Annotated in this window: 58 protein-coding genes (2 of these 58 cut by a window edge); 29 read left to right on the top strand and 29 right to left on the bottom strand. The window is 65.3% G+C overall.

Translation table 11 applies throughout. The features are described 5' to 3' along the window. The 5 genes from BJI69_RS19160 to BJI69_RS19140 form a co-directional block, all read left to right on the top strand. Positions 1-237, top strand: the 3' portion of a protein-coding gene (locus BJI69_RS19160; RefSeq protein ID WP_046967580.1) for a hypothetical protein. The gene continues 111 nt to the left of window position 1, outside the view; only the last 237 of its 348 coding nucleotides appear in the window; the start codon falls outside the window, past its left edge; its stop codon occupies positions 235-237. A 148-nt stretch (positions 238-385) separates the two neighbouring features. Further along, positions 386-1,564, top strand: a complete 1,179-nt coding sequence (locus BJI69_RS19155; RefSeq protein ID WP_046967581.1) for an MFS transporter — start codon at positions 386-388, stop codon at positions 1,562-1,564. A 75-nt stretch (positions 1,565-1,639) separates the two neighbouring features. Then, positions 1,640-2,347 (top strand): helix-turn-helix domain-containing protein, encoded by a 708-nt coding sequence (locus tag BJI69_RS19150; protein WP_052767163.1) that lies wholly within the window; start codon positions 1,640-1,642, stop codon positions 2,345-2,347. Continuing rightward, positions 2,344-2,967 (top strand): response regulator transcription factor, encoded by a 624-nt coding sequence (locus tag BJI69_RS19145; protein WP_046967582.1) that lies wholly within the window; start codon positions 2,344-2,346, stop codon positions 2,965-2,967. Before BJI69_RS19150 ends, BJI69_RS19145 begins: the two co-directional genes overlap by 4 nt. 42 nt (positions 2,968-3,009) lie before the next feature. Then, positions 3,010-3,891, top strand: a complete 882-nt coding sequence (locus tag BJI69_RS19140; RefSeq protein ID WP_046967583.1) for a VOC family protein — start codon at positions 3,010-3,012, stop codon at positions 3,889-3,891. A gap of 110 nt (positions 3,892-4,001) precedes the next feature. On the opposite strand, the gene BJI69_RS19135 is transcribed toward BJI69_RS19140, so the two are convergent. From BJI69_RS19135 to BJI69_RS19125, 3 genes are all read right to left on the bottom strand, one after another. Next, the gene (locus BJI69_RS19135) at positions 4,002-6,212 is read right to left on the bottom strand and encodes a TonB-dependent receptor (RefSeq protein ID WP_125903120.1); all 2,211 of its coding nucleotides are present in this window, start codon (positions 6,210-6,212) and stop codon (positions 4,002-4,004) included. Positions 6,213-6,380: 168 nt separating this feature from the next. Then, positions 6,381-7,370: a zinc-dependent alcohol dehydrogenase family protein gene (locus tag BJI69_RS19130; protein ID WP_046968032.1), complete on the bottom strand. Its 990-nt coding sequence runs from the start codon at positions 7,368-7,370 to the stop codon at positions 6,381-6,383. A gap of 201 nt (positions 7,371-7,571) precedes the next feature. Beyond that, positions 7,572-8,873, bottom strand: a complete 1,302-nt coding sequence (locus BJI69_RS19125; protein WP_046968031.1) for a carbohydrate-binding protein — start codon at positions 8,871-8,873, stop codon at positions 7,572-7,574. A 90-nt stretch (positions 8,874-8,963) separates the two neighbouring features. On the opposite strand from BJI69_RS19125, the gene BJI69_RS19120 reads away from it, so the two are divergent. Further along, positions 8,964-9,710, top strand: coding sequence for a hypothetical protein (locus tag BJI69_RS19120; protein ID WP_125903119.1), 747 nt, complete (start codon positions 8,964-8,966; stop codon positions 9,708-9,710). Positions 9,711-9,740: 30 nt separating this feature from the next. Here BJI69_RS19120 and BJI69_RS19115 read toward each other — a convergent pair whose 3' ends face one another. After that, entirely contained in the window at positions 9,741-10,067 is a 327-nt protein-coding gene (locus BJI69_RS19115) for a hypothetical protein (RefSeq protein WP_052767226.1), read from the bottom strand. Between the two features lie 28 nt (positions 10,068-10,095). Beyond that, positions 10,096-10,908, bottom strand: a complete 813-nt coding sequence (locus tag BJI69_RS19110) for a CHAD domain-containing protein (protein WP_052767225.1) — start codon at positions 10,906-10,908, stop codon at positions 10,096-10,098. A gap of 254 nt (positions 10,909-11,162) precedes the next feature. Between BJI69_RS19110 and BJI69_RS19105 the strand changes: the two genes are divergently transcribed. Continuing rightward, positions 11,163-12,104 (top strand): tetratricopeptide repeat protein, encoded by a 942-nt coding sequence (locus BJI69_RS19105; RefSeq protein ID WP_046968029.1) that lies wholly within the window; start codon positions 11,163-11,165, stop codon positions 12,102-12,104. Positions 12,105-12,846: 742 nt separating this feature from the next. Next, on the top strand, positions 12,847-14,433 hold the full coding sequence (locus tag BJI69_RS19100) for an inorganic phosphate transporter (RefSeq protein WP_046968028.1): 1,587 nt from the start codon (positions 12,847-12,849) through the stop codon (positions 14,431-14,433). A gap of 52 nt (positions 14,434-14,485) precedes the next feature. On the opposite strand, the gene BJI69_RS19095 is transcribed toward BJI69_RS19100, so the two are convergent. Both BJI69_RS19095 and BJI69_RS19090 read right to left on the bottom strand, forming a co-directional pair. Next, positions 14,486-15,400 carry a bestrophin family protein gene (locus BJI69_RS19095; protein WP_046968027.1) on the bottom strand — a complete coding sequence of 305 codons (915 nt, stop codon included), beginning with the start codon at positions 15,398-15,400 and terminating at the stop codon, positions 14,486-14,488. A gap of 14 nt (positions 15,401-15,414) precedes the next feature. Continuing rightward, positions 15,415-15,771, bottom strand: a complete 357-nt coding sequence (locus BJI69_RS19090; protein WP_046968026.1) for a hypothetical protein — start codon at positions 15,769-15,771, stop codon at positions 15,415-15,417. A gap of 137 nt (positions 15,772-15,908) precedes the next feature. On the opposite strand from BJI69_RS19090, the gene BJI69_RS19085 reads away from it, so the two are divergent. Both BJI69_RS19085 and BJI69_RS19080 read left to right on the top strand, forming a co-directional pair. Continuing rightward, positions 15,909-16,736, top strand: coding sequence for an AraC family transcriptional regulator (locus BJI69_RS19085; RefSeq protein WP_046968025.1), 828 nt, complete (start codon positions 15,909-15,911; stop codon positions 16,734-16,736). A 34-nt stretch (positions 16,737-16,770) separates the two neighbouring features. After that, positions 16,771-17,844: an alpha/beta hydrolase family protein gene (locus BJI69_RS19080; RefSeq protein ID WP_046968024.1), complete on the top strand. Its 1,074-nt coding sequence runs from the start codon at positions 16,771-16,773 to the stop codon at positions 17,842-17,844. A gap of 147 nt (positions 17,845-17,991) precedes the next feature. On the opposite strand, the gene BJI69_RS19075 is transcribed toward BJI69_RS19080, so the two are convergent. The 4 genes from BJI69_RS19075 to BJI69_RS19060 all read right to left on the bottom strand — a co-directional run bounded on the left by BJI69_RS19075 (position 17,992) and on the right by BJI69_RS19060 (position 21,450). Then, positions 17,992-18,513: a hypothetical protein gene (locus BJI69_RS19075; protein ID WP_046968023.1), complete on the bottom strand. Its 522-nt coding sequence runs from the start codon at positions 18,511-18,513 to the stop codon at positions 17,992-17,994. A 15-nt stretch (positions 18,514-18,528) separates the two neighbouring features. Next, positions 18,529-18,900, bottom strand: a complete 372-nt coding sequence (locus BJI69_RS19070; protein ID WP_052767224.1) for a BON domain-containing protein — start codon at positions 18,898-18,900, stop codon at positions 18,529-18,531. Positions 18,901-18,974: 74 nt separating this feature from the next. Then, positions 18,975-19,706 carry a 2OG-Fe dioxygenase family protein gene (locus BJI69_RS19065; protein WP_046968022.1) on the bottom strand — a complete coding sequence of 244 codons (732 nt, stop codon included), beginning with the start codon at positions 19,704-19,706 and terminating at the stop codon, positions 18,975-18,977. 52 nt (positions 19,707-19,758) lie between these two features. Continuing rightward, entirely contained in the window at positions 19,759-21,450 is a 1,692-nt protein-coding gene (locus BJI69_RS19060) for a L,D-transpeptidase family protein (RefSeq protein WP_244465277.1), read from the bottom strand. 176 nt (positions 21,451-21,626) lie between these two features. Between BJI69_RS19060 and BJI69_RS19055 the strand changes: the two genes are divergently transcribed. Both BJI69_RS19055 and BJI69_RS19050 read left to right on the top strand, forming a co-directional pair. Beyond that, complete coding sequence (locus BJI69_RS19055) at positions 21,627-22,349, top strand: murein L,D-transpeptidase catalytic domain family protein (RefSeq protein ID WP_046968020.1); 723 nt, start codon at positions 21,627-21,629, stop codon at positions 22,347-22,349. Between the two features lie 52 nt (positions 22,350-22,401). Beyond that, positions 22,402-22,737: a hypothetical protein gene (locus tag BJI69_RS19050; RefSeq protein WP_052767223.1), complete on the top strand. Its 336-nt coding sequence runs from the start codon at positions 22,402-22,404 to the stop codon at positions 22,735-22,737. A 17-nt stretch (positions 22,738-22,754) separates the two neighbouring features. On the opposite strand, the gene BJI69_RS19045 is transcribed toward BJI69_RS19050, so the two are convergent. The 3 genes from BJI69_RS19045 to BJI69_RS19035 are packed head-to-tail and all read right to left on the bottom strand — an operon-like array spanning position 22,755 to position 24,328. Next, positions 22,755-23,447, bottom strand: a complete 693-nt coding sequence (locus tag BJI69_RS19045) for an SOS response-associated peptidase (RefSeq protein WP_046968019.1) — start codon at positions 23,445-23,447, stop codon at positions 22,755-22,757. A 48-nt stretch (positions 23,448-23,495) separates the two neighbouring features. After that, positions 23,496-23,885 carry a DNA-binding transcriptional response regulator gene (locus BJI69_RS19040; RefSeq protein WP_052767222.1) on the bottom strand — a complete coding sequence of 130 codons (390 nt, stop codon included), beginning with the start codon at positions 23,883-23,885 and terminating at the stop codon, positions 23,496-23,498. Positions 23,886-23,923: 38 nt separating this feature from the next. Continuing rightward, the gene (locus tag BJI69_RS19035) at positions 23,924-24,328 is read right to left on the bottom strand and encodes a hypothetical protein (RefSeq protein WP_046968018.1); all 405 of its coding nucleotides are present in this window, start codon (positions 24,326-24,328) and stop codon (positions 23,924-23,926) included. Positions 24,329-24,480: 152 nt separating this feature from the next. On the opposite strand from BJI69_RS19035, the gene BJI69_RS19030 reads away from it, so the two are divergent. The 6 genes from BJI69_RS19030 to BJI69_RS19010 all read left to right on the top strand — a co-directional run bounded on the left by BJI69_RS19030 (position 24,481) and on the right by BJI69_RS19010 (position 29,412). Further along, on the top strand, positions 24,481-24,885 hold the full coding sequence (locus BJI69_RS19030) for a hypothetical protein (RefSeq protein WP_046968017.1): 405 nt from the start codon (positions 24,481-24,483) through the stop codon (positions 24,883-24,885). 67 nt (positions 24,886-24,952) lie between these two features. Further along, entirely contained in the window at positions 24,953-25,192 is a 240-nt protein-coding gene (locus tag BJI69_RS22390) for a hypothetical protein (RefSeq protein ID WP_125903118.1), read from the top strand. Positions 25,193-25,294: 102 nt separating this feature from the next. Continuing rightward, complete coding sequence (locus tag BJI69_RS19025; protein WP_046968016.1) at positions 25,295-25,519, top strand: hypothetical protein; 225 nt, start codon at positions 25,295-25,297, stop codon at positions 25,517-25,519. A 75-nt stretch (positions 25,520-25,594) separates the two neighbouring features. After that, the gene (locus BJI69_RS19020; RefSeq protein ID WP_046968015.1) at positions 25,595-28,042 is read left to right on the top strand and encodes a DEAD/DEAH box helicase; all 2,448 of its coding nucleotides are present in this window, start codon (positions 25,595-25,597) and stop codon (positions 28,040-28,042) included. Between the two features lie 149 nt (positions 28,043-28,191). After that, entirely contained in the window at positions 28,192-29,031 is an 840-nt protein-coding gene (locus BJI69_RS19015; protein ID WP_046968014.1) for a ribonuclease H-like domain-containing protein, read from the top strand. A gap of 159 nt (positions 29,032-29,190) precedes the next feature. Next, positions 29,191-29,412, top strand: coding sequence for a hypothetical protein (locus BJI69_RS19010; protein ID WP_046968013.1), 222 nt, complete (start codon positions 29,191-29,193; stop codon positions 29,410-29,412). A gap of 15 nt (positions 29,413-29,427) precedes the next feature. Here the strand turns inward: BJI69_RS19010 and BJI69_RS19005 are convergent, their stop codons facing one another. Next, complete coding sequence (locus tag BJI69_RS19005; protein ID WP_046968012.1) at positions 29,428-30,012, bottom strand: FMN-dependent NADH-azoreductase; 585 nt, start codon at positions 30,010-30,012, stop codon at positions 29,428-29,430. Positions 30,013-30,134: 122 nt separating this feature from the next. On the opposite strand from BJI69_RS19005, the gene BJI69_RS19000 reads away from it, so the two are divergent. The 3 genes from BJI69_RS19000 to BJI69_RS18990 are packed head-to-tail and all read left to right on the top strand — an operon-like array spanning position 30,135 to position 33,109. Further along, positions 30,135-31,163 (top strand): LysR substrate-binding domain-containing protein, encoded by a 1,029-nt coding sequence (locus BJI69_RS19000; protein ID WP_078023342.1) that lies wholly within the window; start codon positions 30,135-30,137, stop codon positions 31,161-31,163. A 9-nt stretch (positions 31,164-31,172) separates the two neighbouring features. After that, entirely contained in the window at positions 31,173-32,318 is a 1,146-nt protein-coding gene (locus BJI69_RS18995; RefSeq protein WP_046968011.1) for a pyridoxal phosphate-dependent aminotransferase, read from the top strand. Continuing rightward, positions 32,306-33,109: an amidohydrolase gene (locus BJI69_RS18990; protein WP_046968010.1), complete on the top strand. Its 804-nt coding sequence runs from the start codon at positions 32,306-32,308 to the stop codon at positions 33,107-33,109. The genes BJI69_RS18995 and BJI69_RS18990 overlap by 13 nt, the downstream gene beginning before the upstream one ends. Before the next feature lie 127 nt (positions 33,110-33,236). Here the strand turns inward: BJI69_RS18990 and BJI69_RS18985 are convergent, their stop codons facing one another. From BJI69_RS18985 to BJI69_RS18970, 4 genes are all read right to left on the bottom strand, one after another. Beyond that, complete coding sequence (locus BJI69_RS18985) at positions 33,237-34,310, bottom strand: C13 family peptidase (protein WP_078023529.1); 1,074 nt, start codon at positions 34,308-34,310, stop codon at positions 33,237-33,239. Next, positions 34,294-34,977, bottom strand: coding sequence for an acireductone synthase (mtnC, locus tag BJI69_RS18980; protein ID WP_046968009.1), 684 nt, complete (start codon positions 34,975-34,977; stop codon positions 34,294-34,296). Before mtnC ends, BJI69_RS18985 begins: the two co-directional genes overlap by 17 nt. A gap of 71 nt (positions 34,978-35,048) precedes the next feature. After that, entirely contained in the window at positions 35,049-35,573 is a 525-nt protein-coding gene (locus BJI69_RS18975; RefSeq protein WP_052767220.1) for a nuclear transport factor 2 family protein, read from the bottom strand. After that, positions 35,570-36,109, bottom strand: a complete 540-nt coding sequence (locus tag BJI69_RS18970; protein ID WP_046968008.1) for a DUF4865 family protein — start codon at positions 36,107-36,109, stop codon at positions 35,570-35,572. Before BJI69_RS18970 ends, BJI69_RS18975 begins: the two co-directional genes overlap by 4 nt. A 96-nt stretch (positions 36,110-36,205) precedes the next feature. On the opposite strand from BJI69_RS18970, the gene BJI69_RS18965 reads away from it, so the two are divergent. Beyond that, positions 36,206-37,066 (top strand): LysR substrate-binding domain-containing protein, encoded by an 861-nt coding sequence (locus tag BJI69_RS18965; RefSeq protein WP_046980412.1) that lies wholly within the window; start codon positions 36,206-36,208, stop codon positions 37,064-37,066. 18 nt (positions 37,067-37,084) lie between these two features. Here the strand turns inward: BJI69_RS18965 and BJI69_RS18960 are convergent, their stop codons facing one another. Both BJI69_RS18960 and BJI69_RS18955 read right to left on the bottom strand, forming a co-directional pair. Beyond that, positions 37,085-37,660, bottom strand: a complete 576-nt coding sequence (locus BJI69_RS18960) for a 1,2-dihydroxy-3-keto-5-methylthiopentene dioxygenase (RefSeq protein ID WP_046980411.1) — start codon at positions 37,658-37,660, stop codon at positions 37,085-37,087. Continuing rightward, on the bottom strand, positions 37,657-38,301 hold the full coding sequence (locus BJI69_RS18955) for a methylthioribulose 1-phosphate dehydratase (RefSeq protein WP_046980410.1): 645 nt from the start codon (positions 38,299-38,301) through the stop codon (positions 37,657-37,659). The genes BJI69_RS18960 and BJI69_RS18955 overlap by 4 nt, the downstream gene beginning before the upstream one ends. Before the next feature lie 154 nt (positions 38,302-38,455). On the opposite strand from BJI69_RS18955, the gene BJI69_RS18950 reads away from it, so the two are divergent. Then, a complete protein-coding gene (locus tag BJI69_RS18950; protein ID WP_046969703.1) occupies positions 38,456-38,788 on the top strand; it encodes a high-potential iron-sulfur protein in 333 nt (110 codons plus the stop codon). Between the two features lie 402 nt (positions 38,789-39,190). On the opposite strand, the gene BJI69_RS18945 is transcribed toward BJI69_RS18950, so the two are convergent. The 3 genes from BJI69_RS18945 to BJI69_RS18935 form a co-directional block, all read right to left on the bottom strand. Further along, positions 39,191-40,630: an amino acid permease gene (locus BJI69_RS18945; RefSeq protein ID WP_071925039.1), complete on the bottom strand. Its 1,440-nt coding sequence runs from the start codon at positions 40,628-40,630 to the stop codon at positions 39,191-39,193. Between the two features lie 88 nt (positions 40,631-40,718). Further along, positions 40,719-42,212 carry an amino acid permease gene (locus BJI69_RS18940; protein ID WP_071925038.1) on the bottom strand — a complete coding sequence of 498 codons (1,494 nt, stop codon included), beginning with the start codon at positions 42,210-42,212 and terminating at the stop codon, positions 40,719-40,721. A gap of 216 nt (positions 42,213-42,428) precedes the next feature. After that, a complete protein-coding gene (locus BJI69_RS18935; RefSeq protein ID WP_071925037.1) occupies positions 42,429-43,400 on the bottom strand; it encodes a hypothetical protein in 972 nt (323 codons plus the stop codon). A gap of 154 nt (positions 43,401-43,554) precedes the next feature. Here BJI69_RS18935 and BJI69_RS18930 point away from each other — a divergent pair, with 154 nt between their 5' ends. After that, positions 43,555-44,097, top strand: a complete 543-nt coding sequence (locus BJI69_RS18930) for an NUDIX hydrolase (RefSeq protein ID WP_046969044.1) — start codon at positions 43,555-43,557, stop codon at positions 44,095-44,097. A 27-nt stretch (positions 44,098-44,124) separates the two neighbouring features. Here BJI69_RS18930 and BJI69_RS18925 read toward each other — a convergent pair whose 3' ends face one another. Then, positions 44,125-44,649 (bottom strand): 3-hydroxyanthranilate 3,4-dioxygenase, encoded by a 525-nt coding sequence (locus tag BJI69_RS18925; protein WP_046969045.1) that lies wholly within the window; start codon positions 44,647-44,649, stop codon positions 44,125-44,127. A 174-nt stretch (positions 44,650-44,823) separates the two neighbouring features. On the opposite strand from BJI69_RS18925, the gene BJI69_RS18920 reads away from it, so the two are divergent. After that, the gene (locus tag BJI69_RS18920; RefSeq protein ID WP_046969046.1) at positions 44,824-46,098 is read left to right on the top strand and encodes an NAD(P)/FAD-dependent oxidoreductase; all 1,275 of its coding nucleotides are present in this window, start codon (positions 44,824-44,826) and stop codon (positions 46,096-46,098) included. 23 nt (positions 46,099-46,121) lie between these two features. On the opposite strand, the gene BJI69_RS18915 is transcribed toward BJI69_RS18920, so the two are convergent. Genes BJI69_RS18915 through BJI69_RS18900 form a run of 4 tightly spaced genes read right to left on the bottom strand, consistent with a single transcriptional unit; the run spans position 46,122 to position 51,426 of the window. Beyond that, a complete protein-coding gene (locus tag BJI69_RS18915; RefSeq protein WP_046969047.1) occupies positions 46,122-47,045 on the bottom strand; it encodes an MBL fold metallo-hydrolase in 924 nt (307 codons plus the stop codon). Positions 47,046-47,099: 54 nt separating this feature from the next. Next, positions 47,100-48,308 (bottom strand): acetyl-CoA C-acyltransferase, encoded by a 1,209-nt coding sequence (locus tag BJI69_RS18910; RefSeq protein WP_046969048.1) that lies wholly within the window; start codon positions 48,306-48,308, stop codon positions 47,100-47,102. Between the two features lie 51 nt (positions 48,309-48,359). Next, a complete protein-coding gene (locus tag BJI69_RS18905) occupies positions 48,360-50,729 on the bottom strand; it encodes a 3-hydroxyacyl-CoA dehydrogenase/enoyl-CoA hydratase family protein (protein WP_181016727.1) in 2,370 nt (789 codons plus the stop codon). 34 nt (positions 50,730-50,763) lie between these two features. After that, a complete protein-coding gene (locus BJI69_RS18900) occupies positions 50,764-51,426 on the bottom strand; it encodes a TetR/AcrR family transcriptional regulator (protein WP_046969050.1) in 663 nt (220 codons plus the stop codon). A gap of 252 nt (positions 51,427-51,678) precedes the next feature. Here BJI69_RS18900 and ndk point away from each other — a divergent pair, with 252 nt between their 5' ends. The 4 genes from ndk to BJI69_RS18880 all read left to right on the top strand — a co-directional run. Further along, complete coding sequence (gene ndk / locus BJI69_RS18895; protein ID WP_046969051.1) at positions 51,679-52,104, top strand: nucleoside-diphosphate kinase; 426 nt, start codon at positions 51,679-51,681, stop codon at positions 52,102-52,104. Between the two features lie 8 nt (positions 52,105-52,112). Beyond that, positions 52,113-53,237, top strand: coding sequence for a dual-specificity RNA methyltransferase RlmN (rlmN, locus tag BJI69_RS18890; RefSeq protein WP_244465327.1), 1,125 nt, complete (start codon positions 52,113-52,115; stop codon positions 53,235-53,237). A 10-nt stretch (positions 53,238-53,247) separates the two neighbouring features. Further along, a complete protein-coding gene (pilW, locus tag BJI69_RS18885; protein WP_244465328.1) occupies positions 53,248-53,997 on the top strand; it encodes a type IV pilus biogenesis/stability protein PilW in 750 nt (249 codons plus the stop codon). 89 nt (positions 53,998-54,086) lie between these two features. Continuing rightward, positions 54,087-54,102 carry the beginning of a helix-turn-helix domain-containing protein gene (locus BJI69_RS18880; RefSeq protein ID WP_078023339.1) on the top strand. 953 nt of this gene lie beyond the right edge of the window, so the window shows 16 of its 969 coding nt (coding positions 1-16); its start codon is at positions 54,087-54,089; its stop codon lies off the right edge, out of view.

The following is a 54,102-nucleotide window of genomic DNA, read 5'->3' as shown; positions in this document are numbered from 1 at the left end:
CTGGAAGGCCAGCGGGGGACAGTGAGCTGGCACTGGGGGCCCAAGGCGTATTCGCAGCCTTTTACGCTGGACAAGAAAGACCTCTCGCATGCGCCCAGCGGTTGGGACGGCACGCTGGACCTGACCCTGAGCGGCGGCCGGCGTCTGAACCTGGCCGGCGAGCACGGCACCTTCGTCTGCAAGAAGGGCTGTGACGACCTGCACCTCCCCCTCGTCTGGACCGTCGCCGACAAATAGCCCGGCCCACCACGAACGACGCCGCGCCGCTCCTGTAGGAGCCGATTCATCGGCGATCCACGTCGCCGAGAAAGCCAGACGTGCGTATCCTTCAAGCCCCAGGTCGCTCCGTGCGGCACAGTCCGCAAAACCCCGGAGCCGCGACACAATGGATAATCCCACCCCGCTGCGAGTCCTGACTCGCGGCACGCTCTACGCCATGGCCCTCGCGACCGGCCTGGCCGTCGCAAACATCTACTACAACCAGCCGATGCTCGGGATCATGTCGCGCGATTTGCACGATGGCGCCGTGGAACGCTGGATCCCGACGCTTACCCAGCTGGGCTATGCCGCCGGCCTGCTGTTTCTCGTTCCCCTGGGCGACGCGCTGGAACGGCGGAGGCTCATCGTCGTGCAATTCGTCGTGCTGGCCGTCGCCATGGCGGCGGCCGCACTCGCGCCCGGCCTGGCCACGCTGGCGATCGCCTCGGTGCTGGTCGGCGCGATGGCCACCGCCGCACAGCAGATCGTGCCGTTCGCGGCCATCCTCGCCGAACCGTCCAAACGCGGCGCCGCTGTCGGCACGGTCATGAGCGGCCTGCTCACCGGCATCCTGCTCAGCCGTACGGTGGCAGGCTTCGTCGCCAGTGCCGCCGGGTGGCGCGCGATGTTCTGGCTGGGCGTACCCATCGCGTTGATGGGGGCCGTGCTCATGCGCGTGCGCCTCCCCGAGCACCATCCGACGCGCCGGGTGAGCTACGGGGAACTGATGTCGTCGCTGGTTGCCCTGTGGCGTCGCGAGCCCTTGCTGCGCCGGGCCGCGCTGACCCAGGCGGTGATCTTCGCGTCCTTCTCCGCCTTCTGGACCGTGCTGGCCCTGCGTCTGGAGCAGCCGCCGCTGAATCTCGGTGCCGCCTCGGCAGGTCTCTTCGGCGTAGTCGGTGCCGTCGGCGTGGCGATGGCACCGCTGGCCGGGCGCGTCGCCGATCGCCGAGGGCCGTGGCGGGTGATCGCGGCCGGCGCGCTGGCAACGGTACTGGCCTGGGTGGTCTTTGCGCTGTGGCCGACGCTGGTCGGGTTGATCGTCGGCGTCATCCTGCTCGACTTCGGCGTGCAGATCGCACTCGTTTCCCACCAGCATGTGGTCTACGGTCTGCACCCCGAGTTCAAGAGTCGGCTCAATACCCTGTTCATGACCACGATGTTCCTCGGTGGCGCGACCGGCTCGTTCGCGGCTGCCGAAGTGTGGCGACATGCCGGCTGGACAGGCGTTTGCGTCCTTGGTGGCGGCCTCGCCGCGATCGCGCTGGTCTCGCGTTTGCTGCATCGCGTGCCGGCGACGCACTGAGACCCCCCAAACAGGGGGTCACCGCCTTCATGGCGCTGTCTAGCATCCGGGTCGTCTCCCGTTGCGAGCCCCGCCATGAACTTCGCCCAGATACCGGCGCCGGTCCTCACGCGCCGGGTCGCGCATCCCACCGCCGAGCGCGTTCGGGGCCTGCTGCGCAAGGCACTGCAGCAGATCGACGCGACCGATACACCGGATCGCGACGCGTGCGCGCGCTACATCGTGCTGGCCCTGCAGATTCACACCAACGCGGTGCCCGTGTCTGCCGATGTGGTCCCCAGTGGGCTTGCTGCCTGGCAAATCCGCGTGGTCCACGAGATGGCGCTGGCCAACCTCGATGCGGCCTTGTCGATCAGGGAGCTCGCGGCCGCGTGCCGGCTTTCGCGTGGCTATTTCACCCGCGCCTTCAACGCCACCTTCGGCGTCAGTCCGCACCGCTGGCGCCACCGCCATCGGCTCGACCACGCGCGGACCTTGTTGCGGGCGACCGACGGACCGATCGCCGAGATCGCGATCAGCTGCGGCTTCAACGACCAGGCCCATTTCACCCGCGCCTTCAAGATCGCCACGAACGTCACCCCCCACGCCTTCCGCACACAGTGTAGGAGCCGATTCATCGGCGATGCTCCATGTGGGAGCCGATTCATCGGCGATCCCGCGGCAGCGGGCCAGCCTGCCGCAGCACCCATCGCCGCTGAAGCGGCTCCCACACAGAGCACGGCTCTCACGCAGAGCACAGCTCCCACACAGAGCGCGGTTCCGACGGGTAAGCTCGGCTCATGACTTCCGAGCCCATCCGCGTCCTCATCGTCGACGATCACCCGCTGTTCCGCGCGGGCGTCGCAGCGATTCTCGACGACAGCCCCGGGTTCGACGTGGTCGGCCAGGCGGGTACGGGCCATGAAGGCATCGAAGCCTGGCGCCGGCTGCTGCCCGATGTGGCTCTTGTCGATCTGCAGCTGCCCGACATGGAAGGCACGCGTGTCATCGCCCTCATCCGCGCACATACGCCGACGGCTCGCGTCATCGTGCTGACGACCTACGGTGGCGACGGCAACGCGCGTCGGGCGCTGGCAGCAGGCGCGAATGGGTATTTGTTGAAGACCTCGTTGGTGGACGATCTCGTCGGGACCATCCAGGCCGTGCATGCCGGACAGCATCGCATCGCGGCGGAGGTCGCGCAGGACCTCACCGAACACTACGGCGACCAGGCCCTCTCCGAACGCGAACTCGACGTATTGCGTGGCGTGGCACTGGGCCTGGAAAACAAGCAGATCGCCGCACGCCTCGGCTTGTCCGCCGAGACCGTCAAAGAGTACCTCTCGAACGCGATGGGCAAACTCCGTGCAAGCAATCGTGCGCATGCCATCGCGCTGGCCATGGAGCGCGGCTTCCTGCGTTGATCGCGCAGGGTTTCATCCCTTTTACCCTGCAGGAAAACGTCCATGCGTCTCCGTTCCTTGTTTCTCGGCATCGCACTCGTCGCCGCCGCACCCGCCTCTGTGCTTGCCGCTACCACGCCGGATTTCTCCGCGGGGCCGCAGTACGACACCACGCACGTCTACCTGGCACCTCAGGATGTCGATGCCTTCGTGCGCAGTTTCGCCGCCACGTTCGAAGGACAGTCGACGAAGCAGGGCATCGCCACGGTGACGCCGACGCCGTCGAGCACCTCGACGCAGGTGGTGCAGAGCCCATCGGGCGCGGTGTCCGTCTTCGGCTTCCGTACCCCGGTGCCGTATCCCTTTGGCCTCGAGCGTACGGGCTATCTGGTGACGGACCTCGATGCCGCGATCAAGGCGGCCGAACAAGCGGGTGCGGCCACCGTGGTCACGGCCTTCGACGACCCGATCGGCCGCGACGCGGTGATCAGCTGGCCGGGCGGGGTGAATATGCAGCTCTACTGGCACACGAAGACGCCGAGCTACGAACCGCTGCGTCATGTCCCGGAGAATCGTATCTACCTGCCGGCGGCCAGTGCGGCGAAGTTCGTCCAGGCCTTCACGCGCTTCGCCCACGGCAAGGTCGTGTCCGACGACGCGAAGGCCTCGTTGACGGAGCTGGGTGGTACGTCGGGTACCTATCGTCGCATCCGGATCGAGTCCGGTTACGGCAAGGTGAGCGTGCTGGTCACCGATGGACACCTCGTCTGGCCCTACGGTCGCGAGGTGACGGGTTACGAGGTGGATGATCTCGCCGCCGCCCTGGCACGTGCCACGCAATCCGGCGCACAGGTCCTGGTGCCGGCACACGACGAAGGTGACCGCCATGCGGCGATGCTGCAGTTCCCTGGTGGTTACATCGCGGAAATCCACGCCGCGCGGTAACCGTCAAGCAAATGTGGGAGCCGCTTCAGCGGCGATAGGGTGCTTGCCACCACACCCATCGCCGCTGAAGCGGCTCCCACACAACAGTGACTCCGATCGAACGCGTTCGATCAGAAATCGAACGAGGCCGAGACCAGGAACGTCCGCGGCGTGCCCTGGGTCAGGTAGCCACCCGTGGCCGAGGCCCAGTAGCCCTTGTTGGTGATGTTCTGCACGGTGAGGCGGAAGGTCACCGGGACGCCGTCCAGCGTGCTGGAGGCGCGGGCACCGACATCGAACGTCGTCCAGGCCGGGATGTCCAGCGTGTTGGTCACGTTGACGTACTGCTTGCCCGTACGAACGGCGCGGGCGCTGAGCGTGATGTCCGGCGTGTTCGGGATGTCCCATTCCGCGCCGAGGTTGGCCTGGAAGCGCGGCACGCCGATGGCGTCGTTGCCGTTGTTGGTGCCACCGTCGGTCTTGGTCAGCTCCGGCTGGATGTAGTTGGCACCGCCGAGTACGCGCACGCCCTGGGTCGGTTCCCCGAAGAAGCTCCACTCGGCACCACGGTTACGCTGCTCGCCGGCGATGACGTAGGTGTTCGTGGTCGTATCGACATAACCACTGGGCTGCTTGATCTGGTACAGGCCGAAGGTGCTGCCGAAGGCGCCCGCGTCCCACTTCACGCCCACTTCGTTCTGCTTCGACTTGAACGGCGAAAACACCTTGCCGGCATTGGTCAGCACCGTGTTGCCGAACTTGATCGGTGCGGTATCGCCCTGGGTGAGCGCTTCGATGTGGTTCGCGTACACCGAGAACTGCTCGTTGATGCGGTAGTTCACGCCGAAGATCGGGCTGTTGGTGTACTGCTCGTACTCGGCGTTCTTTGCGCCGCCCTGGTTGGTGTAGTCGTAGCCAATGACGTGCATCTTCTGGCGACGAACGCCTGCCGTCACCTGCAGCTTGTCGTCCATGAAACCCAGCGTGTCGGACACGGACAGGCTTCGTGTGATGGTGCGTCCGGTGATGTCGGGCGCGCCGGAATCGCCGATGTACTCGGGGCGCGACACGTCAATAGGATCGTAGATGTTCGTGGCGAAGGTGCCCGAGTACTCATAGGCAACCTTCTTCCGGGTGTTGAGTGCGGAGAAGCCGACCGTGACGCGGTGCGTGACGTCGCCCGTGTTGAACTTCGCATTGAAACCGGCTTCGCCGGTGGCGGTGTTCGCCACGTAAGGCACGGTAAAGCGCGACTCGGTCGCGTTACCCGCCGCATCGCTGACCGTGGGGCTGACGTAGTCGCCGAACTCATTGCCATGGTGCGCGCCGGCGGCGACGTAACCCGTCAACCAGTCCGTGATGTCGTATTCCGCGCGGACGACGCCGAAGGTGTCTTCCAGCTGCGAGCCGGACCACGACTGGGCGTAGTTGGTCTTTGCCGAAGGCGCCTTCGGGACGACGCTGCCGACGAAGACGGTCGAGCGACCGCCATTGATGGTCTGCTTCTGATAGCCGAGATCGGTCGTGACCCGCAGGCGATCGCCCGTGTAGTCGAAGCCGATGGCGAGGGCGTTGACGCGATGGTTCTCGCCGTCGATCGCGGTACCGCCGTTGCGTGACACCGCGTTGACCCGCACGCCGAACTCGTTGTTCGTGCCGAAGCGGCGCCCGATATCCGCGGTTGCACCGATCTGGCCGTCGCTGCCGTAATCCACGCCGACGCGGGTGATCGGGTCGACCGTCGCGCGCTTGGGCGCGATGTTGATGCTGCCACCGATGCCGGATCCGCCGGGGGAGACACCGTTGAGGAAGGCGCTTGCGCCCTTGAAGACTTCAACGCGGCTGACCAGCTCGGGAGCGAGCAGCTGGCGGGGAAGCAGGCCATAGAGGCCGTCGAAACCGATGTCGTCGCTATACAGCTGGAACCCGCGGATCACGAAGGTCTGCGAGTAGTTGCCGTAACCGAAGCCCGTGCGCACGGCCGGATCGTTGGCGACGACGTCACCCAGGGTGTGGGCCTGCTGGTCGCGGATGAGCTTGTCGGTGTAGCTGGTCATGGCGAACGGCACGTTCATCATGTCCTGGTTGCCAAGGACGCCAAAGCGGCCGCCCTGGGCGACCTGGCCACCGGCATAGGCGGCCGTAGGCGCTACGACATCGGCCCGGACCTGCACGCCGGACAACGTGGTCGCGTTGTCCTGGGGCTTGCGCTGGGTGTCGTCGGTCTCGTCGGCGGCATGGGCCGCACCGGCGATCAGGAGGGTTCCCAGCACGGCGGCGCGGATGGAAAGGGTCAGACGGCGACGAGCCGGGAGGGCGGTGTGCATGGTGGTCCTGGGCATGGGAAGCCTCGATCAAAGGCGAATGGAAATGAGAATCGCTCGTATTATGATCGAGATTGCAACAGTCGCCTAGGGGTGAAGCCTGCCCGGACGGGGATGGCCCGGTCCGGGAGGGGGGAGAGCATCGCCGATGAATCGGCTCTCACAGAGGGCGCAGGCGAGCCGGGGTCACACGGTGACGACGATGCGGCCGATGTGCTCGTTCTTTTCCAGCGTGCGGTGCGCCTCGACGATGTCGTCGAAGGCGAAGGTCTGCGCAATGCGCGGCTTGAGCTTGCCGCTGGCCAGACCCTCACTGATGAAGGCCACGGCGCGTGCCTGGCGCTCGGGGTCGGTCGTCGTGCCGAACAGGTTGTAGCCGCGGATCACCGGCTCGTTCGGAATGATGTCGAGCAAGGGCAGCGGGGTCACGTCGTCACTCAATGCGCCGTAAACGAAGACGGTCGCGCCATGCGCAAGCGCAGCGAGCAAGGTCGGGAACTGCGAGCCACCCACGGCTTCGAAAGCGAACGTCGCGCCCTTGCCGTCGGTGAGGCGCTTCACCTCGGCGACGAGGTCCTGTTCCTCGGTCGCGATCACGTGCTTCGCGCCGGCCGCAAGCAGCGCATCGCGCTTTGCGCTCGTGCGGGTGAGGGCGATGGGTGTGGCGCCCAGCATGTTGATCATCTCGATCGCGCCGAGGCCGACGCTGCTCGATGCGGACGAAACGAGTACGACATCGCTCGCGGTCAACGGATGGCGCTCGGCGAACGCACCGTATGGCGTGATGTACGGGTTCCAGATGGCCGTGGCTTCTTCGAAGGAAAGGCCGGCGGGAATCGCCACCACGGCATGCGCGGGTGCAAGGACGACTTCGCCATAGAGACCGTAATCGTTCTGAGAGAACGAGGGGATCGTGGTGACGGCGTCACCGGGTCTGACATGAGTGACCTCGGTGCCGACCGCGTCGACGATGCCGGCGACTTCGTAGCCCAGGCGCGCGGGCAGGCGAACCTCTTCCACATAGTTGCCTTTGCGCCACATGGATTCGGCGCGATTCAGGCCGATCGCGCGCACCTGGATGCGGACCTCGCGCGGCCCGGGCGCGCCGACCTCGACCTCACGGAACTGGAGGACGTCGGGAGCGCCATAGCTTTCGAACAGAACGATGCGTGACATGAACGAACCTCGGACAGAAGGGAAGGCGGGCGGCACGTGGCCACTACGCCCCCAAACGTGTGTCCGGGGTGGGGATACAGAAGTAGCGGCGCTGTCCGAACACTTCGGACGTGGACGGCTGGCGCCTCAAACGATGTGCCCCGGGTCCCGTGACGGGATCCGGGGCACACGCGCTGGCCATGAGGGTTGGCCGGATCGCTATCAGCGACCGAGATCGCTCAGGAAACGCTTGGTGTATTGCAGCGGCGTGGTGCTGGGCACGGAATTGCAGGTCGGCGAAGCCGAGCCGCCCGCACACGGCGTGTCGCGATCGAGCGACCAGAAATGCACGCCGGCGAGCTTGTTGGTCGACGCGTAGGCCGCGATCTTGTCGACGTTGGCCAGGCTGACGATCTCGCTCGACGCGTCGTTCACCCCGATCATCGGCGTGATCTCGATCTTGCTCAGTGGGATGCCGTAGGTGTGCTGGAGATTGGTCACGGACTGGATCGCGGACTGGCCCATGTCGCAGCTGCCGTTACTGACCACACAGATACCCGCGCTCGCTCCGGAGCCATAATCCATGGCCATCAGGTTGATCGTGTAGTTGACCAACGAGGAGGCCTTCACGGCGCGGACCACCATGTCACCGGTGGTGTTGACGCCACCGAAGCTGCCGTCCGACGCAGCGAGCGTCGCCAGGGTGAACGAGAAGCGCAGGTTCGGATACTGGCTCTGCGCAGCGACCGCGCCCGCGATCAGCGAGTTGATCTGCGCCGGTGTCTGGCCCGCTTCGATATCGAAGTCGACGCCGACCATGTGTGGGCTCATGTACGTCGAAATGAACTTCGCCATGCCCGCATTGCTGCCGCAGGTGAAGCTGCCGGCCTGGCCGCCGGTAGAAACGACGTAGTTGATGCCGGCACTGTTCAGACGGCTGATGTTCGCACTGGCGAAGGACGCGGCGGGCAGGCCGCCCCAGTTCTCGCTGCCGCATTCACCGGTCGCGAAGGCGAGGGTGATCGCGCCGAGGTTGGGCACCTGGGTCGAGACGAGGCTGCCACTGCCGACGACCGGAATACGCGTACCGGTGACCAGCGTCGACATGATGTTGGTGTTCCAGTCGAGGTTGATCGTGATGTCCTTGTAGGGACTGAACAGCAGGTCGCCAGCGGCCGGCGGCGGATTGGTCGGCGGCGGCGGGTCGACCGGGGGTGGCGTGGTGCCGCCCGTACAGGAACCCTGCGATGTCCACGGCTGGCCCGAGCCACTCGCGCCGCTATGCGTCGCGGGGTCGTCGCCCTGGGTCCACCAGTTGGCGAGGTAATTCACCCCGTTTTCGCTGGCCGTGCTGCCGCCCGTGTAGACCGAGCCGGCATTCCATGCGGCGGCACACGCGCCGGCGGCGTGAGCCGTCTGCACCGGTACAGCGGCGGAAAGAGCCAGCGCGATCGCTACACCGAGCGTGCCGGAGCAGCCGCCGAGCAGCGCATGGGACCGAACCTTTGTCGTCTTCGTGAACATCGAACGCCTCCTGCCTTGGGTTGGTGGCGTTGATTTAGTCCTCGATGACAACGTTGTCTATTTGCCATTTGGCGAAATGTGACGCCCGACGTGAAGGCCGATTTAACAGATGATGCGGCGCTGCAACGGCGTCATGGCGCCATTTGCTCGCATGGCGGGGTAAGCCCGCGGGAACGCTTTGATGCGTCGCGTCAGCGCCTGAAAATTGTCTTGTCTCGTCCCACTGTCCCCAATGACAACGAAAGCCACCGTTTGCGGCCCTCGGGTAGGCGTAGTGGGACGAATATGTCACCGTGGCGGCATACCGGGATTCGATCCGGAAAGGAGCAACGATTCATGCCGTCCCGTTTCAACGTGATCGCCGCGGTCTTCATCGCGGCCTTTGCCAGTTCCGTCGCCGCTGCGAACGCTTCGCCGCAGGCAACCCAGGCGCCTGCCGATCCGCAGTTCGAGGCGGCGAAATCGTTTGTTTCGTTCTACACGTTCAACCGTCTTGGTTATAAGCAGGTTTGTGACAAGCAGGCGGTCGACGTGAGCGTTTTCGTGACGACGTTCGTCAATGAGCACGCCGCGCCGTATGCCAAGGCCTTGTCGGTCCTGCAGGCACACGGCATCTCGGAAGCGGCCGTGATGGCCAGGTTGCAGCCGACGATCGCCTCGTCGGAGCCTGGCGTTCGTCAGGCGTTGACGGATATGGCCGTCGGCGAAAACGCGGGTACCACCACGCTGGATGGATGCAAGTTCCTCGCCGCGCACGCGGAAAAACTGGCCGGTGACCTAGACATCCGGAAGTTTCATCCGGAGATTCTCCAGGCGCTCAGCGGCAACAAGCCTTGACGCTACGCCACGAGACCGCGCGCGGAGGCCTCAGGCCTCCGGGTTCGCCGCCAGCCATGCCGTGACATAGGCCTCGAGCGACAGTTTCGTCGGAACCTTGAGCGCGGCCTCGCGGACGAATCGCATCGAGGCGGTGAGGAAAGCCTGTTTTGCCTGGTTGCTGGCCTGGCGCACGCGCGCCTGGCTCTGGCGAACCTGCACCAGATGCGGTGAAGGTTGGCCGGGCTTGGCGAACTTCTGGTAGCGGCGCAGTTCGTCGGCCACCGTCGCGGTGTCCGTGGCGGCCTGTTTCATGGCCTGGGCGGCCTTGCGTACGTCGATCAGGGCCGTCGATGCGGCCGGGGAGAGATTGGTCATCCAGCGAGCTTAGAGCATCGCGACCGCGTCAGCGGATCTTTCGGTGCGCCTTGAGCTCGTGGGCGATGCGTTCGAGCAGCGGGTCCAGCGTGAGCGGCGCCTTGAGCGAGCGCAAGGTGGCGCGCAGGGCCCTCAGGTCCTGTTTCGCACCCAGCGCGTCGGAGATCCGCGACATGCCATGCACGGCTGCCTTGTCGTGGGCGCTGCGCTTGTGCGCCGACTTGCCTGTTGCCTTCAACACCTTGCGCCAGAATTCCAGCTGCATGCGCAGGCGCCGGGCGCGTCGGCGCCACCGGTGCAGGTTGGCCACCGAGCCGTCCTTGCGTACCCGTTTCTCGGCCCTCGCCACCCGTCGCTCGGAGGTCGCGATGGCCTGTTCGATCGCGCGCCGGGTGACAGCCTTCCAGGGCAGGACTTCGATGGCGTCGCCGAGGTCGCGAATCTGATGGCGGCGTTTGAGGAAGCGTGGGTCCTTCGTCAGCGCGGCAGCGAGGCGGCCGTCCCGGCGGTTCGCCAGCGCGTGGATGGCTGCCTGCCATTCGGGCGACGGGCCGGGACCGGCGAGCACTTGGGCGGTATGTAGCGCCACATGAGCGTCGCGCAAGGGGGAGAGGCCCGCGGCGAGCTTACCGATGCGTTCGGTAAGGGCAGGCAGCTGTGCGGCGAAGGGTTCCGCCCCAAGCGTAAGTAGGCTTTTCAGTCGTCGTAAGGATTTGCGCGCCTCGTGGATCCCGCGGTGGCGGTCCTTCACATCGGCCAGCGCACGCGCGGCACTGCGACATTCGCGACCCGCCAGAGCGGCGAGGGCGGCTTGGATGCTGGGCGCGGGGGGATGTGGCATCGGCACTTCATACCACGAGATGCGTGGTCATGCCTGCCGGGGTCGTTATCCAGGGTCTAAAGAATCTCTGGCCACGGCCGATACGGCGATCCGACAAGCGTGTGTTGTTCGTCCAGGGATCGTCGATGACGATGCCGCACTTTTTGCGTGGCGCAAGCACGGATAGGCACGTGCTCCTTCGGTCGGCGGCATCATTGGCCCAGCTGATTTCGTGACATAGAAAAATTTCAAGGAATGGATACCAAGTGAGTTGCATGCCAACAAATCGCGTTCTTATTGCCGTCGCCTCCACGCTCGTATTCCTGGGTGGCTGCGCATCGAAAATTCAAAAAGCCGGCCCGTTGGTACAGGCCGGTTCGTCATTAGCGAGTACCCCGAACTATCTCCATGACTCGTGGGAAGAAACGCTGCGCGCCGCACGTAAACAGGAATCGGGAGCTACGTCACCGATCGAAAAGGCGAGGGCCGTCAAGACGCAGGCGGCGGCGCTAGACTCACTGGGCAGGCAAAAAGAGGCGCTTGACGCGATTGATCGCGCAACTTCCTTGCTTCCCTCGCCGTTACCGAAGCCGTTTGCGTTCACCAAAGCCAGCATTCTTCTCAATCGCAATGACCCGAACGGCGCCTTGGCGATACTCAAGCCGTTGCTCGCACAAGCGAAGGACGATGAGGTCGGCAGGAATCGACTTAACGTCGCTGTCATGAGAACCCTGAATAGAGAGGGATTCTTCGATGCAGCACTCGCCTATATGCAGCTAGAGCAGTGGCAGGATGCGGTCCGTGCATTAGAAGACTCGCAAGACCTGACGGAAGGTCGATCTTTTCAGGCCTACAAGGCGCTCTACTACCGTTATGTGCAGGCGAGATCGAATGATCCCGTGGCGACCAGCTCCCAGCTCGAGTCGTACGCGACAGCGCTTGCTTCGTATGATGTCGGCTATCGCAGCTCGCTCTTGAGTATGTGGAACGGCAGCGACAACAGCGAAGAAGTAGCGCAGCGGATCGCGGCGATCCCCAACAACGCCGATCGACAAGATGCGCTTGCGGAATTCTACTTCTTTCGCGGCGCCTACCTGAAATACGTCAAGAAAGATGACGCAGGGGCCCGAAAGATGATGGCGAATCTCGATCACCTTGCGCCATACGGTGCCGTTGAGTGGATCATGGGTTCGCGGGTGCTATCAGGCCATGAATAAAATCGCCGCGTGTTGCTTACTTCTGCTCGCCACGATCGTCCTGTTCGCCTTGGGTGGATGCGCCCAGTTGCGCTCATATAAGGAGCCGACGACAGGTGCGCGCGCTCGCGTACGTATCGTTGGCAATCAGCCAGTCTTGTATAGCCATAAGACATGCGATCGTGACGATATGAGACTAGAGGGGTTCGCGTATTACGGAAACAAGCGTCACGATCTGCAGATGCCATACCCGTTAAGGGAGTCCGGAGATGCGACTGAATATTACGTTGCGGCAGGCGTAAACCTGACGGTCACGTTCCGGGATCGTGGAGACATAGCTCCCGTCCCGAAAGGCTTCACCGTTGTCTACAGGGATTCTGGGGAGCGTTGCAGCCTCACCAGCGTCGTTTTTTCGCCAAAAGCGGGCCATGACTATGAAGTGCGAGAGCACGGTGGTGGCTTCTGTTCGGCCTCGGTCGTAGAGCTGGTGCCCGATGCGTCTGGGCCAGCGCGATACATGCCGGTGGAAACATCGCCATGTCCGGAGTCCTAGTGGCCGCGAACGCCATGTCGGGCACCGGCAACGACGAAGGTTCAGCCGTCTCGGATGACCGTTCACATGCTCAGCGTCGAGACCGGGCGGCTTTGCACCTTCCACCAGGGTGACCAGGACATGATCTCCATTCAGGTTGATTTTCACCCACTGACATAAGACGGTCACACCCCCTTGTTACCTCTGGTCTGTCTTAACCGGAGGCGCACCATGAACAGTACGGTTTTGAGCGAGCCGACCGCCGGCTCACCGCTTACCCGCTACCTGAGCCTGGGGGTGTTCGCTGCCGTCATGCTCGTCGCGGCGATCTACGTCGGTTCGCAGCTGAGTCACGACCTCCACGTCGCGCCCACCAGTCCGACCTTCGAATATTTCCTGCTCGGCATCGCGTTGCTGATCGCCCTGGGGTTCGAGTTCGTCAACGGATTCCACGACACCGCCAACGCGGTGGCGACGGTGATCTACACGCGCTCGCTGCCGGCCACCTTCGCCGTCGTGTGGTCAGGCGGCTGGAACTTCGTTGGCGTGATGATTTCCAGCGGCGCAGTGGCGTACGCGGTGCTGCAATTGCTGCCCATCGCCCTGGTGCTCAACGTGGGTTCGTCCGTTGGCTTCGCCATGGTGTTCGCTCTGCTACTGGCGGCGATCATCTGGAACCTCGGCACCTGGTACCTCGGTCTTCCTTCATCGAGTTCGCACACGCTGATCGGCTCGATCATCGGCGTGGGCTTGATGAACCAGATGTTGAACGCCGGCAACGCCAATGCGGCGGTGGACTGGAGCCAGGCCCTCAGCGTCGGCAAGTCGTTGCTGTTCTCACCGCTGATCGGCTTTGGCCTCGCGTTCGCCTTGTTGATGGTCTTGAAGCGCTTCGTCAAGGCACCGGAACTCTACGCGGAGCCGCATGGCGACCAACCGCCGCCTTTCTGGATCCGCAGCCTGCTCATCCTCACCTGCACCGGTGTGTCGTTTGCGCACGGTTCGAACGATGGGCAGAAGGGCATGGGCCTGATCATGCTGATCCTGATCGGTACGGTGCCGAGCGCGTATGCGCTGAACAAGGCCGTGACGCCGGGCGAAACGCAGACCTTCGTTTCCGTCGCTCATCACGCCAGCGAAACGCTGACGAAATACGCGACCGGCGCCCCGGCCGTGGCCTCGCCGCGCGATGAGATCGAGCACTACATCCAGACCAAGCAGGCCACGCCGGCGACGTTCTCCGCCCTGGTCGCGCTGACCGATCGCATCGGCGACCAGGTGGCCCAGCGCGCGTCGCTCGCCGACGTGCCGCAGGGCGAGATCAACAACGTCCGCAACAGCATGTACCTGAGTTCCGAAGCCCTGCGCCTGATGGCCAAGAGCAAGCAGCCGCAGTTCGCACCGGAAGACCAGGCCGTGCTCGACAACTATCACGGCTTGCTCGACAAATCGACGAAGTTCATCCCGACCTGGGTGAAGGTCGCCGTGGCGATCGCCTTGGGTCTGGGCACCATGGTTGGCTGGCGTCGTATCGTACGTACCGTCGGTGAGCGTATCGGCAAGCAGCATCTGACCTACGCCCAGGGCGCTTCGGCGGAAGTCGTGGCCATGATCACCATCGGCGCGGCGGACCGATTCGGCCTGCCCGTGAGTACCACGCACGTGCTGTCGTCGGGCGTGGCGGGTGCAATGGTGGCGAATGGCTCCGGGCTGCAATGGAGCACGGTGCGCAGCATGCTGATGGCGTGGGTGCTGACGCTGCCGGTGTCGATCGCACTGGCGGCCGGGTTGTTCTGGATGCTGCTGAAGGTGTTTTAGCGGTCGCTTGGTAGGAGCCGATTCATCGGCGATCCCGCGGCAGCGGGCCGGGTTATCGCGGAGCCATCGCCGCTGAATCGGCTCCTACAGGAGCGGTGTCCAGCAGGGCTAGCAGGTCGGTTTTCACCGTGGTGCAGTAGGCATCCAGCGGCAGGTCGTTCGGCAGGATGTCGAAGGGGTCTTCGATCTGGTCGCCCAGGGCATCGAGGCCGAAGAAGGTGTAGGCGAGCACGCCGACGAGTAGCGGCGTAAACCAGCCGACCAGGGCGACCAGGCAGAACGGCAGCAGGAAGCAGTAGATGTGCACCGTCCGGTGCAACAGCAGCAGGTAGGCGTAGGGCAGGGGCGTGCCCTGGATCCTCTCGCAGCCACCGAGCACGTGGGACAAGGTCCCCAGCTCCTTGTCGATGGCGGCCAGCAGGATGGGGCTGGCACCTTCGGCGCGTGCGGCCGCGGCGTAGGCCACGCCGATGTGCGCGAGCAGGGCGCTCGGCCGGTTGGGTGCGGCCATGACGGCGGCCAGCGTCTGGGGCGGCAGCCAGGGCGCAAGGTCAGCCGAGGGATCCTTGGCCCGCAGATAGTGCCGCATGGCATACGTGTAGGCGATCAGCGACTGCACGAGCTCGCGCCGGGAATCGGGGCTGGCATCGGGAAGGTAGGACAGGGTCTGCCGGGCGATGTTCCGCGACGCGATGATCAGCTCGCCCCACAGCGTGCGGGCTTCCCACCAGCGCTGGTAGGCCACCGTGTTGCGGAAGCCAAGGAAGATCGCCAGCGTCAGACCCATCAGGGTGAGCGGCGCGGCGTTCAGGCCGACCTTCAGGGTGTACAGATGAAAATCCGCCCAGACCACGACGACCGACAACAGGATCGTGTACAGCACGCGCCGCCAGATCACCGGGATGATCGACCCGTTGAGGGTGAACAGGATGGAGCGGACGGTCGGGGTGCGCGAGTGGACGGTCATGGAGCGGCGACTTCTTACTCGGCGTCCGGTGTGGGCTTGGCCCGGCGCTTGCGCGGCTTGGGCTCGGCGCTGGCGATCAGGGACTGCAGGTAGGCGATGCCCTCTTCAGGCGGGAACCAGGCCACGACATCGGCGACGCTGAGGCCGTAGCTCACGCGCAAGGCATTGAACGCCGCGCGGGCTTCGGCCAGCGGATCGACCTTGGGCGGGCGGCCGCGGCGTGGCTTCTCGACGGGCTTGGCCGGGACGACCTCGACGGGCTTGGCGACGGGTGCAGGCGGCGCCGGCGGCTTGCTCGCGGCATTCTGTCGGTCGAGCGCGGCGAGTTCGTCCTGGAACTGCTTGAAGTCATATTTACCGGACGAATTCATGGCACTGCTTCGGTCGAAAGTGAGGCCATTGTCGCACGCTGGCCGCAATGATTCGTGTCACAAAGCCCCGCAATCGCAATCAAGTGCGGTATCCGACACGGCGTTAGGATTGCGCCTACTTCGACAGGGACCGCCTCATGGCTGCCGCGCAAAAAGCCCTCTGGTACATCGAAAGCCACTTCGGCGCCGGCCTGGCGTTGGGCGATGTGGCCGCCGCGGCCGGCGTCTCGCCCTTCCACCTGACGCGCGTTTTCCAGGCGGCGACCGGCTGGCCGGTGGTGCGTTACCTGCGTGCGCGACGCCTTTCCGAAGCCGGTCGCGATCTGGCCGCAGGCGCCGGTGACATTCTCGGCGTGGCCCTCTCGGCCGGGTACGGTTCGCATGAGGCCTTCACGCGAGCCTTTCGCGAGCAGTTCGGCGTCACGCCGGAAGAGGTCCGCAAGCGGGGGTCGCTGGAGGGCTTGCCGGTGGTCGACGCCATGCGGGTGATGCAGGAACCGATGCCCGAGGCGCAGGTGCCGAGAGTGGAAGAGGCGGGTCCGCTCCTGATCGCCGGCCTGGGCGCCCGCTACCTCGCATCGAACAGCGCCGGCATTCCCGCGCAGTGGCAGCGTTACGAACAGGACCGCCCGGTCGGGCCCAAAGAGAGCTATGCCTACGGCGTCTGCTTCAACTACGACGACGAAGGCAACTTCGACTACCTCTGCGGCCATGAGGTGCCGAACTTCTCGACGCCGCCCTCGGACTACACACGCCTGCGCCTCGCCCGCCGCCCTTACGCCGTGGTCCGGCACACCGGGCACATCGGCTCGATCCCGCTGACCTGGCGCGCCTTCCTCGAGACCTGGTTGCCCGCTTCGGGACTTGTGGCAGCCGACGCGCCGGATTTCGAACGCTACGATGCCGACTTCGACCCCCGGACTGGCATGGGTGGCGTCGAGATCTGGGTACCACTGGCGCCCTGAGCATCCCATCCGTCACCAAGAGAGGGGAAACACCATGTCGATCCTTACCCGCGCCTGCCTGGCGCTGGCACTCACCTCGGCCCTCGGTGTCGCCTCGGCGACCACCGTGGGCGAGATGCACCGCAGCACGACGACACCGACCGCTGCCATGCGCGACGCCTCGCACTCCAACTCGCTCGCCATCACGGTCTGGTACCCGGCCGTCGAGGGGGCGAAGGAAGAACCGCTGGACATGGGCTCGCCGGGCCATCCGCTGTTTATCGCCGGTCACGCCGCACAGGACGCGGCCTTCGCGCCGGGACGTCATCCGGTGGTGCTGCTATCGCATGGCTTCGGTGGCACGGCGCGCATGATGAGCTGGTTCGGCACGGAACTGGCGCGTGCGGGTTATGTCGTCGTCAGCGTGAATCATCCGGGCAACAACGGCATGGGGCCGATGACGGCGGCCGGTGCGGCGATGTGGTGGGAGCGAGCTGAAGACCTCAAGGCAGCGTTCGCCGCCGTTAGGAAGGACGGGGTCATCGCGGCCCACATCGATCCCACGCGGCTGGGCGTGGCTGGGTTCTCGGCCGGTGGATTCACGGCCTTTCTGTTGGCGGGTGCACGCGCCGACATTCCGCATCTGAAAGCGTTCTGCGACAGCCATCCCGACGATGGTGTGTGCAAGCCGCAAAAGGAAGCGCCCGACATCAGCGGGCCCGCGTTGTTTCACAAGGCCTACGACGATCCGGCAATCAAGGCGCAGATCGCGCACGCGGCCGACGATCATTCGATCCCGGCGGTGAAGGCCGTCTTTACCCTGGCGCCTGCGCTCGTACAGGCCATCGCACCGGACAGCTTCGTGCGGATCCATGTGCCCACGGCGATCGTTGTCGGCGACAACGACAAGGTCGCGGAGCCGGTGACGAATGCCGATATCGCGGTAAAGGCCATTGCCGGCGCGACGATCACTCGGCTGCCTGGCGTGGGGCATTACGATTTTCTGAGTACGTGTACGGGTGCCGCAAAGGCGACCGTGCCGATCTGTGCGGACGTGACGGTGTCACAGGCACAGACGCATGCGGAGGCCTTGGCGAAGGCAAAGGCCTTGTTCGGCGCAACGCTGTAGCTACGTCGGAGGGTCTTGTGGGAGCCGATTCATCGGCGATCCCGCGGCAGCGGGCAAGGGTGTCGCTAGCACCCAATCGCCGATGAATCGGCTCCCACAGGATGAATCGACTCCCACAGGATCAATCGGCTCCCACAGGTGGCACGATCAGGACGGGACGCTGGCTTCCGAGCCGCTGGAGATGTCGTCGGCGTTGTTGCGCTTGAAGACATCCTTGGCGACATCGCGCTGGTGGCTGCTTTCGGTATGTACCGAGATCAGGATGCTGCCTTCACGGACCTTCGCGTCGTAACGCTTGGCTTCGAACTCGGGGATGCCCATGCCGACGAGCGCACCGATGATGCCGCCCGTTGCCGTGCCGACCGCGGCGCCACCGAGGGCGGCCATGATCGGGCCTGCCGCGATGAACGGGCCGACGCCGGGAATGGCCAGTGCGCCGATACCGGCGAGCCAGCCCAGGCCCGCACCCACGCCGAGGCCGAGCACGCCGCCGGTGGTCGCGCCTTCGGGAGCCTTCGTGTGATGTTCGTGGGCGAAGTCACGCGTGCCGCGACGGTCCGGGAGCAGCGCCGAGATATCGTCGCTGGTGAAGCCGGCCTGCTTGAGTTCGAGGACGATGTGTTCGGCCTGCTCGACCGTACGGGTGGTGCAGTAGACGGATGCTTTCATGACGGGCCTCGCGGGTCAGTGTTTGGTATCGAGCTGGTTCTGGACGGTCGCTACGCCGGGCACGCCTTTGACGATCGATTCCACGCGTGCTTTTTCGGCGTCGTCTTTCACCGGACCACGCAGGATCACGGTACCGTCCGAAGCGATGAACTTGATGTTGTGCGCGCTCATTGAAAGCGAGCTGTCGCCGACGATGGCCTTGCGCACGGCGGCGGCGACCTTGATGTCTTCCGCATCGTTGGGCTGGTCGAAGGGCGTCGTCTGCCCACCATGCTGGTCGCGCTGGTTGATCTTGGTGTTGTCGACCTTGGGTGCGGCGTCCTGGGCGAACGCGGTCGTGGCCGCGATGGAGGCGACGAGGAACAGGGCGGTGGTGCGTGTGGTCACGGGGAGGCTCCGTGGCTGCGGTGCGCGCAGTACGCCTCAGGTGCCGTGAAACGCCGGTGCAGCCGGCGCGACGATCAGGTCGCGCGGAAGGTCACGACCAGCACATCCCGGTGGGAGGCCTTGTTCTCATCCAGCGGCGTGACCGGCGTGACGCCGTGGAATACGCGGGGATCGTGGATGAGGGCAGCGTCGAACGCGTGAGCGAGGGTGAACTCGCCCAGGGAACGCCCGTCCGGCGCGTGGATGGTCGTCGTGCCGCTGGCGATGTTTTCGCGATCGATCAGGAGCACCAGTACGTAGTCGACGCCATCACGGTGACTGCCTTCGGGCGTCGGTTCGCCGGCAGCGCCGGCCGTAGCTTCGATACGGAACTGGTGGACTTCGACATGCCACTGGGCAACATCCGGCGAAAGGCCACCGAAGAAGTCCCGGCAGAAGTCGAGAATCGCCAGCAGGGTCGTGCTCTGCGCGATTTCGGGCAGGACCGGTGCGAACCAGCGCTCGATGTCGCCTTGCAGTGTGTTGTACGACAGCGTCTGGAAGTGCGCCTGGTGCGGCCGGGCCTCCACATGGCCGAACCGCGACGCGGCAAAAACCGCATGGCGGCGACGCCGAAAACGTCCCGTCGCAGCCAGGTAGGTGTCCGGCTCCAGCGCGTTCCAGCTGGAGGCGAAGGCCTCCCAGTCGGACAGGGGTGCGAGGTGCTCGACCAGCCGGCGCATGTCGCCGCCGTGCACGAAGGCGAAGCCCTCGTCCCGCACCTGGTCGTGGAGGGTGGCTTCGTTCGCTTCGAGGGGCACGTTCATCCGCGCAGTATACGGCCCCCACGACCTGTCGACCTGCGGCAATCGGCCTCGCTCAGGGCGTATGCAGCGGCTGTGGCTTGTCCAGGGCGGCAAGCAAGGCGCCGTCACGCTGGTAGACATCGGGCTTGTAGGCCAGCTTCCCGTCGTCGCCGATATCCACGGTCCAGTACGCCAGGAGCACCGGCACCGAGGTGGGCAGCGTCACGTTCTGCGTCTTCTTCGTGGCGATGCGTTCGTCGATGGCCTGGCGGTTCCATTTCTCGTCGTCGTTGAAGAGCAACTGCACCAGCTCCAGCGGATGCTCCACGCGAATGCATCCCGAGCTGGTGTCGCGCTTGGCCTTGGAGAAGAGATCCTGGTGGGGCGTGTCGTGCAGGTAGACCGAGAACGAGTTGGGAAAGCGGATCACGACCTGGCCCAGCGAATTACCCGGTCCGGCGTCCTGGCGCAAGGTGATGCCACGCGGGTTGGACCAGTTCACGCCCGATGGGGAAATCGTGTTGCCGTTGCTGTCGAGTACGCGGATGCGGTTATTGGCGAGGTAGGCGCTGTTGGCGCGGACCTTGGGCAGGATGTCGTTCTTGAGGATCGTCGGCGGGACCGTCCAGGTCGGATTGAAGGTGATGTAGGTGATCTGCGAGCGGAAGATCGGCGTGCTGCGATAAGGCTTGCCCACCTGCACCCGCGACTTCCACACCGGTTTGCCGTCGCGATAGAAGCTGATCTTGTAACCGGCGACATCGACGACCACGAAGGTCCCCTCCAGGGCATGCAGTAACCAGCGCGCCCGCTCCAGGTTCACGCGAACCTGGCCGATGCGCGTTTCGATCGGCACGTTGAGCGCGGTGAGTGTGTCGGCACCCACGCTTCCGTCGGCATCGAGATACTGGTCGGCCTGGAATCGCCTCACGGCGTCGGTCAGCGGCGAGTCGTAGTGATCGCCGTGAGCGAGGGTCGGGTCGAGATAGCCGCCGGCGACCAGCCGTGCCCTCAGGGCGCCCACGCGTGGATCCTTCATGCCTGGTTTCAGCGACGGGCCGTCGGGAACGGTGGGCCAGCCGCCTTGCGCGGCGCTCGCCCGCAGTTGCGCGAGCGCGTCGCGCAACTGGGCGTAGAGCGGGTTCTGCGGTCGGGCCATGGCGAATGCCTGGTCGACGCTCCCCTCGTCGATCGACGTCTGCAGCATGGACATGCCTTGCTGCGGATCGAGCGCGGTGGGGTCGAAGTTCCATGTCGGGTCGAGACGCACGGGATCGACCTTGCCGCGGGCGAGCTGGACGAGAGCGGTGATGTAAGCGCCCGTCGCCGACACGTCGAAGTCGGCGCGCTGTTGCGGCGAGGCCGTTGCCCAGTCCGGGGCCTCGGTGGTGGCCTTGAGGGCAGGAAGGTCGTAGTCGGCAGGGAGCAGCCCGTCGGCATCCACGGACGCCAGCCCGGCCAGCAGTTGCTGCACGTTGGCCGGGTTCGCCCACGCCGCCGTGAAGTGACGCTGGGCATAGAAGTCGCTGACCGCCTTGCCCAGCGCGGCATCGGGCCGGCTCAGAGGACCGCCTTGCAGCGGCGTCATCTGCAGGACCCGGCCGTAGATGGCCGTGGCCACGAGATCGTCGGCCGGCGGCGGGGAGGGCGCCGCCACCGTGGCCGCGGTCGCCGGAACCTGGGCGACGATGGGCGGTGGTGACGCGGCGGAGGCGGCCGTGGGCGGCGCCTGGGCCGCTGCGGTGAGGGGCAGGAGGGCAGCCATCAATAAGAAAAGCCCACCGCACACGCGTTTTTCCATAGTCATTATCAATCGATTCCAGATTCGTTGGCGGTGCTGCACGCTTTCACCTATATCAAGGGCAGAGATGTGACGGTGTTGTGGTCAATAAATGATCAGCGCGTTAGGATGCCCCGTCGCAACACCACCCGGCTTACCGCATGATTCGATCGCTCCGTACGCTTCTGGCGTCCGCGCCGCTGCTCAGCGCCGCTCTTTTCTTCCCCGCCCAGGCCCACGCTGCCGACACGCTCGGTGATGCACTGGCCAGGCTGGCTCCCTCCGCCGACCCCAAGGTCATTGGACTCGCCGTCCAGGCCTCCGAGTGTGCGCAGACACAGGGCGGTACGCCGTCGGACCGTCTGGCGGTGATCGATTATTCGAAGCCGTCGTCGGAGCCGCGCCTGTGGGTGTTCGATACGGTGAAGCGAAAGCTGTTGTTCCAGGAGCTGGTCGCGCACGGCAAGAACAGCGGCGACGCGAACGCCACGCGATTCTCCAACGCGCCGGAAAGCCTCGCATCCAGCATCGGCCTGTTCCGCACGTCGGATACCTACATGGGCAAGAACGGGTATTCGCTGAGGCTGACCGGGCTCGAGCCCGGTGTGAACGACCAGGCGCTCGCTCGCGCCATCGTGATCCACGGCGCCGCTTACGTGAACGAAGCGATGGCGAAGGTCGCCGGTCGTATCGGTCGCAGCTGGGGTTGCCCGGCCGTGCGCACGGCGATTGCGCACCAGCTGATCGATGCGCTGAAGGGCGGCCAGATGGTGTTCTCGTACTATCCGGACAAGCGCTGGCTCGCCTCGTCCGGCTACCTGAAGTGCACCAACGGGCAGTTGGCACATGTCGAGGCCAATACGATCGCTCGTGCCGGTGGCTGATGGCAGCCGCCCGAACCCGCTAGAATCCCGTGACCTAACCGTGGAATCCAGCATGAAACACGTTCTTGCGATCGCCGCCGCCGTCCTCCTCGCTGGTTGCGCCACCAGCGGCATGAAGGACACCTTGCCGAAGCTCAGCAGCAAATCGAGCAAGACCGTGCCGGCCTACGTGCAGTGCGTGGTGCCCAAGTGGCAGGCCCTGAGCCCCGACGCCAAGGGTGATGCCAAGGACGACAAGGGCACGGTCACCGCCAGCAAGGATGGTGCTCATGAGCGCCTCGAAGTCCGCGCCAACGGCTCGGGCGCGCAGGTCGTGATGTACGAGCTGCAGAAGGTCAAGGGCGATTACAACAGCAGCTACCGCGACGAAGCGATCTCCTGCCTCTGATCGCCGGGCGCTCCGCCTCAGTCAGTTAACTCGATGGGCTCGACCAGTTCGGGCCCATCGTTTTTTGGCGAACTCACCGCCTTCGTGACCGGGTAGAAGACGAGATCGGGCTCGTTCGCCGCGTCGAGCACGGCCACGGCCTTGTCGGGATCGGCGAACAGCCAGTCTTCCCAGGCATCGGGTGCGAGGATGACCGGTTGCCGGTCATGGATGTCGCCGCCCACCTTGCCGGGCTCGCCGGTGATGATCGTATACGTGCGCAGCGGCTTGTCTTCCGTATCGCGCCAGCTTTCCCACAACCCTGCGAAGACCATGAGGCTGCCGTCGGGCGGCCGCACGAAGTACGGCTGCTTGTGCCCTTTCTCGCCCTGCCATTCGTAGTAGCCGGACGCGGGAACCAGGCAGCGACGCCGACGCATCGCGGCGCGAAAGGCGGGTTTCGCGGCAATGCCCTCGCGTCGGGCGTTGATCAGCTTCGCGCCGATGCCGGCGTCCTTCGCCCAGGAAGGTATCAGGCCCCAACGATGCACTCCCACGTGCAACGCGGCATCTTCCTGCGTCACCACGAGGGCGCGTTGCGTCGGCGCGATATTGAAGTGATCGTCGCGCTGGTTGATCTCGCTGATGAGGTCCAGCTCGAGGCGTTCGAGCACCTCGCGGGCTTCGCGAGACACACTGACCGGGCCGTAGGTGGCGTAGCGTCCGCACATGATGGCGAGACTATGGCGGCGATCATGCCGACGGCGTGTACGCGCCCGTCAGGAGACCGGTCGCGACTGACGCGCCCGCTCGACCGCATCGAGCAACTGTTCGCGATCGAAGGGTTTGACCAGGAAGACGGCGGAGCGCGGCGCCGGCTCGAGGTCTTCCGGCAGACGGCTGGAAACGATCACGATGGCCGTGTCCGGGCGATCGCGAAGCGCGGCGTTGAGCAGTTCCCGGCCGCGCCGTTCGCCGGGAATGTCGGCATGCACCACCATCAGGACGAGTTCGTCCATCTCCTGGAAGGCCTTCCGGGCGTCGCGGTAGGTCACCGTCGCGCGGGTCTGGTAGCCGGCGTCTTCGAGCACCATGGCCACCGTCTCGGCAACCATGCTCGCCCGGTCGAAGACCAGGGCGGACGGTGCGGCTGACGGCTTGGGGTTCATGGGAGGGAGTCTATCCCTCCCGGGCTTTCTTGGGGATGTCAGCCCGTGGGTTCCTGCGGCGGCCAGTCGGCGTTGATCGTCTTGACCCGGGTCATCAGCTCGCGGACCTCCTGGTTCCGGTCCGCGATACGTTGCTCTTCGGCGGCCCGCTGCGCGGCAAAGTCCTGGTTGGTGCCCTGGACGGCCTCGTGGACGAGCCGGCAGGTCTCCTCGACATTGCTGGCGCGGGTGTGGAAGCCGAGCCGGTCGGCCAGGATTTCCATTTTCAGGCCCGGGTGGGTCTGCTCGAGCCCGCGGGCGCGGACGATGAAGAACTGCTGCCAGTCACGCTCGGGGGCGCCGCTGAGCACCGCCTCGACGCGAGGAATGTCCGGCCGGTCGAATTGCTCGGTGTCGTCGATCGCCTCGAACGATTCGATGTCGATCCAGTCGCGACTGGCCATGGGCGCTTCCTTGGGTAGGGTTGAAGAGGTGGGCGCGGGATTGTTCGCGCGCGGATGTCTACGCGACGTGGGGATGCCGCACACCCGGTGGTTTCACAGATCGTGCACGGTCGGAAACCAATGCTCTTCACATTCCCTGCGGAGCCACTCTCATGCGTTATCTCGCCCTTGCCGGTGTCGTGCTTCTCGCCGGCTGCGCTACCCAGAATCAGCGCCACGTCGGCATTCACGACGTGCTTTCGAGCACCACCTTCTCCAACCAGGATGCGGCCGATGGCGATGCCACGCTCAACGTGGTGCGCGAGCAGGGTCTCTGGGGCGCGGGTTGCTCCAGTGCCATCTATCTCGACGACAAGATGGTCGCGGATATGGAAATTGGGCAACAGCTGGTGCTCCACGTCCCGTCCGGCACGCGCAAGCTGAGTGTCTACACGCATGGCGCATGCAACGGTGAACGACTCGATGCCGACGCCACCGTGGGCCAGGGCGAGACGAAAACCTTCTCCATCCCCGCCAGCGGCGACGGTCTGGCAACGCAGGCACCACCCAAAGCGTGATGCGACTTGTCATCCTGGTCGCGAGGGCGTAAGAATCGAGGCACACCGCCCAGGTTGGAGCTGCATCGTGCATCGTCGAACCGTTGGCCAGTATTCGGTGGAAGTACGCACGCTGCGGGTAACCTCGGGCATGTGGAAGGCTGCCTATATCGTCGAGCCCGCCTTGCATGCGGGCCCGCGCGATTTCGTCATGATCACGCTACTCGAGGAATTCGAGGACGAACGCGTGGCAGTCGACGCCGCCATGGAGCGCGGCATGAGTCACGCCGACTGGCTCGACGTGGCACGTCGCACCTATACCGGTTGACGTGACCACGCCGCCGACCTCGTCGTAACGCCTCCGCGACGACCTGCCACCTAGCTTCGCCTGCATGAGGGCCGCCGGTCTTCTCCCGGCGGAGTGTCATCCTTGCAGCGCACGATCCTCTACGTTCCCTTCAATGCGTCGGCACACGGTCAATGGACCCTTCGCCGGAATGCCGAGCTGGTCGGTCAGTTCGCGACCCGGGACGAGGCCGTACGCCACGCGCTCGCGCTTACCGCATCGATCCAGAACCTGCCCGGCCAGGAAGCAGCGATCAAGGTGGAAGACGAGGCCGGCGTCTGGCGCGTGGCCGATAGCGCGACGCTCTAGGCCTTTCCGGCAGGCGTCGCAGGATGTGAGACCGCCAGGCGCGATAACGGGCGCCCCTGTCTCCCGGATGCCGCCATGGCTGCCTACCTCAAAGCGCGCCTCACCGATGAGGCGGACTCCGCACTGGCGGTCAGCCATGACGGCAGCACGCTGGCGCGTCGACTCAGCGTCAAGTACAGCGATCGTGTCGCGACGGCGTTTACCGTCTTCGGCCGGGAAGGACAGTTCGTCCCGCTCCCCGACGACCTGCCTGCCGGCCTGTCCAGGGCGCTGACCGCACACGGCATCGAGCGCCTCTACAGCCATCAACAGGAAGCCTGGGACGCTGCCCGCTCGGACCGCAACGTGCTCGTCTCGACACCGACGGCCTCGGGTAAAACCCTCTGCTACACCTTGCCGGTGATCGCTTCGGTGTTGGAAACCGGGGCCAAGGCCCTGTATCTGTTCCCGACCAAGGCGCTGGCGCAGGATCAGGTCGCCGAGCTGCTCGAGCTCAACCGGGCCGGCGACCTCGGGGTGAAAGCCTTCACCTTCGACGGCGATACGCCGGGCGATGCACGCCAGGCCATCCGGCTGCACGGCGACGTGGTGGTCAGCAATCCCGACATGCTTCATCAGGCGATCCTTCCCCATCACACGAAGTGGGCGCAGTTCTTCGAGAACCTGCGTTACGTGGTGATCGACGAGATCCATACCTATCGCGGGGTGTTCGGTTCGCACCTGGCCAATGTGCTGCGAAGGCTGAGGCGGATCTGCGCGTTCTATGGCGTGCGTCCTCAGTTCATCCTTTGCTCGGCCACCATCGGCAATGCCACCGAGCATGCGCAGGCGCTGATCGAGGACGAGGTCGTCACCATCACGCACAGTGGCGCTCCCAGTGGCGACAAGCACATCCTGCTGTGGAATCCGCCGGTGATCAATCCGGATCTCGGACTGCGCGCGTCGGCACGCTCGCAGACCAACCTGATCGCACGCGTGGCGATCAAGGCGAAGATGAAAACGCTGGTCTTCGCGCAGTCTCGACTGATGGTCGAAGTCCTGACCAAGTACCTCAAGGATGTTTTCGATCACGATACGCGGCTGCCGCCCCGCATCCGTGCGTACCGTGGTGGTTATCTGCCCACCGAGCGGCGCGAGGTGGAACGCGCCATGCGCGCCGGCGCCGTCGACGGCATCGTCTCCACCTCAGCGCTCGAACTCGGTGTCGACATCGGCAGCCTCGACGCCGTGGTCCTCAATGGCTACCCGGGATCGATCGCCGCCACCTGGCAGCGTTTCGGCCGGGCAGGGCGACGCCAGCAGCCCTCGCTCGGCGTGCTCGTCGCCACCAGTGCACCGCTCGACCAGTACCTGATGCGCCACCCGGCCTTCCTCACCGAGGCGACGCCGGAGCAGGCCCGCATCCAGCCCGACCAGCCCCTGATCCTGCTCGACCACATCCGTTGCGCGGCGTTCGAATTGCCCTTCATCGCCGGCGATGCCTTCGGTCCTGACGACGCCGGCCCCTATCTGCAGGTCCTCGCCGAGGCCGAAGTGCTGCACCAGGAAGGCGACCGTTGGGAGTGGATCGCCGACAGCTACCCGGCCAACGCCGTGAGCCTGCGTTCCGTGGCCGATGGCAATTTCGTCGTCGTCGATCGCACCGAAGGACGGCAGACGATCATCGCCGAAGTGGATTATTCGGCCGCGGCGCTGACGCTCTACGAAGGAGCGATCCACATGATCCAGTCGGTGCCTTACCAGGTCGAGAAACTCGACTGGGAAGGCCGCAAGGCGTATTGCACGCGCACCCGTGTCGACTACTACACGGACGCGATCGACTACACGAAGCTCAAGGAGCTGGAGTGCTTCGACGGCAGCACTTCGGGTGAGGGCAGTGCGCGCCACGGCGAGGTGCACGTCGTGCGACGTGTGTCCGGCTACAAGAAGATCCGTTATTACACGCACGAGAACATCGGCTACGGACCGGTCAGCCTGCCTGATCAGGAGCTGCATTCCACCGCGGTGTGGTGGCAATTGCCGCAGAGCGTGCTCGACGAGGCCTTCCGCTCGCGTCAGCACGCGCTCGATGGCTTCCTCGGTGCGGCGTACGCGTTGCACACCGCGGCGGTCGTGGCCGTGATGGCCGAGCCGCGCGATCTGCAGAAGGCGGTGGGCTCGGGCGACGGCGGCTGGTCGGCGCAAGTGGATGCCACGGGGCGAGGGCAGATTCGTGCACCGGATGGCGGCCTGGCGCTGCCGGATGCGCTCGATCGCTTCCTGCCGACGGTTTATCTCTACGACAACTTCCCCGGTGGCGTCGGTCTTAGCGAGCCCCTGTTCCTGCGCGCCGCCGAACTGCTCACCCACGCGCTCGCCACGGTTGAAAACTGCGACTGCAAGGCCGGCTGCCCTGCCTGCGTCGGCCCCGTGCTCGCCGCCGACGAGCATCGCGAGGTCACGCCCCGCGCACTCGCTGCCCGCGTCCTCCGCCTGCTCGGAGCCGGCGCACCCGGTGCCAGCGCCATCGGCGCCAGCGCATGACTGACCTTGCCTCGCGCCTGGCCGCCCTCCGCCGCCAGGCCGGCGGAAAACCCGCTGTCGTAGGAGCCGATTCGTCGGCGAAACGGGCTGCCTTTGTGGGAGCCGATTCATCGGCGATTCCTGCGGAGCGAGGCCAGCCCGTTTCGCCGATGAATCGGCTCCCACAAAAAGCAGCGAGCGGCAGCGACGACCAGACCCCCAAAAAACTGGCTGTCGACCTCGCTGTACTCCGTCGCATGGCCGGCGTGCGCGAACGTCTCGGTCAACCGCGCCTGCCGCCGCGTACCTTCAGCCGTGACGTTCCGGGCGAAGAGATCGCGCCCGGCCTGCGCTACCTCGAACAACGTTACGCCTGGCCCGACGCCCCGGCGGAACTCGATCTCAGCTTCGCGCGCCTGACCAGCGCCCGTCGCGAACATCTGCTGCATTTCGATACTGAAACGACCGGCCTGGCCGGCGGGACCGGCACGCGCGCCTTCATGATCGGCGCCGCGGATTGGCACGACGGTGGCCTCCGCGTGCGTCAGGTCTACATCACCACCATGGCAGCGGAAAGCGCGATGCTGCGAACGTTCGCAGAGTGGCTCGACGCAGACACCGTCCTCGTCAGCTACAACGGAAAATCCTACGACGCACCGCTACTGGCGACGCGCTATCGACTCGCACGCATGAACAACCCGCTCGCCGGGTTGATGCACGTCGACCTGTTGCACCCCATGCGTCGGCGCTACCGCCAGGTGTGGGAGAACTGCAAGATGCAGACGGCGGAGCGTAACCTTCTTCGCATCGTGCGAGAGGACGACCTGCCGGGCTCGGAAGCACCGCGTGCATGGCTGACGTATCTTCGCGGTGGTTCGTCGGGCGATCTCGTGCGCGTCGCCGCGCACAACCTGCAAGACGTCCGCAGCCTCAGCGGCCTGCTGGTCGAGGCCCACGGCTGGGCCGCGCTCGATACGCCGCCTGCTTCGCCGCGCTGTAACGAAAAATAGACGCCGATCCGCGCACGCTCGCCTGAGTTCCTTCACGCGTGAGGAGACGAGGCATGAGCGAGGCGACCAAACCCTGTGACCACGACGGGTGCAATTGCCAGATCCCGGTGTCGCGTGATTTCTGCAGCGAGAGCTGCCGCATGGCGGCCGAAAGCCAGAATGTGGGAAGCGCCTGCGAGTGTGGCCACGCGGCCTGCCAGCAACGGCAATGACGATACGCAGGAGAGCAAGATGACCGACGACAAGAAAGACCAGCCGACATCCGGTTACCGCGAAGACAATCTCAAGCCCTCGCAGGGCAAACCGAAGGTTCCCGGGGAAGGACACCCGAAGGAATCGCAGAACGACCCCGATCAGAAGCCCGGTAAGCAAGGGTCCTGATCAGGGTCGAGGCGCTCACGCTGCCTTGCGGATAACGCTGCCGATCGAAGCGATCGCACCACCGACGGCCTGGGCCTTGTGGTCGTCGCTCATGGCCACGCCCTCGGCGCGGACGAATTCGATGTCGGTGACACCAAGGAAGCCGAAGATCGCACGCAGGTAGGGCTCCTGGAAGTCCATGCCAGCGGCTGGAGCTCCCTGGCTGTAGACGCCACCACGCGACGACGCAATGATCACGCGCTTGCCGCCTGCCAGACCTTCCGGGCCGTTCGCGGTGTACTGGAAGGTCTTGCCGGCGACCGTGATGCGGTCGATCCAGGCCTTCAGCGAACTGGTGATGCTGAAGTTGTACATCGGCGAGCCGATGACGACCACGTCGGCGGCAAGAAACTCCTCGAGTACGGCGGCGTTTTCGGCGGCAACCGGATCGTTCTCGCCGGCCGGCAGGCCCCAGTGGCCGAGCGGGGCGGCATGGAGGTCACGGTAGGTGACGTCGACGCCCGGATGGTTCTGGACGAACTCCGCCACGATCGCCGCCGTCAGGCCGCGGGAAACGGAGTAGGCGCCGAGCGCGCTGGCATCGAGATGCAGGAGTTTCATGGGTGTTCCTCAGTCGTAGACCGCAGGTTGCGGCACGGAGGGAACGATACGCTGGCGACAATCGCCTGATTAGCCCGCCTGGAGTAGACTCATTGTTTCGAATCAGAAACGACGGATGCCTGATGGACGGCGCGCTGCAGGACCTTAACGATCTCTACTTCTTCGCCTCCGTGGTCGAACACGGCGGGTTCTCGGCGGCGGGCCGCGCCCTGGGTATCCCCAAGTCCCGCCTCAGCAAGCGTATCGCCCAGCTCGAGGATCGCCTCGGGGTCCGGCTGCTGCAGCGGACGACGCGCCGTTTCGTCGTCACTGAGATCGGCGAACGCTTCTACGCGCACTGCCGCGCCGTGCTGGAAGAGGCGCGCGCCGCGCAGGACGCCGTGGACGAGTTGCGCACCGAGCCCCGTGGCATCGTCCGGGTGAGTTGCCCGGTCTCGCTTGCCCAGAACGTCCTTGGTCCGATGTTGCCGGCCTTCCTGCTCGAGCATCCCAAGGTGCAGGTGCGTGTCACCGCGACCAATCGCCGTGTCGACGTCATCGGCGAGGCCTTCGACGTGGCGATCCGCGTGCGCGAGAAGCTCGATACGGACGCCACCCTGGTTCTGCGCAGCATCGGCTTTGCGCGCAACCTGCTGGTCGCCAGCCCGAAATTCCTCGATAGCAACGGACGCCCGAAGACGCTGGACGAACTGGCGGCGCTGCCCGCCCTGTCCATGTACGAGCACGAAGGCGCCCAGGTCTGGGAGCTGGTCGATTCCAACGGCAAGAAGGCGGCGGTCGAGGTCAAGCCGCGCCTGGTCAGTGGCGATTTCACGGTGCTGATCGCCGCTGCCGTGCAATGTTGCGGTGTCGCGCTGTTGCCCGAGGATTATTGCGGCCCGTTGATCTCCAGCGGTCAGCTGGAGTGGGTCCTGCCCGAATACACCACGGCCCAGGGCACCCTCCACTTCGTCTATCCGAGCCGCCGGGGCTTGCTGCCGGCCATCCGCAGCTTCGTCGACTTCCTTGCCGATCGCCTGCCCAAGGCGCAGGCCGAGTTTCACAAGGACTGCGACAAGGTCGCTGCCGACCCCAGCAAGGCAGCAGCGATCACCATGGCCCGCATGTTAGGATCGAGCCCTTCGGCCACGTTTGGCCGTCCAAACGAGTAAGGATGTTCGATGCAGCTCGAAACCAAGCTTCCCAAGGTCGGCACGACCATCTTCAGCGTCATGAGCCAGCTTGCGCTGGAACACAAGGCGGTCAACCTGGGCCAGGGTTTTCCTGATTTCGAGCCGCCGGCGCCGTTGCGCGAAGCGATCACGCGAGCCATGGCCGAGGGCAAGAACCAGTACGCCCCGGGCATCGGCATCCCCAAGCTGCGCGAACAGATCGCCGCGAAAACCGAGCGCCTGTACGGCCATCGGGTGAGTCCGGACACCGAGGTCACGGTCACCTCCGGTGCGACCGAAGCCTTGTTCTCCGCCATCGCCGCCGTGGTGAGGGCAGGGGAGGAAGTCATCGTTTTCGACCCTTGCTACGACAGCTACGAGCCCGCGATCGAACTGCAGGGCGCGACCGCGGTGCATATTCCGCTGACGCTGCCCACCTTTGCGATCGACTGGCAGCGCGTACGCGACGCCGTGACGCCGAAGACGCGCATGATCCTGATCAATTCGCCGCACAACCCGTCCGGTGCCGTGCTGTCGCGTGCGGATCTGGATGAGCTCGCCGCCATCGTGCGCGACACCAGCATCGTGGTGCTGTCCGACGAGGTCTACGAGCACATCGTGTTCGACGGCGCGGAGCACCAGAGCGTGCTGCGTCATGAGGAACTGGCCACGCGCAGCATCGTGGTTTCGTCGTTCGGCAAGACCTATCACTGCACCGGCTGGAAGGTCGGTTACGCCATCGCGCCCAAGGCGCTCACGGCCGAGTTCCGCAAGGTGCACCAGTACCTGACCTTCTGCACGTTCAATCCCGCGCAGTGGGCGTTCGCCGAATTCCTCGAGTCGACGCCGGAGCATTACCTTGAATTGCCCGCGTTCTACCAGGCCAAGCGTGACCGCTTCCGTAAGCTGATCGCGCCGTCGCGGTTGAAGCTGCTCGACGTTCCGGGCGGCTATTTCCAGCTCGTCGACTACAGCGCGATCCGCGATCTGGACGATATCAACTTCAGCGAGTGGCTCGTCCGCGAAGGCGGCGTCGCCGCGATTCCGCTGAGCCCGTTCTACGAAAGCGCGCCGGACACGCGGCTGGTCCGGCTGTGCTTCGCCAAGAACGACGCCACCATGGAAGCCGCCGCGGAGCTGCTGTGCAAACTCTGACCGTTTCCCTCATCCAGGGCGCGACGCGCTGGCACGACGCTGCCGGCAATCGCGATTACTACGGCAAGCTGGTGCGTCGTGCTGCGCCCAGCGATCTCATCGTGCTGCCGGAAACCTTCCTCTCGGGCTTCACCAACGATACGTTGGCAAATGCCGAAACGATGGACGGCATCAGCGTGGCCTGGATGCGCGAGCTGGCCACCGAAGTGAACACCACGCTCACCGGCAGCCTCGTCATTCGCGAAGGCGACACGGTATTCAATCGGTTGCTGTGGGCCTCGCCGGACGGTTCGCTGGCGTATTACGACAAGCGCCACCTGTTCCGCATGGCCGGCGAGCACACCCGCTACGGCGGCGGCACCGAGCGGCTCATCGTCGAGCTGAAGGGTTGGCGCATCCTGCCGCAGGTCTGCTACGACCTGCGCTTCCCGGTATGGCTGCGCAATGGCCGCCGCGAGGAAGCCGCTGGCGGCATGGATTACGACCTGGCCCTGTTCGTGGCCAACTGGCCGGCGCCGCGCCGTCATCCGTGGCGCACCTTGCTGCGTGCGCGTGCGATCGAGAACCTCGCCTATGTCATCGGGGTTAACCGTGTCGGCGTGGACGGCAACGACCTGCCGTATGCGGGCGACAGCGCGGTGATCGATCCGGTGGGCGAGGCGCTGGTGGAACTGGGTACGCAGGAGCAGGTCGTCACGGTCGTGCTGGATCCCGCGCCGCTGAAGGTCCACCGCGACCGCTTCCCGGCATGGATGGACGCCGATCGCTTCGCGCTAGACACCTCCGCCTGATCCTTGCTCTTGTGGGAGCCGATTCATCGGCGATTGTGGGAGCCGATTCATCGGCGATCCCGCGGCAGCGGGCCAGGGTGCTGCTAGCACCCAATCGCCGATAAATCGGCTCCCACAAAGGCCGGTATTACTTGGCGGGCTCGAAAGGCACCGCAGGGCCGGCTTTCACGCTGTTGCGCCACGCGGCCAGCTTGGCCTCGATCCCGTTGCCGATGGCGATCTGCGGTTCGGAGGCCTGCAGCGAATCCTTGGTCTCCCACGCCGCGATCTCAGCCTTCGCCTTGCCGAAAGCCTCGACGAAATCCGGCGTCGCATTCAGTCCATCGACGAGCCACGCGCGACCGAAATAGGTGATGTCGGAATCCACACCGCAGCCGAACGATGTCCGGTCCGCGCGGGCCGAGGTCATGACCAGGCTGCCCGGTCCACTGAGCTTCGGGATGAAACCGCCGGAATAGCAGGCGTTCACCACAACTACCTTCCAGCGGAATGCGTGCCTCGAAAGGATTTGAGCCAGGCCTTCCGGATCGAGCTGGTCGAGCGGGATCGGGTCCATGTCCACCAGCAACGTGTGGTCGCTGCCGCCGTGCGTAGCGACGTAGACCACGAGGATGTCCTCGCGCGGATCCATGACCTTGGCCAGGCCGTCGATGGCGCCTTCGAGATTGGTCCAGCTGGCGAGCGGCCGCGTCGTCAACGTCGCCGGATTGTTCTCCAGCACCAGCGTATGGCCCGGACTGGCGAACCGCTTGCTGACCAGGCTGTCGACGTATTCCGCCTCGTTGCGAAAGACGTCTTCCGAGCCGTCGCCGCCGAAGGCCAGCGCGTATACGTTGGTCTTGCCGGGCGTGCGCGCTGCCAGGGCGCCTACCGCCTTGCGCAAGGCCTCGGGCTGGGCCGTGAAGACCTGCTCCGGCGTGGGTGCATCGTTCGGCCAGTTGCCCGAGTCGAGCTCGGCCGACTCGTCGTCGCTCGCCGTGCTCGTGGCGACGGCAGGATCGGCAGCGGCAGCGCTCTTAGTCGGAGCGATGCTGCCGGCAGGCGCCGGCGTCTGGGCCGTTGTCGTCCCGGCAACCTCGTGGCTCGCTGTCGCCGGCCAGGAGCCCGAACGCAGCACACCGACGGTAAGCAGCGCGCCGGCAATGAACGCGGCAAACACATAGATCGGCGTCCGCCGACCCGAATCAGGGTGTGATGGCATCGAAGTCCGCCACGGCAGGATGGCCGGCATCGGTCAGCGCCTGCGGCGGTCGCACCAGCTGGATAGTCCGCATGCCGGCCTCACGTGCGGCGTCCAGTTCCTCCTTGATGTCGGAGAGGAACAGCACCTGGCCAGGTGGCAGGCCGATGGCGTCGGCGATCTTCCGGTACGAATCCGTTTCGCGCTTGTGCCCGGTCTGGGTGTCGAAGTAGTCGGTGAAGAGCGGCGTGAGGTCGCCCACTTCGGTGAAGCCGAACAACAGTTTCTGCGCGGCGATCGAGCCCGAGGAATACACGTAGAGCGCAAGGCCCTGGTCGTGCCAGGCGCGCAGGCGCGCAGGCACCTCGGGATACATGTGGGAGGTGAAGACGCCGGACTCGTAGCCTTCGCGCCAGATCAGACCCTGCAAGGCCTTCAATGCGGTGGATTTGCGGTCTTCGTCGATCCAGCGGATCAGCAGGTCGATAATCTCGCCACGCGGGGCCTCGACGATGCCAGCCTCCTTGGCCGCCTCGTGAAGCCAGTGCTGCACTTCGGCTTCGTCGGTATGCGTCTCGACGTAAGCAGGCAGATGCTTGCGGGCGTACGGGAACAGCACGTCCTTGACGAAGTCGATCGAGCTGGTGGTGCCCTCGATGTCGGTGAGGACGGCGCGGATATCGGACATGAGGGACGGCCTGGGGAGCGGGGAGACTCCGCAGGATAAACGACGGCGCCGGCAGACGAAACGGCCGCGCGTCAGCGCAGCGAGCGCACGGTGAAGAACTCGCTGGCGATCTTCCAGCCGCCGGCTGTCTTCACCAGTTGCAGGGTCTTCCAACCGGTGCTGCCGCCGTCACCGCTACGGGTGACGAAGTCCAGCGACGCCTGCGCCAGCGGACCGTCCTGCGCGATGCGCACATGGTGGAAGCTCTGCTGGAAACGCTGCCCGCTACGGAACACCGCGTCGCGGAAACCCGCATACCGACTAAGGTTCGCCGTGGTCATCGCCTTCACGGAGCGACCCGGCGGGATCGCGGAGAAGGGAATGTCGTCGTCCAGCAGAAGCGCCCGGAAGCCCGCTTCGTCGCCTGCCGTCACGCATTGGGTGTAGCGGTCGAGCACGGCGGCGATCGCCGCCAGGTCCGCTGCCGTCGAGGCGTGCTGGCCGAGGCCGCCCGGCCGCGCCGTCGCCTCGACCGGCGCGGCGGTGGCCGACAGGCCGAAGGTGAGGCCGGCGCCAAGGGCAACACTAAGGGTGACGCCGAGAGCAAGGCGCTTCACCGACGCGTCGCCAGGTAGGGGACGTGCCAGGTATCGACGCCCGCCGCCGGTTCGGGGAGCGCGTGCCACAGCAGCACCCGCGTGACCCGCCAGCCTTGCGGGTCGATGGCGACGATCGATGAGTGGAGTCCGGCGCGCGGATACGCGGCGGTCAACGCCAGCTCGCGTAGTGAACGGGTGCTCGCGCCGGGAGCGATGGGCGTCGTCTCCTGGGTCGCATAGGCCGGCGGCCGGCTCGTGTCGAGCTGGCGAGAGCGCAGCAGGGTCCATGTGACGACCTCGGGCCTCCCGAACGCATCGCATACCGCGGCGAAGGCATCGGAGAGCAGGAACTCGCGCATGCCGGTGGCCGAGCGCCAGAGATAGAACGGCGCGTAGCGGTTCGGCTCACCGAGCGCGGCGTCCGACACGAGAAAGGCCTTCTGCTCCAGGCCAGCCAGTCCATCGAATCCCGGTCCTTTCTCGACGACGCGCTGGTGGATGGTGGCCATGTCCATCGACCCAGGGAAGTCGAAACGGTACTGCATCGCGATCATTGGCCGGTCCGCCAGAAGGATTGGGGCCAGCTTAGATCAGCCTAAATCGCGCTAATATCGAAACATTCCGAACTAAAGCATTAGTAAGGCTAACGTATGCTTCTCGACCTTTCGGCGTTACGCGCCCTGATCGCTGCCGTGGATCTCGGCGGCTTCGGCAAGGCGGCGCGGTACCTGCATCGGACGCCCGGTGCGATCAGCCTGCAGCTTCGTGGCCTGGAAGAGAGGATCGGCCAGCCCCTGTTCCGCAAGACCGGACGAACCCTGGCGCTGACCTGGGAGGGCGAGTTGCTGGTGGGCTACGCGCGGCGGCTGCTCGCGCTCAACGACGAGGCGGTTCTCGCGCTCGGCGCTTCTGGCTTGCAGGGCGCGCTGCGCTTCGGCATGCCCCAGGACTTCGCGCAAGGCGGCCTGACCCAGGCCCTCGCGCGCTTTGGCCGCGCCCACGCATCGCTACGTGTGGAGCTTCGGGTCGACCGGAGCGAGCGGTTGGCGAATGCGGTGATGGCTGACGAGTTGGACCTCGCGCTGACCTTTGGCGCCTTGCCGGGACACGTCACCCCACCGCTTGCGGCCATGCCGGTGCATTGGTTTGCGCATCCCTTACTGGAGCTCGCGCCGGGCGACCCGGTTCCACTGCTCGTCCTCGATCCACCGTGTGGCTTTCGCAAGGGCGCGATCGAAGCCCTGGATCGTTCAGGTCGCGCGTGGCGACTCGCGCTGACCAGCGGGAGTGTCTCGGCGCTGTGGGCCGCCGCGGAGGCGGGACTCGGCGTGGTGCCACGGACGTCGCTGCATGTGCCGGCGTCGCTGAAGACGGCCAGCGACGCATGGGGTCTGCCGGCGCTGCCCTCGGCGGATATTCATCTGATCGATCGCGGCGCCGGTGCGCCGGAGGCTGTCAGCCACCTCGCGCAGGTCATCCGCGAGGTGGTGAGCGAGCTGGTTCGCGCCTGAGCGCTCGCCGGGTTCGGGTCAGGACGTCGCGGTTTCCGCCGCCGACGGGTGCGGGTTCATGCGCGGGAAGCGCTCGGCGATGTCCTCGCCGGTGAAACTCGCGACCCAGCCCTCGGTATTGGTGAACAGCCGGATGGCCACGAAGTAGGGCGATTCGCTCATGTCGAACCAGTGCGGTGTGCCATCGGGTACGCCGATGAGGTCGCCCTTTTCGCACAGCACCTCGTAGACACGCCCGTCGATATGCAGGGTGAACTGGCCGGCACCAGCAACGAAGAAGCGCACTTCGTCTTCGCTGTGCGTGTGCTCGTTGAGGAACTTCTGGCGGAAGGTCGCCCGGTCCGGGTTGTCCGGCTTGAGGCTGATGACGTCGACCGACCGGTAGCCGTTCTCGGCCATCAGGCGATCGATGTCCGCACGATAGGCCTCGATGACCTCGTCCTGCGTGGCGCCCGGCGCGATCGGCTGGTTCGCCTCCCACTGTTCGAAGCGCACGCCTACCGCGTTGAGGGCGGTAGCGATGGCAGCGTGGTCGGTATGCACGGCCACCGGGGTGTCGTGCTGGTTGTCGTCGTAGATACGCAGACGGCTCATGGGGAAAGCCTCCTCAGGTCGAGTTCGCAGCCCAGCAGGAACTCCAGGGCCTCGAGATGGCGGCGGGTTTCCGCCATGTCGCGACCCCAGGTGTAGATGCCGTGGCCATTGATCAGATAGGCGTACAGCGGCTTGCCGCTGTCGATCCAGGCGTCGACCTGGGCCTCCAGTTCGGGCATGTGCTGGGTATTGGGGAAGACGGGGATATCGAGCACGCTTTCGTGCGTGGTGTAGCCGGAGATCGCCTTCTGCAGTTCCCAGCCTTCCAGGTGCACGCGGCCTTCCGCAGCGAAGAGCCGCGATGCGACGCTCTGCGTGCGCGAGTGGGTATGCAGTACCGCGTTGGCTTGCGGAAAGCGGCGGTAGATCTGGGTATGCAGGCCAGTCTCGGCGGACGGGCGGTTGTCCGAGCCGACCGCCTTGCCGTCCATGTCCACGACCATGATGTCGTCGCGGCCGAGACGGCCCTTGTCACGCCCCGAAATGGTGATGGCGGCAAGGTCGTCGTCGAGGCGCATCGAGAAATTGCTGCTGGTCGCCGGCGTCCAGCCAAACGCGGCCAGTTCGCGGGCGGCATCGGCGATGGCGTCGGCGCGCTCGGCCAGCAGGGCGGGATCGATGTGGGACAAGGTCTTCGACATGGGGATTTGGACGTCCAAACAGGGGGCGAATATACCACGGGGGCAAACCGGCTCCCGCGATAATGGGAACCACTCCTTTTTCGCCGACCGGGTACGATTTCGGCCAGCACCGGCAAAGACGCACGCCGGATCACCATCGACGGAGGTTTTACCCATGTCGGAACACGATAAGAATATTGAGGGGCGCCGCCGTTTCCTCAAGGTCGCCGCCAGCGGCGTCGCTGTTGCCGGCGTGCTCGGCACCTTGCCGCGCATGGCCCAGGCCCAGGATCTCCCGCACCTTTCGCCCTCCGATCCGACGGCTTCGGCCCTCAAGTACACCGAGGACGGCAGCAAGGCGGCCGGCAAGAAGACGCCCGGCGACGCCTGCATGAACTGCAACTTCTACCAGGGCAAGGCCGCAGCCGCCTGGGGCCCCTGCCAGCTGTTCCCGGGCAAGGCCGTGGCGAGCAAGGGCTGGTGTATCTCGCACGCTGTGATGATCTGATCTGGCGGGTGGGTGGGTGGGCGGGTGCTTGATGGCTCGCCTTCGGCCTCGCGTTGGGCGCGGCTCGCCGTATGCGACGTCACAAGAGCCGTCGGCGCTTGCAATGCAAAGCGAGCGCACAAAAAAAGCCAGCCCGAAGGCTGGCTCTTATCTCGCGAGACGCAAAATGCAGCTCAGACGCGCCAGGCCGAGGAGCTGACTCGCCTGGCGCGCTGAGCGGCAATCCGGGGCCCACTGCCAAGTGATTTACCCACGGAACCGGGATCATACTCCCCTCTGAGGGCGACCGGCCAATGGCAGTTAAATGACACCAGCCTTTCTGCGTATTATTTCGCAAAAACAATCATTTAACGAAAAAACCTCGCGTATTTAGCGAGGTTTTAACGAGCGTTTCGAGGGGGCCTACGAGACCCGTCGAAGGCGGCTGTGGCGGTAGCCGTACGAGGCGTAAAGCGCCATGCCGACGACCGTCCAGATGCCCATCAATGCCCAGTTGTACCAGTTCATGAAACAGAGCAGGCCGATGCAACTGACGATGCCTGCGATGCACGTGAACCACACCCAGGGCACGCGGAACGTGCGCGGAAGTTCCGGCGCGGTAAAGCGCAGGATCAACACGCCGCCGCACACCGCGCAGAACGCGACCAGCGTCCCCATCGATACGAGATCGCCGAGGACGTTGAGCGGGAACACGGCAGCGAGGATCGCGATGCCGACGCCGGTGATCACCGTGTTGAGGTGAGGCGTGCGGTACTTCGGATGGATCGTCGTGAAGACTTTCGGCAGCAGTCCATCGCGACCCATGATCATGAAGATGCGCGGCTGCGCGATGATCATGACAAGCACGACGGACGACAGGCCGATCAGCGCGCCGACTTCGACGACGCCGCGCAACCAGCCCAGTTCCGGATGGCTGCGAATCGCGGTCACGACCGGCTCATCGGTGCCGAGCTGGGCGAACGGTACGAGGCCCGTCAGCACGGCTGCCATGGCGATGTAGAGCACGGTGCAGATCGCGAGCGACGCCAGCGTGCCGATGGGCATGTCGCGTTGCGGATTCTTCGATTCCTGCGCCGCGGTCGAGGTCGCCTCGAAGCCGATATAAGCGAAGAACACCAGCGCGGCGCCACGCAGTACACCGGACCAGCCGTACTTGAAGCCACCCTGGTTTTCCGGAATGAACGGATGCCAGTTGGCCGTGTCGACATGCTGTGCGCCGACGATGATCACGATCAGGATCAGCGCGACCTTCAGTGCCACCATGGCCATGTTGATGCCGGTGGATTCCCTGATCCCGACGTAGCAGAGCCAGGTCAGCGCCAGCGTGATGCCGACGGCGGGCAGGTTGAACAGCGCGCCCGTGGCGACCAGGCGACCGTCGACATAGTCGAGCGGTGCGTTGGTCAGCGCGGGTGGAATATGGATGCCGACGTGATCCAGCAGGCTGACGAAGTAGCCGGTCCAGCTGACGGCAACCGCGGAGGCGGAGACACCGTACTCGAGGACCAGGTTCCAGCCGATGAACCAGGCAGCGCCTTCACCGAGCGTGGCGTAGGCGTAGGAATACGCGCTGCCCGAGACCGGGATCATCGAGGCGAACTCGGCGTAGCACAGCGCGGTGAACAGGCTGCAGATCGCGGCGAGGATAAACGACAGGATGATGGCGGGGCCGGCATGGTCGGCGGCGGCGACACCGGTGATGACGAAGATGCCGCCACCGATCACTGCGCCGATGCCCAATGCCGTCAGGCCCCACGGCCCGAGTGTCCGGCGCAGGGCGGGGCCGTGCGCGTCGTCGGGTTCGGCCTGGGGAGCTTTCTTGGCGAGTAACTGCTTGAGCATGGACGGCCCGGGAAGAAGTGACATGGAGAGAATAGTCGCAAAAGGAAAGGCCGGCGGGTGACCGCCGGCCTTTCCCCGTTCGTTTCTATCAGCCTAGCGACTTGCGCAGCTTGCTGTGGCCGTAGCCGTACAGGAAGTAGATCAGCTGGCCGATGACGATCCAGCCGAGCATCAGGCGCCAGTGCTCTTCGAACGCCTGCCAGAACAGGTAGATGCAGGAGACCGCACCGATGATGGTGATCGGCCACACGAACGGTACGCGGAAGCTGCGCTTCAGGTCCGGACGGGTGTAGCGCAGGATCAGGACGCCGATGCAAACCGTGGCGAAGGCGAGCAGGGTGCCCATCGAGACCAGCTCACCGAGCACGCTGACCGGGAACAGGCCGGCCATGGCGGCCGCGGCGACACCGACGATGATCGTGCCGAGGTAAGGCGTGCGGAACTTCGGATGCACCTTGGCCATCGTCTGCGGGAGCAGGCCGTCTTTCGCCATCGAGAAGAAGATGCGCGGCAGGCCCATCAGCATCACCAGGATGACCGAGGACAGGCCGGTGATCGCACCGAGGATGACCAGGGCCTTCAGCCAGCCCAGCTGCGGGTACAGGCCCAGCGCGGTGGCGACCGGCTCAGGCGTATTGAGCATGCGGAACGGTGCGATACCGGTGAGGACAAGGGCAACGGCGATGTACAGCACGGTGCAGACGGCCAGCGAGCCGAGGATGCCGATCGGCATGTCGCGCTGCGGGTTCTTTGCTTCGCCGGCGGCAGTGGACACGGCATCGAAGCCGACGTACGAGAAGAACACGATGGTCGCGGCGCGGAAGATACCGCCCCAGCCGAACGTGCCCGGGCCTTCGGACTCCGGAATGAACGGGTGCCAGTTCGCCGGGTTGATCACCTGGATGGCGAAGGCCAGGAACAGCAGGATCACGGTGACCTTGATCGTCACGATGATCGAGTTGACGAAGGCGGACTGCGTGATGCCCACGTAGCACAGGCCCGACAGCGCGGCGATGATGACCACGGCCGGCAGGTTGATCAGGGTGCCGGTGGCCTGGATGTGGCCTTCGACGAACTTGAACGGCGCCGAGGCGAGCTGGGCCGGGAGTTCGAGGTTGGTGCCGACCAGATGGCCGATCATCCCGAGCATCTCGTTGAAGTAGCCCGACCAGCCCGCGGCGACGGTCGCAGCGGCGAAGAGGTATTCGAGGACGAGGTTCCAGCCGACGAACCAGGCGACGTACTCGCCGAGGGTGGCATAGGAATAAGAGTAGGCGCTGCCGGAGACCGGAAGCATGGCCGCGAATTCGGCGTAGCACAGGCCGGCCAGGGCGCAGGCGAAACCAGCGATCAGGAAGCTGATGACCAGGGCCGGGCCGGCATGCAGGGCCGCGGCCTGGCCGGTGATGACGAAGATACCTGCGCCGATGACGGCGCCGACGCCGAGCAGAACCAGGTGCTTCGCGGTGAGTACCCGCTTGAGCTCGCCGCTGTTGGCGTGAGCGCCGGTTTCAATGTGTTCACCAGCGTCTACGTGCGGCGCGGCCTCGATCGGATGCGTCGCGAACAGGTGTTTCAACATGTGTCTCCCCTACTGCCGGAATGTAGCCTTTTATTATTGGGACCGCCGCGTGAGTTACGGTGGACACGCAGCTGCCCTGAAGCGCTGGCACGGCACCATAGCCCAGCGGGGCAAGGCCGTACAAGTTGCAATGCGAGGCAAGTCAACGCATTGCATACAGGAGTTGCGGATGTCGACCATGACTTGCGGCGGTTGTGCTTGGACAAGGCGCGGTGCTCAGAAGACCATGTTCAGCGCGACCTGCGGTGCGACGTAGTCGGTGGCGTTGCGGCCGCCGACGGTGAACTGGACGCCGGCGATCAGGCCGACTTTCGGGTTGAAGTGGTATTCCAGGGCCGGTGCGAGGCTCAGCGCATGGTTCGACGGGGAGGTGTGTGCCCAGTGGCCGTCGGCAGCGCCCTTGAGGCGGGTGCCGCTTTCGCGGTTCCAGATGGCCTCGCCGACCAGCACCCAGCGCCGATCCAGGACGTACTCGGCGGCGAACGACGCGTTCCAGGCCTGCCCTGGCGCGGCGTAACCGCGAAAGTGGTCCGGCGTGCCGTAGACGTTGGCGCCGCGCAGGCGCACGCGGCCGGGCGACGGGCTCCAGGCGAGCTGGCCACGCCAGCGCAGCGCGTGGCCGTTATCCAGCCAATGAAGCTGTTGGGCGCCAAAAGCGAACGTCGTGCGCATGGCGCCGGTGCCCATGCCGTTGAGGGGATTGTTGTCCAGGTGGTGATATTCCCCGGTGGCCAGTCGCTGGGCCGCTGCGACAGCCAGGACCAAACCCGTGCCGTCGGCCTTTGGCGCAGTAAGGCGGCTCTGCACGCGAAGGGTGGAATCGCCCATGCGCATGCCGTCGCTGTGCCGGCCGTCGACCGAGGTGCGCGCCGCGTTGAGCGTCAACTGCACCGAAATGTTGTCGGTGAGGCCGTAGGTCATCGGCAAGGCAACCTGCCATTGGCGTAGCGTCGGTTTCTGCGCATGCCGGTCGCCGTCACTGTCGAACCAGCCGCGTGCATTGGTGTGGATAAGGTAAGGCTCGACATTGAGCATGCCGGCCGACAGCGTGTTGACTGCTGGCGTGACGAGTGGACCGGTGAAGTTGGCATCACCGTCTGACGGCGCAGCGCCTGCCGGCGCGGCGACTACGGATGCCGGAACGGCGGCGGCGGCGAGGGCCACAGTGAGAAAACGGGACGACGACATGCGCGTTTCCTTGCGATAGGCAGCGAGGGCTGCGGGCTGGGACGCGCTTCGTGCGCGCCGGAGACCATCCTAGGCAGGTGGTCCCTGTTACCGACATCGGATTAGTCTGAAAAAGACGTGCGAGAATTCCAGCTCGTTTCATCGAGCGTTCGCCATGGACCATCCGTATCCGGCCTTGTCAGGGGCCCTCGCGCGTTACTCGCTTCGCTTTCCCGCCGAGCCGGACCTCACGCGCTTCGACGACTGGCTATGCCACCAGCCGCAACCGTTTCATCGCGAAACCCGCGCAGGGCATTTCACCGGGTCGGCATGGTTGGTCAGTGCCGATGGGGAGCGTGTCCTGTTGATGCACCACCGGAAGTTGCAGCGCTGGCTGCAACTGGGCGGGCACGCCGACGGTGACGCCGACCTGGCGAAGGTGGCGCTTCGCGAAGCGGAAGAGGAGTCGGGGCTGACCGACCTCCACGTGCTGCCGGAGATCTTCGACGTCGACCTGCACGTGATCCCGGCCCGCCGCGACGAGCCCGAGCACGACCACTACGACGTCCGCTACGTCGTCGTCGCCCGCGGCAGCGAAGTGTTCACGGTGAATGAAGAATCACTGGACCTTGCATGGCGCCCCATCGCGGATCTGGCGGCCGATCCCGCAGCGGACCTGTCGCTTCGCCGCATGGCCGCCAAATGGCTGGCCAGATAGCTGGATATGGGAGCCGGGAGGTTGGCGTCAGTCGGCGTACTTCGCCGGGGCGGGGTGTACCGTGCCGCATTGCTTGCAGGTGCGGGCATCCAGCGAGCGGTAGAACTTGTCGAATACCGGCGGAAAATCGGATTCGATGCTGCCGAGGACGAAATATTCCTCGTAGAGCTTGTGGTTGCAGTTCGCACAGAACCAGAGCAGCCCGTCGCGCTCACCGGCGATGCGGCGGCGCTCTACCACCAGGCCGATCGAGTCGGGCATGCGCTGGGGCGAATGCGGCGTACGTTCAGGCAGGTAGAAAATCTCGCCGGCACGAATCGGGATATCGCGGGCGACTCCGTCGTCCTGCACCTTGAGCACCATCTCGCCTTCGAGCTGGTAAAAGAACTCGGGGCCTTCGTCATAGTGATAGTCGGTGCGCGCGTTCGGGCCGCCGACGATCATGATGATGAAGTCGCCATCGACGATGCATTTGTTTCCCACCGGCGGCTTGAGCAGCGCGCGGTTCTCGTCGATCCAGCGTTGCAGGTCGATAGGGGGCAGCAAACTCATGGCAAGTCACCGTAAGACAGTCACCGCATATTACTGTAGGAGCCGATTCATCGGCGATCAGGACATGTAGGAGCCGATTCATCGGCGAAAAGCCAACGAAGCGGTAAAGCCATACCCCTCACACCCAGTCCCACTGTGCAAAACTCCCCGCTCCCAGCCACCGGACCAGGCCTCATGCTGTCGTGGTACCACGATCGTGTCCCCGCACCGCCGCTTCGCCCGCCGCCGGAAGGCCGGCGCGAAGCCTCGGTCGTGATCGTGGGTGGCGGTTTCGCCGGATTGAACACGGCGCTCGGCCTAGCCGCGCGAGGTGTACGCGACATCGTGTTGCTCGAATCGAAGTCGGTGGGCTTCGGCGCATCCGGTCGTAACGGCGGCTTCGTGTTCGCCGGCTATTCGCTCGGTGAAAAGGCGTTGCTGGAGCGGGCAGGGCCCGAACGGGCGAGGGCACTGTACGGACGTACCGTCGACGCAGTGAACCTGATTCGCGAACGCATCACGGCCTTGTCGATCGATTGCGACGCGGTCGATGCCGGCGTGGTCTGGGCGAACTGGTTCCGTGATGCCGGCGTGCTCCGTTCGCGCCAGCAACTGCTCGCTGAGCACTACGGTGCCGACTGGCAATGGATTCCTGCGGACGCCATGCACGAGTTCGTGCACAGCGAGCGCTATCACGATGGCCTCTACGAGCGGAACGCGCTGCACATCGATCCGCTAGCCTATGCCCGCGGCCTGGCGCGCGCGGCCGGGGCAGTCGGCGTGTCGATCCACGAGGGCTCGCGGGTGCGCATGCTCGAGCGACGTGGCCCGCGCTGGATCCTGCGGGTGGGCGACGCGGAGATCGAAACCCCACAGGTGGTCCTTGCCTGTGGCGGCTATCTCGCCGGTCTCGACCGACGCATCGATCGCGCCGTGCTACCGATCGCTACCTACGTCATGGTCACCGAGCCACTCGGCGATCGTCTGGCGGCCTGTCTGCGCACGCGCGCGGCGGTCTACGACACGCGTTTCGCCTTCGACTACTACCGTCCCTTGCAGGATACCCGCTTGCTGTGGGGTGGCCGGATATCGATTCGCGATCGCTCGCCGGCCGCCGTCAAGCGCCTGCTCAAGCGCGATCTCGAGCGGGTCTTCCCGTCGCTCGAAGGCGTGCGGATCGAGCAGGCGTGGTCCGGCCTGATGAGCTACGCGCGCCACGAAATGCCCCAGGTGGGAACGCATGGCAATGGCCTGTGGTACGCCCAGGCGTTCGGCGGTCATGGCCTGGCTCCCACCTGCGCGGCGGGCGAGGCGCTGGCGGACGCTATCGCTGGTGGTGACTCGGCACTGGAGGCTTACTCGGGTTTCGGCCTGGACCCGGTGCATCGGCCGTTCGGATACCTGGCGGCGCAGGGGACGTACTGGAAAGCCGAACTGACCGATTGGTTCAAGTCGCGGCTGGAAGGCTGAGCCCTCAGGTGCGTCCCGTCGCCTCAGTGGGCACCACGATCCAACCAGACGATGATGCCCTGGGCATTCAGCCGGATATCGATCTTCAGCAGGCAGATGATGTCCTCGCGGGGCATCGTCACCCCCTGGTGTTGTGCGCGGTCGACGTAGAGATCGGCGAAGTCGGTTTCGATCCGCTGTTGGCGGTCGGCTGACGCGGCGTGCCGCTTCGCGATGACCACCATCGCATCGATGACCTCGTGGAGATCGTTTGCCAGGCGCGCCACCTCGGTGACCCGGCCGTAGTGCGTAAGGAACATCGCTTCGGGTTCGAAGCCGAGCATGCGGTCGATCGACTGGTGCGCCGCGGCGGGCTCGAACTGCACGGGCGACGTGGTCGGAATGATGAAGGCGCCGCCGGGTGAGTCGAGTTCGCGGTAGGACAGCCCGAAGATGTCGCCCGTGAAGAAAGCCTGCGCGCGGTCGTCATGAATGGCGATGTGATGGCGGGCGTGACCCGGTGTATCGAGGCAGAGCAGGGCGCGTCCCGCCAGGTCGACGACGAAGCCGTCACCGGCCTCGACGACACGTTCGGTCGGCACGGCGACGATCTCGCCATAGCTGCGGCGCACTTCCTCTTCGCCGTAGACGCCTGCGGCTCCAGCGATAAGCGCCGAAGGGTCGATCATGTGTCGCGCGCCACGTGGATGCACCGCGAGCTTCGCGTACGGCAGGTGCTTCATCAGCTGCCCCGCACCACCGGCATGGTCGAGGTGTACGTGGGTGAGGATCACCCAGTCGATATCCTTCGGCTCGAGATCGGCGGCTTGGATGGCCTCGAGGAAGCGTGGCAGCGAATGCGTCGTGCCGCTGTCGATGAAGGCGCCGCGACCGTGTTCGACGACGAGGTAAGCGGCGTCGAACGTCGGACGGCCGAAGCCGGTGTCGATGGTGTGGATGCCGTGCATCGCGCAAGCATAAGACAAATGTAGGAGCCGATTCATCGGCTCCTACAGGTTTCGTTACAGCGCTTCGAAGACGCCTGCCGCGCCCATGCCGGTGCCGATGCACATGGTCACCATGCCGTACTTCTGCTTGCGACGGCGCAGGCCGTGGATCAGCGTGGCGGCACGGATGGCACCGGTGGCACCGAGCGGGTGGCCGAGGGCGATGGCGCCGCCGAGCGGGTTCACCTTGGACGGGTCGAGGCCGAGGTCACGGATGACCGCCAGCGCCTGGGCGGCGAAGGCTTCGTTGAGCTCGATCCAGTCCAGCTGGTCCTGGGTGATACCGGTCTGCTTGAGCGCCTTGGGGATCGCTTCCTTCGGGCCGATGCCCATGATCTCCGGTGCCACGCCGGCGACCGAGAAACCGACGAAGCGGGCCAGCGGCGTGAGGCCGTGGTCCTTGATCGCCTTTTCGCTGGCGATCAGCAGGGCGCCGGCGCCGTCGGACATCTGCGAAGAGTTGCCGGCCGTGACCGAACCGCCGAACTGGCCGTTACGGAACACCGGGCGCAGCTTGCTCAGCACCTCGAAGGTGGTGTCCTTGCGCGGACCTTCATCGGTATCGATGATGCGGCGGTCTTCGCGGACGCTGTGATTGAGCAGGTCCGGATAACGGTCGTCGAGCTGGAACGGGGTGATCTCGTCCTTGAATTCGCCCGCGGCGATCGCCGCAAAGGCGCGCTCGTGCGACTGCAGGGCGAAACGGTCCTGATCCTCGCGGCTGATCTTCCAACGCTCGGCGACCTTCTCGGCCGTGATACCCATGCCGAAGGCGATCGCACGGTTCTCGTCGTTTTCGAAGATCGCCGGGTTCATGGCGATCTTGTGGCCCATCATCGGCACCATGCTCATCGACTCGGTACCACCGGCGAGCATGAGGTCGGCCTCGCCCAGGCGGATGCGGTCGGCGGCCATGGCGATGGCCTGCACGCCGGACGAGCAGAAACGGTTGATGGTGACGCCCGGTACCTGCTCCGGCAGGCCGGCCAGCAGCACACCGATGCGTGCGACGTTCATGCCTTGCTCGGCTTCGGGCATGGCGCAGCCGATGACGGCGTCGGCGATCAGGGCCGGATCGATGCCCGGGGCCTGTTCGATCACGGCACGGATGACGTGCGCGAGCATGTCGTCGGGACGGGTGTTGCGGAACACGCCGCGCGGCGCCTTGCCCACCGGGGTGCGGGTGGCGGCGACGATGTAGGCGTCTTGCACTTGCTTGCTCATGGGGTGGTTCCTTTAAGGGGGAAAGTCGATTGCGTCAGAGCGCGTGGCGCGTCAGTTACGCAGTGGCTTTCCCGTCGTCATCGTGTGCGCGATACGGGCCTGGGTCTTTTCGGTCTGCGCCAGTTCGACGAAGTGGCGACGCTCGAGGGCGAGCAGCCAGGTTTCGTCCACCGGCGAGCCGCGTTCGATCCGGCCGCCCGAAAGCGTGTCGGCAATGCGGCTGGCGATATCGATGTCGTGCGGCGAGGCGAAGTAGCCCTCGGCCATGTTGGCCAGCGACGCCTTGAACGTCGCCGTCGAGGTGTCGCCAGCGGCCGTGATCGCGCGCGCCGGCATCGGCGGACGATAACCCGACTCGGCCAGGGCGATCGCCTGGGCCTTGGCGACATGCAGCACTTCATACGTGTTGAAAACGATGACGTCGTCCTTGCGCAGCAGGCCGAGCGACTTGGCCTCGATCGCGCTGGTCGACACCTTCGCCATCGCGACGGTCTCGAAGATTTTCTTGAGGTACTCGAACGGATCTTCCGGGTTCGCCTGCCAGGCGCGCACGGCGAATTCCTTCAGGCCGCCACCGGCGGGCAGCAGGCCGACGCCGGCCTCGACCAGGCCGATGTAGCTCTCCAGCGCCGCGACGGTGCGCGCCGAATGCATCTGGAATTCGCAGCCGCCGCCGAGGGCGAGGCCACGCACCGCGGCCACGACCGGCACCAGCGAGTACTTGATGCGCATGCTGGTGGCCTGGAAGTTCGCCACCATGGCTTCGAACTCGGCCAGCTTGCCGGCCTGAAGAAGACCGAGTGCGCCCTTGAGGTCCGCGCCGGCCGAGAACGGCTCGGACGGCTGCCACAACACGACGCCACGGAACTGCTGCTCGGCCAGGCCGATCGCATGCTGGATCCCGTCGAGCACGTGGTCGTTGACCGTGTGCATCTTGGTCTTGAACGAGATCACGCCGATGTCGTCGCCGCTGGTCCACAGGCGGACGCCGTCGTTTTCCCAGACGGTGGTGCCCTTGTCGAAGGTCTCGCCCAGGATCGGGTCCGGGAAGGCTTGGCGCGCGTAGACCGGATGCGAGGAACGCGGCTTCTCGGCGTTGGCGCTGGCCGAGTACGAGCCGGTCTTGCCGTGCACGCCGCTGCGACCGTCGGTGACCCAGGCGGGCAGGGGGGCGCTGCTCATGGTCTTGCCCGCGGCGATGTCCTCGGCGATGAAGCCGGCGATCTGCTGCCAGCCGGCCGACTGCCAGATCTCGAAGGGACCGAGCTTCCAGCCGTAGCCCCAGCGAATCGCGAAGTCGACGTCACGTGCCGTCTCGGCGACGTCGGCCAGGTGATAGGCGGTGTAATGGAACAGGTCGCGGAACACGGCCCAGAGGAACTGCGCCTGCGGGTCCGAGGAGGCACGCAGCTTGGCGAACTTCTCGGCGGGATCCTTGATGGCGAGGATCGCGGAGACCTCGTCCGATGCCTTCTGCTCGGAGACGCGGTAATCCTGCTTCTGCAGGTCGAGCACCACGATGTCCTTGCCGGCCTTGCGGTAGAAGCCCGCGCCGGTCTTCTGGCCGAGCGCGCCCTTGTCGATCAGGCCCTTGAGCCACACCGGCGGCTGGAAGTACTTGTGCCACGGATCATCAGGCAAGGTGTCGCCCATGGTCTTGACCACGTGCGCGAGCGTGTCCAGGCCGACGACATCCGCCGTGCGGAAGGTGGCGCTCTTCGGACGGCCGATGGCCGGGCCGGTCAGTGCGTCGACGGTGTCGAAACCCAGGCCGAACTGCTCGGTGTGGTGCATCGTCGACAGCATCGAGAACACGCCGATGCGGTTACCGATGAAGTTGGGGGTGTCCTTGGCGTAGACGACGCCCTTGCCCAGGGTGGTGGTCAGGAAGGCCTCGAGGCCTTCCAGCACGCCCTTGTCGGTCAGGCGGGTCGGGATCAGCTCGACCAGGTGCATGTAGCGCGGCGGATTGAAGAAGTGCACGCCGGTGAAGCGATGGCGCATCTCTTCGGGCAGCGCTTCGGCCAGGCCGTTGATCGACAGGCCCGAGGTGTTGCTGGCCAGCACGGCCGTGGCGGACACGTGCGGGGCGATCTTCTGGTAGAGATCGAGTTTCCAGTCCATCCGCTCGGCGATCGCTTCGATCACCAGATCCACATCGGCCAGCAGCGCGAGGTCGTCTTCGTAGTTGGCCGGGATGATCGCCGCGGCCAGGCCCTTCTCGGCCAGCGGTGCGGGGGAGAGCTTGGCCAGGTTGGCGATCGCCTTCAGGGCGATGCCGCTCTTCGGGCCTTCCTTGGACGGAAGGTCGAAAAGCACGGTTTCCACGTTGGCGTTCGTCAGGTGCGCGGCAATCTGCGCGCCCATGACGCCGGCGCCGAGTACCGCGGCCTTGCGAATGCGTAACGGTGTTGCGGTCATGGTGATCTCCATTGGTGCGAAGGATCGTCCGCGGTCAGCGCGTGGCCGGGGAGTTCGAAACGGAAGGGTTGCGCAGGCCAGCGGCTGCGAAGCGGATCAGGTGGTCGGCGGCGGTTTCGCGGTGATCGCGCTCGTCCACGTCGCTCTTGCGCTGGATGACGCCGAAATCGGCCATGGCGTAGGTCAGTGCGCCGGTGACGATGTCCAGGCGCCAGTAGATCTCTTCCTTGGCCAGTCCCGGCAGCAGGCGGCCGAATTCGCCGGCGAACTGGCGCAGGACGTGGCCGTAGTTCTCGGACAGGAACTTGCGCAGGGTCTCGTTGTGCTCGGCGTAGGCCCGGGCCAGGACGCGGACGAAGGCGGCGCCACCGCCGTCGTTGCGGGAAAGGTCGAGCGCCGGACGGATATACGCGTCCAGCACATCCTCCAGGGAGGTGGCCTCCTGGCCGGCGACCTTGGCCAGGGCGGCAAGGCGCCGGGTGTTCAGCTCGTCCAGGCGGCGCCGGAACACCTCCTCGATCAGCTTGTCCTTGGAGCCGAAGTGGTAGTTCACCGCCGCCAGGTTGACCCGGGCGGCCGCCGTGACCTGGCGGAGCGACGCCCCGGCGAAGCCGTGGGTGGCAAAAAGGGCCTCGGCGGCGCCCAGGATCCGCTCCTTGGTGCTGCGTTCGCGGGACGCATAGGGTGCGCTCGTCATATCGGCGGACTCCGGAGGCGGGTGGTTTGAATCAAACGATCGTTTGAGAATACGCCCGGGCCCTTCCACTGGTCAATCTGCGACCGCACATCCCTGCAAACGGCTTGCGATTGAGCTAGAATCTGTCAAGATTTCGTGAGCTAAGTCCGTCATTCGTGACGGCTTTGGCCCAAACTTTCACCAGGCGTCCCCAGAGGCGCTGGCAGCGTCATTCATCTTTTTCCACTTTCTTCCATTTCCCGGAGCATCCGTATGGCGCTGGAGCGCACCCTTTCGATCATCAAGCCCGACGCCGTCAAGAAGAACGTCATCGGTGAAATCCTCTCCCGCTTCGAGAAGGCCGGCCTCAAGATCGTCGCCGCCAAGATGAAGCAGCTGACCAAGGAAGAGGCCGAGGGCTTCTATGCCGTTCATAAGGAACGCGGTTTCTTCAACGACCTCGTCGCCTTCATGATCTCCGGTCCGGTGATGATCCAGGCCCTCGAAGGCGAAGGTGCCGTTCTCAAGAACCGCGACCTGATGGGTGCCACCAATCCGAAGGAAGCCGCGCCGGGCACGATCCGCGCCGACTTCGCCGACTCGATCGATGCCAATGCCGTGCATGGCTCGGACTCGCTCGAGAACGCCGCCAACGAGATCAAGTACTTCTTCAACGACTCGGACGTCGTTTCGCACTGAGACATGCCGTGAACACGCCTGCTGACAAGGTCAACCTGCTCGATTTCGATCGCAAGGGGCTTCGCGATTTCTTCGCGGAGCTCGGCGAGAAGCCGTATCGTGCCGAGCAGGTCATGAAGTGGATCTACCACCGTCTCGAAAGCGATTTCGAGAACATGACCGATGTCGGCAAGGCGTTGCGCGAAAAGCTCAGTGCCAGCTGCTACGTCGGCCCGCCGAAGACCGCGTTCGAAAAGACCGCGATCGACGGCACGCAGAAGTGGCTGCTCGGCATGGATGGCGGCAACGCCATCGAAACCGTCTATATCCCGGAGCCGACTCGCGGCACGCTGTGCGTGTCGTCCCAGGTCGGCTGCGCCCTGAACTGCCAGTTCTGCTCCACGGCGACCCAGGGTTTTTCCCGCAACCTGTCCACGGCCGAGATCATCGGTCAGGTATGGGTCGCGGCCAAACATCTCGGCAATGTGCCGCACCAGCAGCGCCGTATCACCAACGTGGTGATGATGGGCATGGGCGAGCCGCTGCTGAACTTCGACAACGTGGTCAAGGCGATGAGCCTGATGCGCGACGACCTCGGCTTCGGCCTGGCCGGCAAGCGCGTCACGCTGTCCACCGCCGGCCTCGTGCCGATGATCGACAAGCTGTCGGTCGAAAGCGACGTATCCCTCGCCGTGTCGCTGCATGCGGCCAACGACGAGCTGCGTACCGAGCTGGTGCCGCTGAACAAGCGCTACCCGTTGGCCGAACTCGCGGCGGCCTGCGAGCGCTATATCAACCGTGCGCCGCGCACGTCGATCACCTTCGAGTACACGCTCATGAAGGGGATCAACGACAAGCCCGAGCACGCGCGCCAGCTGATCAAGTTCATGCGCCGGCTGCCGGGCGTGAACAAGGTCAACCTGATTCCGTTCAACCCGTTCCCGGGGACGCGATTCGAGCGCTCGGGTCCGGACGAGATCCGAAGCTTCCAGACCCAGTTGCTCAATGCCGGCGTTCTCACCATGCTGCGCCGCACGCGCGGTGACGACATCGATGCCGCGTGTGGCCAGCTGAAGGGACAGGTGGTCGATCGCACCCGCCGACAGGCGGAATTCCGCAAGAAACTCGAAGAGGGAGTGGTGAATGCGGCTTGAGCGGTGGGGGATGGTGGCTGCGCTCGCGTTTGCGTGCGCAGGCTGTGTGGGTGGTGAGTCGGGGCTGAAGCCAACGACCGCCGCCGACGAGAAGGCCAAGGGGGCCGAGGTTCACACCGAACTCGGGCAGCGTTACATGCAGCAGGGCGACCTCAAGGGCGCCATGGAGAAACTGCAGCAGGCCATCCAGTTCGATCCCAACTACGCGCCGGCCCGCACGGTGCTCGGCGTGCTCTACGAAAAGATCAACGATCCGGCCAATGCCGAGCTGAACTACCGCAGGGCGGTTGACCTGGACCCGAAGAAGGGCTCGGTCAACAACAATCTGGCGGTTTTCCTCTGCAAGCAGGGGCGGGCCGGTGAATCCAAGGTCTACTTCGACCGGGCGCTGGCCGACCCGTTCTACGAGACCCCGGACCTGGCCATGACCAACGCGGGCACCTGCCTGCTGGGGTCGAAGGACTACGAGGGCGCCGAGGTGTATTTCCGGAAGGCGCTCGACCGTAATCCCAATAATGCCGATGCGCTGTATCAGATGGCGAACGTGTTGTACCTTAAGAACGATGCTTTCAGGGCCCGTGCTTTCCTGCAGCGCTTAGAGGCGCAGGGTCAGCCGAGTCCTACTGCTTTGAAGCTCGGTCACGATATCGAGCTCCGTCTGGGCGACGGGGAGGCCGCCCGGGATTACGCCAAACGCTTGCGCGAAAAGTTCCCGGATTCGGAACCCGCGCGTGCACTCGAAGCCGCCGCACGTCAATGACTCCTGTATCTTCGAATTCATCCGGTCGGGACGGTCGCGAGCAGGACTTGTTCGCAGGCATCGAGCCACATGCACCCAGGGAGGAAGCCATGGACCCGCAGACCG

Origin of the sequence: Luteibacter rhizovicinus DSM 16549 (genome assembly GCF_001887595.1) — a bacterium.
GTDB lineage: Bacteria > Pseudomonadota > Gammaproteobacteria > Xanthomonadales > Rhodanobacteraceae > Luteibacter > Luteibacter rhizovicinus.
This window is presented reverse-complemented; position numbering and strand designations above follow the sequence as displayed.

What these genes read in the sequence shown, in the direction of transcription:
- BJI69_RS19155 (WP_046967581.1), top strand. Translation starts at nt 386, where the DNA reads ATGGATAATCCCACCCCGCTGCGAGTCCTGACTCGCGGCACGCTCTAC.
- BJI69_RS19150 (WP_052767163.1), top strand. Translation starts at nt 1,640, where the DNA reads ATGAACTTCGCCCAGATACCGGCGCCGGTCCTCACGCGCCGGGTCGCG.
- BJI69_RS19145 (WP_046967582.1), top strand. Translation starts at nt 2,344, where the DNA reads ATGACTTCCGAGCCCATCCGCGTCCTCATCGTCGACGATCACCCGCTG.
- BJI69_RS19140 (WP_046967583.1), top strand. Translation starts at nt 3,010, where the DNA reads ATGCGTCTCCGTTCCTTGTTTCTCGGCATCGCACTCGTCGCCGCCGCA.
- BJI69_RS19135 (WP_125903120.1), bottom strand. Translation starts at nt 6,212, where the DNA reads ATGCCCAGGACCACCATGCACACCGCCCTCCCGGCTCGTCGCCGTCTG.
- BJI69_RS19130 (WP_046968032.1), bottom strand. Translation starts at nt 7,370, where the DNA reads ATGTCACGCATCGTTCTGTTCGAAAGCTATGGCGCTCCCGACGTCCTC.
- BJI69_RS19125 (WP_046968031.1), bottom strand. Translation starts at nt 8,873, where the DNA reads ATGTTCACGAAGACGACAAAGGTTCGGTCCCATGCGCTGCTCGGCGGC.
- BJI69_RS19115 (WP_052767226.1), bottom strand. Translation starts at nt 10,067, where the DNA reads ATGACCAATCTCTCCCCGGCCGCATCGACGGCCCTGATCGACGTACGC.
- BJI69_RS19110 (WP_052767225.1), bottom strand. Translation starts at nt 10,908, where the DNA reads ATGCCACATCCCCCCGCGCCCAGCATCCAAGCCGCCCTCGCCGCTCTG.
- BJI69_RS19105 (WP_046968029.1), top strand. Translation starts at nt 11,163, where the DNA reads ATGCCAACAAATCGCGTTCTTATTGCCGTCGCCTCCACGCTCGTATTC.
- BJI69_RS19100 (WP_046968028.1), top strand. Translation starts at nt 12,847, where the DNA reads ATGAACAGTACGGTTTTGAGCGAGCCGACCGCCGGCTCACCGCTTACC.
- BJI69_RS19095 (WP_046968027.1), bottom strand. Translation starts at nt 15,400, where the DNA reads ATGACCGTCCACTCGCGCACCCCGACCGTCCGCTCCATCCTGTTCACC.
- BJI69_RS19090 (WP_046968026.1), bottom strand. Translation starts at nt 15,771, where the DNA reads ATGAATTCGTCCGGTAAATATGACTTCAAGCAGTTCCAGGACGAACTC.
- BJI69_RS19085 (WP_046968025.1), top strand. Translation starts at nt 15,909, where the DNA reads ATGGCTGCCGCGCAAAAAGCCCTCTGGTACATCGAAAGCCACTTCGGC.
- BJI69_RS19080 (WP_046968024.1), top strand. Translation starts at nt 16,771, where the DNA reads ATGTCGATCCTTACCCGCGCCTGCCTGGCGCTGGCACTCACCTCGGCC.
- BJI69_RS19075 (WP_046968023.1), bottom strand. Translation starts at nt 18,513, where the DNA reads ATGAAAGCATCCGTCTACTGCACCACCCGTACGGTCGAGCAGGCCGAA.
- BJI69_RS19065 (WP_046968022.1), bottom strand. Translation starts at nt 19,706, where the DNA reads ATGAACGTGCCCCTCGAAGCGAACGAAGCCACCCTCCACGACCAGGTG.
- BJI69_RS19060 (WP_244465277.1), bottom strand. Translation starts at nt 21,450, where the DNA reads ATGGCTGCCCTCCTGCCCCTCACCGCAGCGGCCCAGGCGCCGCCCACG.
- BJI69_RS19055 (WP_046968020.1), top strand. Translation starts at nt 21,627, where the DNA reads ATGATTCGATCGCTCCGTACGCTTCTGGCGTCCGCGCCGCTGCTCAGC.
- BJI69_RS19050 (WP_052767223.1), top strand. Translation starts at nt 22,402, where the DNA reads ATGAAACACGTTCTTGCGATCGCCGCCGCCGTCCTCCTCGCTGGTTGC.
- BJI69_RS19045 (WP_046968019.1), bottom strand. Translation starts at nt 23,447, where the DNA reads ATGTGCGGACGCTACGCCACCTACGGCCCGGTCAGTGTGTCTCGCGAA.
- BJI69_RS19040 (WP_052767222.1), bottom strand. Translation starts at nt 23,885, where the DNA reads ATGAACCCCAAGCCGTCAGCCGCACCGTCCGCCCTGGTCTTCGACCGG.
- BJI69_RS19035 (WP_046968018.1), bottom strand. Translation starts at nt 24,328, where the DNA reads ATGGCCAGTCGCGACTGGATCGACATCGAATCGTTCGAGGCGATCGAC.
- BJI69_RS19030 (WP_046968017.1), top strand. Translation starts at nt 24,481, where the DNA reads ATGCGTTATCTCGCCCTTGCCGGTGTCGTGCTTCTCGCCGGCTGCGCT.
- BJI69_RS19020 (WP_046968015.1), top strand. Translation starts at nt 25,595, where the DNA reads ATGGCTGCCTACCTCAAAGCGCGCCTCACCGATGAGGCGGACTCCGCA.
- BJI69_RS19015 (WP_046968014.1), top strand. Translation starts at nt 28,192, where the DNA reads ATGAATCGGCTCCCACAAAAAGCAGCGAGCGGCAGCGACGACCAGACC.
- BJI69_RS19010 (WP_046968013.1), top strand. Translation starts at nt 29,191, where the DNA reads ATGTGGGAAGCGCCTGCGAGTGTGGCCACGCGGCCTGCCAGCAACGGC.
- BJI69_RS19005 (WP_046968012.1), bottom strand. Translation starts at nt 30,012, where the DNA reads ATGAAACTCCTGCATCTCGATGCCAGCGCGCTCGGCGCCTACTCCGTT.
- BJI69_RS19000 (WP_078023342.1), top strand. Translation starts at nt 30,135, where the DNA reads ATGGACGGCGCGCTGCAGGACCTTAACGATCTCTACTTCTTCGCCTCC.
- BJI69_RS18995 (WP_046968011.1), top strand. Translation starts at nt 31,173, where the DNA reads ATGCAGCTCGAAACCAAGCTTCCCAAGGTCGGCACGACCATCTTCAGC.
- BJI69_RS18985 (WP_078023529.1), bottom strand. Translation starts at nt 34,310, where the DNA reads ATGCCATCACACCCTGATTCGGGTCGGCGGACGCCGATCTATGTGTTT.
- mtnC (WP_046968009.1), bottom strand. Translation starts at nt 34,977, where the DNA reads ATGTCCGATATCCGCGCCGTCCTCACCGACATCGAGGGCACCACCAGC.
- BJI69_RS18970 (WP_046968008.1), bottom strand. Translation starts at nt 36,109, where the DNA reads ATGATCGCGATGCAGTACCGTTTCGACTTCCCTGGGTCGATGGACATG.
- BJI69_RS18965 (WP_046980412.1), top strand. Translation starts at nt 36,206, where the DNA reads ATGCTTCTCGACCTTTCGGCGTTACGCGCCCTGATCGCTGCCGTGGAT.
- BJI69_RS18960 (WP_046980411.1), bottom strand. Translation starts at nt 37,660, where the DNA reads ATGAGCCGTCTGCGTATCTACGACGACAACCAGCACGACACCCCGGTG.
- BJI69_RS18955 (WP_046980410.1), bottom strand. Translation starts at nt 38,301, where the DNA reads ATGTCGAAGACCTTGTCCCACATCGATCCCGCCCTGCTGGCCGAGCGC.
- BJI69_RS18950 (WP_046969703.1), top strand. Translation starts at nt 38,456, where the DNA reads ATGTCGGAACACGATAAGAATATTGAGGGGCGCCGCCGTTTCCTCAAG.
- BJI69_RS18945 (WP_071925039.1), bottom strand. Translation starts at nt 40,630, where the DNA reads ATGCTCAAGCAGTTACTCGCCAAGAAAGCTCCCCAGGCCGAACCCGAC.
- BJI69_RS18940 (WP_071925038.1), bottom strand. Translation starts at nt 42,212, where the DNA reads ATGTTGAAACACCTGTTCGCGACGCATCCGATCGAGGCCGCGCCGCAC.
- BJI69_RS18935 (WP_071925037.1), bottom strand. Translation starts at nt 43,400, where the DNA reads ATGTCGTCGTCCCGTTTTCTCACTGTGGCCCTCGCCGCCGCCGCCGTT.
- BJI69_RS18930 (WP_046969044.1), top strand. Translation starts at nt 43,555, where the DNA reads ATGGACCATCCGTATCCGGCCTTGTCAGGGGCCCTCGCGCGTTACTCG.
- BJI69_RS18925 (WP_046969045.1), bottom strand. Translation starts at nt 44,649, where the DNA reads ATGAGTTTGCTGCCCCCTATCGACCTGCAACGCTGGATCGACGAGAAC.
- BJI69_RS18920 (WP_046969046.1), top strand. Translation starts at nt 44,824, where the DNA reads ATGCTGTCGTGGTACCACGATCGTGTCCCCGCACCGCCGCTTCGCCCG.
- BJI69_RS18915 (WP_046969047.1), bottom strand. Translation starts at nt 47,045, where the DNA reads ATGCACGGCATCCACACCATCGACACCGGCTTCGGCCGTCCGACGTTC.
- BJI69_RS18910 (WP_046969048.1), bottom strand. Translation starts at nt 48,308, where the DNA reads ATGAGCAAGCAAGTGCAAGACGCCTACATCGTCGCCGCCACCCGCACC.
- BJI69_RS18905 (WP_181016727.1), bottom strand. Translation starts at nt 50,729, where the DNA reads ATGACCGCAACACCGTTACGCATTCGCAAGGCCGCGGTACTCGGCGCC.
- BJI69_RS18900 (WP_046969050.1), bottom strand. Translation starts at nt 51,426, where the DNA reads ATGACGAGCGCACCCTATGCGTCCCGCGAACGCAGCACCAAGGAGCGG.
- ndk (WP_046969051.1), top strand. Translation starts at nt 51,679, where the DNA reads ATGGCGCTGGAGCGCACCCTTTCGATCATCAAGCCCGACGCCGTCAAG.
- pilW (WP_244465328.1), top strand. Translation starts at nt 53,248, where the DNA reads ATGGTGGCTGCGCTCGCGTTTGCGTGCGCAGGCTGTGTGGGTGGTGAG.